Genomic DNA, 57,671 nt, shown 5'->3' with positions numbered 1-57,671 from the left:
AAGCCAAGTGTTTGATACTCACAAAGGTTTTACTGCTAGAACCCTTTGAGCAATAAATCACGCAATAGTGAAAGCGTTAGTTGATAGTGATTAACGCTTTTTGTTCGCCAAGCTTGTTATCTATTCTTTATATATTATTGCACAAATTCCGATATTGCTTTTGATGTAATAAAATTGAGTACCAATTGATATCAAAAAGACTTATATTTCATCCAACTAGCGAGTATACATAGCTCATTCAGCAATTTTTGCATGAATAACTTACGTGTTGTATTTAATAAATTGCTTTTTTTCTTATCAATGGTGTTATTTTGAAACAGATTTTTTATTTTTCGCGCATGATCATTGCGTTAGTATGTTTTTCCTCATTATTTATCTCTTCCGTTTATGCTGCACCGAACAATTTCACTGAAGCGAAAACGTCCAGTAAAAACCTCGTTTATGGTGATCAAAATCATCAGGGACAAGGAACGCTATATTGTGGCTGTGAGTGGGAATGGGCAGGTAAAAGTGGTGGGCAAGTTGATTTAGCCTCATGCGGCTACCAAGTGCGTAAGCAGCAGAGCCGTGCTGAGCGTATTGAATGGGAACATATTGTTCCTGCTTGGGTGTTTGGTCATCAAAGACAGTGCTGGCAAAAGGGAGGACGCAAAAATTGCGTTTCAACTGATCCGGTATTTTCTCGAATGGAGGCAGATATGCATAACCTCGCGCCTTCAATTGGAGAAGTGAACGGTGACCGCAGTAATTGGAGCTATGGTCAGTTACCTGCAAATGCGCCTTATTCTTACGGTGCATGTCGTAGTCGCATTGATTTTAAACAGAAAATCTTTGAGCCACGCGACGAGGTGAAAGGGCAGGTTGCTCGGGTCTATTTCTATATGCATGACCGCTATAATTTATCCATGTCACGCCAACAGCAGCAGTTATTTATGGCGTGGGATAAACAGCATCCGGTGGATGAATGGGAACAAAAACGTGATCAGCGCATTGCTAAAGTGATGGGGCACCATAACCCATTTGTGACGGGCGAAAGAGTATGGAGTTTAGGGCACAAAAATAGCGGCGATGGCTTAAATATGAGTGATAAGCCCAGCGAAAAACTCCCTCAGCCTGTACCTCAATCCTCCCCAAACAAGGAAAGCGAGACGCAGGTAAAAGGTAACCGTAATTCAAAGAAATATCATTTATCCCACTGTTCAGGGTTCAAAACCTTGTCGGATAAAAATGCTGAATTATTTGCCAATGAATCCGAGGCGCAAGCTGCAGGTTATCAGCTTGCGGGTAACTGCAAACCGCGTTAATCAAATGTAAGCTGTAATAATGCAATAAAGCAGGTGGGTTATTGCAGCTTTTATATGATATTTCTCACATTTTATCTGATAGATACGTGAATTTACACATTTTTTGTTAATTTAAAGTTGTCATTCAAAAAAAACTCGCGCTATATTTATTGTATGGAAACGTTGTAGGTTGATGATATTCGGGCCAATGCAATACTTTGTCGTGAGTTCGAGTATTTTTTATATTGTCATAATATTGTCATACAGATTCTTTAGTTTACGAGTATCGCCTGTATAGGAGAAACTAATGAGAACTAGGTGTTTGTTAATCAATGTGCGAGACCGGTTACCACTCCATCATGAAACTGACATGATGAGATTGCTAACCGGTTTTTTTATACCTGAATTATCAACCAGTGTTACACAAGAGCTTGAAGGGAGCTCCTCTCTGTTTTGAATAGTTCGTCATCTGAATTGACATCATCGATACCTGGAAGGGTTAATACTATGAGTAGACAGAAAGCTGCAACAAAAGCACGTCGTGAGATGAAACGTACATCACGCAAAGACCGTTCAGGGAGGTATGATATGAACAATGTTACCTCCTTCGCTGAATTTACAGGCATTGAGCCGATAGGTATGGCGAAAGAACGTCGCGATGAAACTCCAATAGCACCACGTAATGAAGCCCAGAAGCTCTATATTAATTCCATCAAGCACAAGCAGTTAATTTTCGCTAACGGTGAGGCAGGGTGCGGGAAAACTTATATCAGTACTGCATTGGCTGCGGATGCCTTGATTAACAAGGAAATTAGCAAAATCATTGTCACGAGACCCGTGTTGCAAGCGGAGGAAGATCTTGGTTTCTTACCGGGAGATATGTCTGAAAAGTTCGCGCCTTATTTCCGACCTGTTTATGACGTATTAATGAAGCGATTAGGCGCTTCGTTCCTACAGTATTGTTTACGCCCTGAGATAGCTAAAGTCGAAATAGCGCCATTTGCTTATATGCGTGGTCGCACATTCGAAAATGCGATTGTTATCCTCGATGAAGCACAGAACGTCACAGTCACTCAAATGAAAATGTTTTTAACTCGTTTGGGTGAGAACGTAACGGTAATTGTGAACGGAGATGTGACTCAATGTGATTTACCAAGCGGCGTTCAGTCAGGTTTGGGGGATGCTTTACAGCGCTTTAGTAGCGATGAAATGGTCTCGATGGTCAATTTCACAATTGATGATTGTGTGAGATCCCAGCTGTGTCACAAGGCCCTGCTGGCTTACAATGACTAATAACTAGTTTAACTAGCTACACAGGCTAATTAATGCATGAAACTGCCCCAGTATAGGGGCAGTTTTTTATTAGTCGTCAGGGTTGTCCATGACGGCGTGACGTTCATGATGATAACCTTCCTCATCATAGCCATATCGCCAGTAAGGAATTGCGTAGATATCATCGCGACCAAAACCTTTCTCACGTCGAATATAACGGCGTAATTCACGGATAATTTGGTCTTCGCCAGCAATCCAAAAGCCCACATCGGACTCTGGAATATCCCAAGATTTAAAGGTATTAATCAGATTGGTGGTTTGGCTAATGTCTCCGCAGATCCAATCAATTTCGATGCTAGCTGGCTTGGTTAACTCGCGAATATCCGCTTGGTGGTCAAGGCGTAAAACGACGCGTCCCGTTGCTGTAGCAGGCATTTTTTCCAGTAACGCCGCAATCGCAGGTAAAGAGCTTGAATCACCCGCCATAAAGTAATGTGCGCGGATAGGCAGTAGTGGGTCAGGCCCTCCTGGATTAGTGATCCCCAGCCAATGACCTGGTTTTGCATCACGGGCAAACAGATAAGCAGGGCCTGTCACCCCTTCATGCATGGCAAACTCAATATCGATTTCGTTGAGCTCAGGGCGAATAGCGCGAACGGTGTAAGTGCGTACAAAAGGGCGCGGCTTATCTTCTGGCCAGCTACGTCCTTTTTCAGTAAGGAAAGGAAGCGCGGGTTGGCTTTGATGGTCAGGGGCAATAAAAATTTTGAGATGACCACCTTCACACTCCTCTGGGTAACTGGCTAATTTTTCACCCGTAAATGTGATGCTGCGGATAGAAGGGCTGATATCGACAATGGATTTAACTTGAATAAGCTGTGGGGGCGCTGGGCGGTAGATATTTTTTTCAACAGTCTGTTCACTAGCCACTAACCGTCTCCTTTCTTAATGATAATATTATTATATGTTAATTATTATCATTATCATATCATGAATGTTTATAGGAAAACTATTCAAAAGATGCAGGATTATTGAGCGTCTAATTATAAACATGCCGCAGCATTTTAATGCTGCGGCAAAGGGCTTACTTCACTTTCATGCCAGCGGCGGTCATCAACAATCTAAATAAGGAAGAGAATGCGAATAGTGCCAATACGCTTCCTAACCAAATTGCTGCCATCCAACCGAGTTTCTTCCACCAAGGTGAACTGGCGGTTGTATCAGTGATAGCCTTGATCTGGGGTAATTTTTCCTCTGAAGACATAGTAACTCCAATAGGTATAAACCAAAATAACAGGGATGATGAACAGAGCGCCAACCAGCATAAAACCTAAGCTTTCTGAAGGGCCAGCTGCATCGCGGAAGGTAATTGCTGGTGGAATTAAACTTGGCCAAATGCTGATGCCTAATCCTGTAAATCCTAAGAAAATCAGCATGAGTGCAGCGAGAAATGGCACGCTATCGTAACGTTGACGTTTGGCGCTTTTTAAAATGATCCACACACAGCCGAGCACTAATAAAGGAACGGGTAAGAAGAAAAACAGGTTCGGCAAACTAAACCAGCGTGCATAAACCGCGTCATTCAACATGGGGGTCCACCCGCTTATCACGCCAATCACCGCCAACATGACCAGTGTTAATGGGGTTAACACGCGATACATGGTTTTGCGCAGGTGTCCTTCCGTTTTCATGATCAACCAGCCACATGCCAGCAAGGCATAAGCGACGACTAAACCGAATCCACAGAACAGAGGGAAAGGTGCGAACCAGTCAAAATAACCACCCATATACACACGGTTTTCAACGTGGAAGCCTTGAATAAACGCGCCAATCACAATTCCTTGAGAGAATGTGGTAAGAATCGAGCCCCAAATAAAGGCGTGATCCCAGCGGCGGCGATGAGACTCATCGGCGCGGAAGCGGAACTCAAAGGCGACCCCACGAAAAATCAATGCTAGCAACATAAAGGTAAGAGGGATGGATAGCGCATCTAAAACAATGGCATAGGCTAATGGGAATGCTCCAAATAGCGCCGCACCACCAAGCACTAACCATGTTTCGTTACCATCCCAAACCGGTGCCACACTGTTCATCATCAAATCTCGGTCTTGGCTCTCTTTTAGAGCTGGGTACAAAATACCAATACCTAAGTCAAAACCATCCATCACGATATACATCAACATACTAAAAACGATGATGACAAACCAAATTAGTGGTAAATCAATGCCCATGAGTTGCCTCCTCGGAGATACCTTTACGAATTAATTTCATCATGTACATGTAGCCGATCCCAAATACGCCGCCGTACACCACAAAGAAGGCTAGCAAGCTCACGCTCATGTGCATTTCACCATGGGCGCTCACGGCATCTGCTGTACGTTGTAAACCGTAGACAACCCAAGGCTGGCGACCGATTTCGGTGGTAAACCAACCGGCTAAGATGGCGATTAACCCTGATGGCGCCATGACGAACATAAAACGCAGGAACAATTTAGTGTCATACAGTTTTTTACGTGAACGCAGCCACAGTCCCCAAACACCCGCAGCAATCATCAACATGCCTAAGCCCACCATTACGCGGAATGACCAGAACACCATAAACACATTCGGTCTATCTTCAGGCGGAAACTCTTTAAGGGCAGGAACTTGTTTGGTAGTGCTGTGCGTCAAAATCAGGCTCGCCATGTAAGGAATTTCAATGGCATATTCGGTTTTTTCTTTTTCCATATTAGGAATACCGAAAAGGATCAGCGGGGTGGCTTCGCCAGGTTTATTTTCCCAGTGACCTTCCATTGCCGCGACTTTAACAGGCTGATATTTTAGGGTATTTAACCCGTGAGCATCGCCGATGAAAGCTTGGACTGGCGCTAAAATCAGGATCAACCACAAGGACATGGAGAACATTTTCTTCATGGCAGAGGATTTATTGCCTTTGAGTAAATGCCACGCGCCGGATGCACCAATGAAAAACGCCGCTGCCAAGAATGCCGCAGTGGTCATGTGGAGTAAGCGGTATGGGAATGAGGGGTTAAAGATCACCGCTAACCAATCAACAGGGACAATTCGCCCATCGATAATTTCAAAACCTTGAGGTGTTTGCATAAAGCTATTGGATGCAAGGATCCAGAAGGTTGAAATGATGGTGCCGAGTGCAACCATGCACGTCGCAAAGTAGTGAAGCTTTTCGCCCACGCGGTTCATACCAAATAGCATGACACCGAGGAAGCCAGCCTCTAAGAAAAAGGCGGTGAGCACTTCATAGGTTAAGAGTGGGCCGGTGATGCCACCTGCAAAATCCGAGAAGAAACTCCAGTTAGTCCCAAATTGGTATGCCATCACCAATCCAGAAACGACACCCATACCGAAATTGACGGCAAACACTTTTGACCAAAAATGGAACAATTTTATATAGTCAGTATCGCGGGTTTTGAGCCATAAACCTTCGAGAACTGCCAAAAAACTGGCAAGCCCGATGGTGATGGCAGGGAAGATAATATGGAACGATACCGTAAACGCGAATTGAATACGGGCAAGCTCCAGCGCAGTTAGTCCAAACATATTGACCCCTGAATGGAATTGATTTCGACACGCCACATTTCCAGCCATTGCGAAGCAATTGTGGGCTGTTCCTTAGCAATAAATAATTGATTTCACTGGATTGTTAACACTCATAAATCCAACTAAAAATGTTTTGTGGTTATAGTTAAAAAAAGTCAGGTGAATGTGTGGATAAGTAGAACATGAGACGATAAACTATAATAGTAACAATTTTTAGCAAATCACCTATAACAGTGAGGCGGGAATGACGAGATATGAACAGTTAGCAGCACAAATTCGTCAACAGATTGAAGATAATATTTGGCAAGTAGGTGACAGGCTACCTTCACTCAGAGAGAGCGTTAAGCAATCGGGTTTAAGCTTAATGACAGTGGTGCAAGCTTATCAGTTACTGGAAAGTCAGGGGTGGGTCGCTGCGCGCCCGCAATCTGGCTATTATGTTGCAAATCGCAATAACGCATTTGCCGCCGCAAAAGGGGGAAAAGGGCTCCATTTAAATGAAAATGTGGAGATCAACGCCTCGATTTTCGGTGTTCTACAAGCTTGCAAAGACCCCGATATTATCCCATTTGGCTCTGCTTTCCCAGAACCCGCTTTACTGGATGACCCAAAATTAGCCAAGTCTCTCGCTTCGGTGGCGCGTCGTTTATCGAAAACCAATACCACCACCAATTTACCACCGGGAAATGAACAGCTGCGCCGCAATATTGCCCAGCGCTATGCAACGCAAGGGATCCACGTCGCCCCCGATGAAATTGTGATCACGGCAGGGGCAATGGAATCCTTAGTGCTGAGCTTGCAAGCCGTCACTCAACCGGGGGATTGGGTAGTGATTGAATCCCCTGCATTTTATGGTTCCTTGCAGGCAATAGAGCGCTTAAAACTTAAAGCGATTGCTATCAAAACTGACCCATTATTTGGGATTGATCTCGATGCATTAGAGGACATTGCGGATAAATATCCGATCAAAGCCTGTTGGTTGATGACGCACTATCAAAACCCGTTAGGCGGCACGATGCCTCCTGCCAATAAAAAGCGGTTAGTGAATATTTTGAACAGTCACAAAATTGTGTTGATCGAAGATGATGTGTATGGCGAGCTTTACTTTGGTAATCAGCAACCTATTCCTGCAAAATCACTCGATTCACAAGGAAACTTTTTCCACTGTTCATCATTTTCGAAATGTTTAGCACCAGGGTACCGTGTTGGGTGGGTGGCTGCAGGTCATCATGCGAGCAAAATTCAGCATCTACAAATGATGAGCACCGTTTCTGCCAGCGTGCCAACTCAGTTGGCGATTGCGGAATACTTGTCTCAAGGGGGGTATGATAACCATCTGCGCAAACTGCGCCAAACCATGGAGCAGCGGCAACATATCATGCTGAGCGCAATCGCGAAATATATGCCGTCCACCGTTAAAGTGAACACCCCAAAAGGGGGCTATTTTTTATGGTTGGAATTTGAACCGCCATTTAACGCCATCCAGCTGTATCAATTGGCGTTGAAAGAAGGCATTAGCATCGCGCCGGGGAGCATGTTCTCTACCAGCGATCAATTTAATCATGCATTTCGACTAAATGCGTCATTTGCATGGAATGACAGGCTCGAACAGGCGATGCAAATTTTAGGCCGTTTATGCCATCGATTAACGGGGCTTAAATAGGGAAAATGGGGTGAGGGCGAAAGTCGCGTTCACCCTTGAGAGTTGATTAGCTGCTTGCAAGTCCGATGGCAGCAAAGGTTAACATTCCGCCAGCAACACCTTCTGTAATGCGACGTTTTTTATCGCTATATTGTTGGCGATTATGCATTGATGCGAATATCATGCCGATAGCACCGTAAATAATGATGCATGATGTGATAAAAGTCGCTGATAAGATTAAAGATTGTATTGCAACGCTTTCGGAAACATGGATAAAATTAGGCAAAATTGCGAAATAAACTAGCAACCCCTTAGGGTTAAGGAAGCTAGTGAGAAACGCTTTGCCAATCACAGCTTGCGTGGAAACGACGTTAATCTGGAACTTTCTCGATTTCATGGCCGATAACAGCATACGAACGGCTAAGTAAGCGACGTAGGCGACTCCCACCCATTTGATGGTTTGGAAGATAATCGGTGAAGTTGCAACAATAGCTGCGAGGCCAAGTGCCGCTAAAATGGCATGGGTCACATAGCCGAGGATAATACCCAAATTGGCTTTCCATGCAGCCGCGATACCGCCTGATAGCCCTTGCGATGAGATAAATAAAATATCGGGACCTGGTGTGCAAATTAAAGGAATGACAGTTGCACTAAACAGCAATAACGTTTGTAGATCCATCCAAACACCTCTATTTATTATTATTTTCTTATGAAGAGAAAAAGTTTGGTTATTATAGCTATTTTCCGTTGGAATTTGGTTGTTTTGTTGCTTGTCATGGATGTTTATTTGACATTTAATATCAAAAAATAAAAGCAAAAGAGGTTCGCATGCCAAAGACTACTGGCTCGCATTATGCAGAAAAACATGAGCTGGAACACAGTAGCTCATCCGCAATCAAATTAGATGCGATTGATAAACATATTTTGCAGGTGCTGCAACGTGATGGAAAAATTCAAAACGTTGAACTGGCAAAAGAAGTCGGCTTATCCCCGTCACCTTGCTTAAGACGCGTTAAGTTGCTGGAAGATGCTGGCGTAATTAAACGTTATGTTGCGGTGTTGGATGGTGCAAAGATTGGCGCCGGTTTGTCCCTGTTTGCACGTATTTGGTTTAAAACGCAAGATGCGCAAACCATTAACCAATTTGTTGCCGATATTCAGCAAATGCCAGAAGTGGTGGAGTGCCATTTAATGGCAGGTGAGTGTGATGCACTGATCCGTATTGTGACGGAAGATATGGCTTCCTATCGCCGTTTTCATGCCGATTATTTGACGCAAATAAGCAGTGTGCAGAGTATCAAAACGGAAGTGCCGATGGAGACCGTCAAAGTGACGTATGCACTTCCTTTATAAGTTTTATAAGCTTATGAAATCCACTTATTTACCCTTCTAGACTGCTCAATAATCATAATGGATATTATTGAGCAGCTTGCCAATTTGTATTGACTACTTATTAATGGGCGGATATAGCGCCAGAGATATTATTCTGGGCGCTCAGGAATTTCAGCAAGGTGCTCATAAATATTGTCGACAACGGTATTTGGCACACAGACAATCTTTGTCAGTTGCTTATCTTTGTTATAAACCACAACCCCTGATTCTATTTTAGAGCCTGAATGAGTTGTAAAAATGGTATAGGTATAAGTGCCGTTTTTAAAATCGATTTCTTGGGACGCTGCATAACCAGTATCTGTATCCGCATAGCGGGTTTGGAAAAAGCCCTGCGTAAGTTGTTTAGGGCTACGGGTAATTTCAATATCAGGCTGTTGATTTAATTTTCCAAACTGGTACTGATACTGACCATTAATCAACGTCACTTTGACCTGACGGTCATTTTTGTTAACGCATTGAAATACAGTCACTGTGTGTGAATCAGCCAGTGCTGGGGCAGACATGAGTACAGGTAATGCTAGAGCAAGTAGTGTACGGCGAAGTTTCATGGGATCCCTACCAATAAAAGAGTTATCAATATTTAGTTATCGGCATCTTATTCATATGCTCAATGGTCATTTTAGCATTTAAAATTAAGCTAAATGTATTAAGGGTGAAAAAGCAGACTATTCCACATTCCTCAGTTTGATATGACCAGTCCTCGAATTAACTAACGTTACGTTTTCCAGTGTGCGGATCCGCTACTCTTCACTTTACTTGACTAGAACCGCCATAGTTAGTTTGGTGTGTTATCAATTTTAGGCGAAATGCACGAATGTGGCAGGTAAAGGGAAAAAATTTCTCAGATTTTCGGCAAGGATTAGATTATTACTATGACGTTTGTTAAATTAAGGGGAGTCATTTTAAAGTACACGAATGCTAATCAAATAATGATAACATAGGGTAGAATATGTGTAATGGAACTCTCGCTATGCAGGTAAAAAATCGGCCTTTACCGAATTGGCAAACATTAAAATTAATATTGAGTTCTTTAATTGTCTTTAATTTTTATTTAAATGTTAATCCAGCTGTGAAATCCGATTATTCAATATTGATTGAAGTCTTTGATTGGGTATTAATCCCGATGTTTGTTTTTATCGCTGCATATTTAAGTAAAGGGATTTTATGGCAAGGTTGGCGAGCCCATTTAATCCCACCTTTAATTATCTATTTCACGTTTCAAACGATAGATGCGATCCCGCTTTATTTTACAAATCGATTAAGTGTCGAAGAATATTTACTGTTCCCTCAAAATGGTGTTTGGTTTTTCTTAGCGGTACCTATATGGCAAGCCGTTTTTTTATTACTGCCTTCATTTATAAAGAATAATATTGGGGGAGTGTTTATCACCTTGCTGTTGTCTATCATTATTGCGTTTTTTTCTAAGGTTTACTTATCGGATATCACTAGTTTTTCAGCAATTTTTCAGTATTTTCCATTTTTTGTTATGGCGTACTTTTGTGATGATAGAAAAATAGCTTGGCTCAGACAAAATGGTTTTTTTATCGTACCAGCAGTAATAGCTTTGGTTGCGATATATATTTACATCCCTGCTGGGATTGAGTCTGAGTTAATAAAGCTTTTAGGTGAAAATCAACTTGCTTATGATTTCTTTGTACATGTTTTTGCATTTCTAATGGGCGTGTTAATTTCAATTGCGGTTATTTGTATTGCATTATCAACAGAACAATTTGTGAAAATAGCAAATAACGCATTGGGAGTGTATTTGATTCATCCGATCATCTGTTTCTTACTATTGACTGGGTTAAGTTCATTCCATATCAAAGCGGGTTTACCCCTCTTAATTTTGCTCACTCTTGTCACCATTATACTAGCGTTAATTCTTGCCAAAAATTCGATCATTCATTGGTTTTTAAACCCTGAAATAAAGGTAAGAAAATAATAGAGAATAGTAAGATTAGGGACGGAAGGGGTCTATAAAATAAGGCTTACCGAATAATCTCGGTAAGCCTTTATTTAAGAGCAAAATGGCTTATTTACGCAGGGCTTTAACTTGCTCAGGGGTAACATCACCGGCTTGTCCACCCCATTGAACGCGCAGGAAGTTAACCAAATCCGCGATTTGTTGGTCATTAAGCTTGTTGGCGAAACCCGGCATACTTTGCATATTTTGGTTATTTGGGAACGCTTGCTCCGGCAAACCATCTAATACAGCATTAATGAGATTGGTACTGTCCACATCACGCAGGGTCGAATTACCTTTCATCGCCACTGCTACATTAGGTTTACCGCTGCCATCATAGGAGTGGCAACCAGAGCAACTTTCCAGATAAACCTGCTTACCTGCTGCGTTACCATCACCCATTTTGAGTGGTAATGTGGCTGGTGGGTTATCACCCATTAGGTAGGTCGCAATGGCCCTATTATCTTCCGGGGTTAAATGTTGTGTGCTGAGGTAAATAACGGGATGCATATCACTGTAGGCTGAACCTTGCGGTGCTAATCCAGTCATAAAGAACTGCTGGAGATCCTCTTTTGTCCAGCCACGGGCAGCGAGGGCGTCAGGGGTAATGTCAGGAGCAGTGAAACGGCCTAATGCGCCGCCTTTCATATACTTATCTAGCTCCATTTCGCCGAGTGCGCCTCTTGGTGTGTGGCATTCAGAGCAGTGTTCAAGCACATTGACTAGATACTTTCCTCGTTCCCATTCTGGAGAACTGCCTTGGGAGCTATTCGGCAATGGTTTATCATTGAAAAATAATAGGTTCCATCCAATCATCGCCATGCGCTGGTTTAATGGGAAAGGCAGTGAGTTTTCTGGTGGTGCGACATCAACCGCTGGGCGGCTCATTAAATAGCTGTAGATAGCGTCAGAATCACTGCGAGTTATCCCTTTATAGGAGGTATATGGCATCGCAGGGTAGAGGTTTTTGCTTGGTGGCGAAACGCCCTCAGTTAATGCTTTATGGAACTCTTCTTTTGTCCAGCGACCGATTCCATAATCAGCAGAAGGCGTTAAGTTACTACTATAAATAGTGCCAAAAGGCGTATCGAGAGGAAAACCACCCGCTAAAGGTGCGCCGTTTGCGCTGGTGTGACATGCGGCACAGTCACCTGCAAGCGTTAAGTAGCGACCACGCTCAATTTCCTCGGCACTCGCAGTGACTTTTTGCACAGGACCGTCCGGCTTGCGACTCTCATACCAATACAGAATCGCCCAGACGACAATAGCTATCGCTATCAACCATAAAATAATACGTTTGATCATTTTATCGTCTCCTTGATTAGCCCCGGAGTGCTCATCACAACATCTCGCACTGCTTCATAATAACGAACATAACCCGTACAGCGGCAAATATGATTATTTAAAGCCGTTTTGATGGCTTCTTCTAGCTCTTCTTCAGCAATTGGGTTGCGTTGCAATTCCTCAACAAAAATCGTTGCCGCATTGACAAAACCTGGGGTGCAGTAACCACATTGAAAACTAAAGTGGTCGATAAACGCTTCTTGTACAGGGGATAATTTAACGTCACCATTTTCTTCTTTGGTGGCAGCCCCTTCGATGGTACGAATGCTTTTATTGTTGAAAAAGTGTGCGCCTGTAATGCAGGTACGAACTTCTTCGCTTGTGCCCGATGGATTATCCAAAATAACCACACAAGCGTGGCAAATACCTTGGCCGCAGCCCAGTCGTGACCCTGTGAGGTCAACATACTCATGAAGAAAATCAATCATCATGAGACCTTCAGGAACATCCATCGGCCCATATTGTTGACCGTTAATGTTGATGGTAAGTGGTAGAAAATTTAGGCTCATGATAATACCTCTAGAATATCGTTAGGGCGAACAGGCAGACTCAAGAAATGGTGCCCTGTAGCATCAGCAATCGCATTGACGATGGAAGAAACGACAGGGATCATAACAACTTCAGCGACCCCTTTTGGTGGGTCGGTATCGGATAACCCCGGCAGTATTTCGCTAGTTTGTTTCCAAACCGCAACATCATTCGCGAGGGGTAAATGGTAACGGTTAAAGTTCCACGTTCCATTTCCGGGTCCATCTTCGTAGAGAGGTAAATATTCATGGAGCGCATGACCAATGCCCATCGCTAATCCACCTTGGATTTGCCCTGAAACCAATTGAGGTACAATTAAGTTTCCGCATTCAACCACGGTGTGGTGGTCGAGTAATTCGACATGACCAGTGGCTTTATCGATGGCAAGTTCAGATAAGGTAGCGACGGCGCTGTAATAGGTAACGCCAGCATTATTCCTTTGAGTATCAGGGTAATACGCTTTTTGGCGATGCCACACTTGGTAATCTTTGTTTGCAAAACGTAGAGAAAGACCATCAACAGGAAGGCGGCGGGTTTCATCATTAATTTTGAAATCAGCTTCAGCCCATTCCCAGCGGTTAAAGACATGGCAAACTGCGCCAGTTAAACCACCCATCTCAAATGTACGGTCGATTAAGCGCTGTAAGCTAAGCACTTCTAGCCCATCAGCGGTGAGACCATTGGCAACCCAACGGGCATCTTCACGACGAACCACGAGCGGAGCTGCTTGCCCACCACCAATGCCTTCTTGCCAAATTGACATCGCTGCAGGCCACAGACCATATTCGAAGACTAATCGAGCAGCTTCTTCCGTACTGTGGGTGAAATAATAAGCGGAGTTACTCGCGCTGGCTGGAGAGCAGTAATTTGGTGTCCAGAGCGGGTTAGTGGCGAGGCGATCTTGTTCATCTTGTGCCATGGCAAATGGGTTTCCTGTCGAAATCATCGGCAGAACTGACCAATCCACAACCGAGAAATGGGCTTCTTCCGCAGGTTTACCTAACCACTTGGCACAAACTACGGCTTGGGATGTGGACATCCCCGTACCAATCTCTGCACCACTATGATAAATGGCTATTTTTCCTTCAGGGGTGAGTTCAACGCGCGCAAAGGAGGATTCAGCACCTGTACCGAAGTCTTTTTGAACGCAAGAAATACCAGTACCAAATAATTTGCCTGCATTTTTAGCTTCAAAGTCGGCTTTACGTTTCGCTCTTTCTTTCCACATTGGGTGCTCAGCACAACGGGTTAACACTTCATCCGCGCGAATTGCACCACCCGGGATCGCTCCTTGAGTATTTTTCATTCCTGACTTGATGATGTTATTCAGGCGAAACTCAATAGGGTCGGCCTTGAGTAATTTGGCTGCTTCTTCCATTATCATGTCAGTGGCTGCCATGGCCTGTAACGTACCATAACCACGAGCAGATCCCGCATCAACTGCACGAGAAGCGGTACCCACCGCCGATAAATCACTGCGAGGAATGTAGTAAATGGCTTGGGCGCCAGTGGCAGCAACCATCACAACGGAAGGCGTAAAGTTACATCGGCCGCCTCCATCCCCAATAAATGAGGCGGAAAGTGCTTCAATTTTATGGGTTTTCTTATTGACTGCGAGGGTGTAGTCCATGTCAAACGCATGGCGTTTGATGGTAGATTGAAACTGTTCATAACGGTCGTTGGCTAAGCGGATCGGAACGCCATCACCATACAGGGTTGCCATCGCACCATAATAAGGGAATGGGGTGTGATCTTTCGAGCCATAACCCACAGTAAAGCAAGGATGTAAGAATATTTGCTTAATCGGGAATTTGGATTTTGCGAGCATTTCAGGCAGTGATGCAGCCACTTCTTGCGGAGACTGGGTTGGGATCACTAAATGGAAAGATTGTGTTTTTGCATCATACCAGCCATTGGCGTTATCGGGTTCTAATGCAGAGGTATCAATAGATTGCGAAAAATATTTACGCTTGATAATCAGCCAATCTTCCGGCGGATTTTCTAACTGTTTGGCGAGTTCATCCGCATAATACATGCCTTCTTGATCTAGCTTTCCACCTTCACGGCCTTCAGGCCAGATAGGGAGATGCTTTTTCATACCAATCGGGGAGATAGGCATATCTTTCATGCTGGAGTATATATCAGGCGAGAATGGTGTTTCTCCGCCGATACGAACCCCGCGATAAGTTCCCCAAGGATCTCGCTGTAATGGTCCTGTGTAAGCACCATATTGGATGACATCGTCGTGGAATTTGAGTGTCTCTTTGGCGAAGCTAAACTTGGCAAAATCATGATAAATCAGTAACGCGACAGCTTGCCCTAAGTAAGCAGGGGTTTTTCCTGTCGGTAACAGTAAATCTTCACCATAGAATTCAGGGAAGGCGACGCCATCTTTTTCTAAATCACTGGCTGTAACAATACGGTCAGGCATTAAGCCATCATTAAGTCGTTCGAGGTTAAAACCTTCGTAGATTTTATCGGCTTGGGTGACACGTAGGAGAAAGGCGTGCCCTTGTTGTTTGGGCCAGTGAGGGATATCGCGGGCTCGAATATCTCTTGCAAAGACTTTTTCACCTTGCACTTTGGCATAGCCATCAATTCGGAATTTGATTTTTTTATCGACAGGGTTCCAGTCGGGAGCCTGAAGAATTTTTTCCTCGAATAGCACATCAAAAGCTCGGCTATACAAAGGGGCGATATAACAAGAGATCCCCGCAACAACAGCACATTTGATAAAGTGTCTGCGGGATAGTCCGACATGGTTATTGCTCATAATATACCCTTACACTTATTTTCATTGCTTCAATTATTATTTTTTATTTCATTGCTGGTTTCGTAATATAAATATTTATATATCCAATAATTTCCCATCGAAATATGAGTAGAATTGGATGAATAATAAAAATAGCGATTGCCAGCATGATCTGCATATTATTATTTATAATATAAACAATAAAATTAATTATGTATAATGTAAACCATGAATATAGGTATATTAATATTAGCAGCAGGAAAAAGTGAGCGTTTTCAACGTGCTGGCGGTGAAGGAAGTAAATTAAATTATCGAATTGACCAACAAACTGTGTTCGAAAAAACGCTTGTAAATTCAATGAATAGTGAACTGCCTATTCATGTGGTCACTCGCGCTGATAATGTGGGTGTCATTAACAATTGTTTACATTTTAATATTCCATTTTCCGTATTAAATAGCGATGGGCTAGGGGAATCGATTGCGTTAGGCGTAAAAAATACCTCTAATTGGTGTGGCTGGTTAATTCAATTGGGGGATATGCCATATATTTCTCACGAAATATTTATTCAAGTTGCGAACGAATTAAAAAATTATTCATTAGTGCGACCTGTATATAAAAACATACCGGGGCATCCTGTCGGAATATCAGAAAAATATCGACAAAGTTTGCTTAATTTATCGGGTGATGATGGCGCAAAATCAATATTACGTCATCAATTGGTTTACGAAATGCAGATAAATGATGAGAATGTCATTAAAGATATTGATTATCTTCCAAATAAAAACTAAGAATAAAAATCAATAGGGACTGAATATGCTACGCGAAGATGTTTCCGTGATTTCTCAAGCAATAAAGTGGGCAACGGATGAGCCAGTCTGGTTATGCACTGTGCTGCATACTTATGGTTCTTCGCCGCGAAGCCCCGGCTCTTTATTGGTCGCTAAAGGGGATGGGATGTATGTAGGTTCTCTCTCTGGCGGCTGCATTGAAGAAGATTTTCTGCAACGAATTCAGCAAGGCCATTATTTAAAAGATAGCCAAGTTGTTCGCTATGGCCAAGGCGGTGTGGAAGCCAAAGTCAATTTACCTTGTGAAGGGAGTTTAGATGTACTGATCGAATATTTACCCTGTAATCCACATTCTCATCAATATCTCATGCAAATCCAAACAGCACTGCTCGGTTATACCGCCATCATCAAAAAATTGACGTTACCCCAGAGAAGTGAAATCACCACGGTGCCAAACTCACAACATCCCACCCATATTGAACGTAATGGCGATGAGATCCAGTTTTATATCATGGCGCCACCCAAGCTGATAATTGCGGGTATCTCTAATGTCGGCGTTTACTGCGCTAATTTTGCGGTTACATTAGGTTTTGAAGTGATTCTTTGTGAGCATCGCGATGATGAATTGTTACGCTTTGCTGGGCAAATTGCGGAACAAGTTGAGATTAAAAAAATATTCCCTGCACGCTTTTTAGAAGAGAATCCAAGCGCATCCAATACCGCCATTGTGTCTTTGACTCATGACCCTCGCATTGATGATTTAACATTAATGGAAGCTGTGAATACATCTGCATTTTATATTGGCGCAATGGGCTCAACCCGAACCAGTGCCAAGCGCCGAGAGCGTTTATTAAACTCAGGGGGATTAACGCTTGAAATGCTAGACCAGATCCATGCGCCTATCGGTATTCCAATTGGCAGTAAAACGCCACCAGAGATTGCGTTAGCAATTATGGCTGACATAGTGGCGCATAAGAATGGGCGGGGTTAGTATTGTTATGGGCGAATATTGCCCATTTCGAGTTGGGAAAATAAATAGTGGGTGGGAAAGGTATGGCTATTTTAAAACATGGAAGGATTCATAATGCGTTCTAAGCTCATTCACCAATGGAAGTACAAAAGGAGAGCTAGGCTGTCTTTCTTAGGGGCAGAGATCCTTTGGTCGGTAGTTTTAGGCATCATTCAGACATTAATCTATCAATGGTATTTGAGTGCTCATCCAGAGGATGCTGGTTTAGTTTTGAAAAGTAATTTCTATTACCAATTTTCTTTTAGTCTGTTTGGTTTGATGGAAGCGGTATTTGCTATTATCCAAATCTACATATTTACACTTCTTCTGACGCAACGAGTTAGGGATATTGGCATTAAATATCCATTTATGATTTCGCTTGTTTTTACATCAGCATCATTATTTTTAGCACCATTCAGTATGTTTAATTCATCAACTCTTTCGGTAATATTTATGTTTATTCTGCTGATTGGGGCATTGATTGCGCTATTTACACCGTCAGCGCAAGAAAAAGTATCAGTATAAAAGGTGATGAATTGAACAATATAGTGGTTATTTGAAGTGAAGAATTGTGAGCTTAAATTAAAAAAGCAGCCTAAAACCAAATCAGTTTTATGCTGCTTTTCTCTTTAATAACGACTTTCTAATAAGAAGATATAGGCTTACACGTTAAACAAGAAGTTCAACACATCGCCATCTTTAACGATGTAATCTTTACCTTCAGCACGCATTTTACCCGCTTCTTTCGCGCCTTGTTCACCACGGAATTTGATGAAATCTTCGAATGCGATAGTTTGTGCGCGGATAAAGCCTTTCTCGAAGTCAGTGTGGATTTTACCTGCCGCTTGTGGAGCAGTTGCGCCAACAGGGATAGTCCATGCGCGCACTTCTTTCACGCCAGCGGTGAAATAAGTTTGCAGGTTTAATAATTCGTAACCTGCGCGGATCACACGGTTCAGACCTGGTTCTTCAATGCCCAAATCAGCCATAAACTCATCGCGCTCTTCATCGTCCAGTTCGGCGATATCAGACTCGATAGCGGCACACACAGGCACAACAACAGAACCTTCGGCTTTAGCAATTTCGTAGACTTTGTCTAAGTATGGGTTATTTTCAAAACCATCTTCATTGACGTTAGCAATGTACATAGTTGGCTTCAGGGTTAAGAAGCTTAAATAACGGATTGCGGCTTTATCTTCAGCCGTTAAATCTAATGAACGCAGCATGCCAGCTTGTTCTAAGTGTGGCAGGCATTTTTCCAGCGCTTCTAATTCCGCTTTTGCGTCTTTATCGCCGCCTTTTGCGCGTTTTTGTACGCGGTGAATAGCACGCTCACAAGTATCTAAGTCAGATAATGCTAATTCAGTGTTGATCACTTCGATATCGGCTGCTGGGTCAACTTGGCCAGCAACGTGGATGATATTGTCATTTTCAAAACAACGAACAACGTGACCAATCGCTTCTGTTTCACGGATGTTAGTCAGGAATTGGTTACCAAGACCTTCACCTTTCGATGCGCCTTTTACCAGCCCCGCGATATCAACGAATTCCATCGTGGTTGGCAGGATGCGCTGAGGCTTCACAATTTCAGCTAATTGATCAAGACGTGGGTCTGGCATTGGCACAACACCCGTGTTTGGTTCAATTGTACAGAAAGGGAAGTTGGCTGCTTCGATGCCGGCTTTGGTCAATGCATTAAACAGAGTGGATTTACCCACGTTAGGCAGACCAACGATACCGCATTTAAAACCCATATGTTTCTCACCTTAATAGCGGGGGCAGGCGAGTGCTGCCCCTAATGTTTAGAAAATTGGCGCTGATTATACACAAAAACTCGTGTTTGATGAAATCAACTCTTAGGCTGTGGCTTTAAAACCATGTAAACGATTGATAGCTTTATCCATTCCGTCGGATAACAGGATGTCCGTGCAGCGCACAGATTCATCAATCGCATCATCAATAAGCTTCTGTTCTGACAGCGGTGGCTTGCCTAACACGAAACCAACAACTTTGTTTTTATCGCCAGGGTGCCCAATACCAATGCGTAAGCGGTAAAAGTTCGGGTTATTGGCAAATTTACTTTGAATATCTTTTAAGCCGTTATGCCCGCCGTTACTGCCACCGAGCTTCATTTTGGCCACACCTGGTGGTAAATCGAGCTCATCATGGGCGACTAAAATTTCATCTGGATTAATGCGATAGAAATTGGCCACTGCTGCGACGGATTTACCGCTCAAATTCATAAAGGTGGTCGGGACCAGCAAGCGAATATCATTGCCATTAAGATTGATGCGAGCCGTATAACCAAAAAATTTAGGCTCTTCTTTTAACGATTGGTTATGGCGTTGTGCCAGTAAATCAACATACCACGCACCAGCGTTATGGCGGGTTTGCGCATATTCAGCGCCCGGATTGGCTAATCCAACAATTAATTTTATTTTACTCACGGGGACTTTTTCACTGTCAATGTATAGAAATTGGCGACTAGTTTACCTCGTGTCGGGGTGGATGTACAAAATTGTCATTGATAAGATTGCGTTAGTGATAATTAGCTTATGAATTATTCGTCAATACCATCATCAGTTGGTAAATTGATAAAAAGCACTTTTTGAGTAGATATCCTTAAACTCTTCTATACATGTGAAGCTTATCGCAAATAATTTTACTTAAAGAGCTATACTCTTTACATAAATATAAAGTTTTATCGAACTTTTCTTCAATGCTTGCGTATCAGTTTACTGATATTGGAGGTAGATATGAAACGGAAAATGGTTACTCTCATTGGTAATGGCTTGATGGGTTTGGGTATGGTGGTGATGGGGGGAAGCATCGGTTTAAACCTGTTTTCTCATATTGTTGATTTAGGGTTGTCCGATGACATCATCAATAGCTCACTGTTTGGGATCTTTATCGGTGCGTTGGTTTGGTTAGTGGGCGCAAGAATGGGCGGTAAAGAGAAAGTGGAAGACCGTTACTGTTTGGTGAAACGTCAATTTCATTCTCGTAACGATAACCACCGCTACCCATAACGAGTTAGCTGAAGTTCATTTGAAGCTTATCAATAGAGATGAACAGAAGCATATTATTGAAAAATAGATGAAATCTAAATAAGAGTGAAATTCACTATGTATGATTTCACTCTTATTTTTTTGCCTGAAAAAGTAGGCTTTAAAAAAGCGGCTTTTTGAAAAGCTAAAAATAAAGCCCCTACGGTTGATGAACAACAGTAGGGGCGCTACTTATAAATTTTGTATCGTGACCACAATAAATGTGGTGCGATAAAGCACATTCCCCGTCTCAATAATTTCATGAAAAACGACTGAAACTAGGATGTTAAAACGGGGTCATTAAGACCCCGCTTTAGAATTAGTGCTCGAACATCGCAGAAATTGACTCTTCATTGCTGATACGGCGAATAGCTTCGGCCAGCATGCCTGAAAGGGTCAGGGTACGAACTTTGTTCAGCGCCTTGATTTCAGGAGAAAGAGGAATTGTGTCACAAACAATGACTTCATCAATCACAGAGTTTTTGATGTTGTCTACAGCATTACCTGAGAAGATTGGGTGAGTTGCGTAAGCGAATACACGCTTAGCACCACGTTCTTTCAGCGCTTCAGCTGCTTTACACAGTGTGCCACCAGTATCAATCATATCGTCAACTAAGATACAGTCACGACCAGAAACGTCACCGATGATGTGCATGACTTGAGAAACGTTTGCGCGTGGGCGACGTTTGTCAATGATTGCCATATCAGTATCGTTCAGTAATTTCGCGATTGCTCTAGCACGAACGACGCCGCCGATGTCTGGAGAAACAACGATTGGATTTTCTAAATCTTTCTGCAACATATCTTCCAGAAGGATTGGGCTACCAAATACGTTATCTACAGGAACATCAAAGAAGCCCTGGATCTGCTCTGCGTGTAAGTCAACAGTAAGAACACGGTCAACACCCACACTTGACAGAAAATCGGCAACAACTTTAGCGGTGATTGGTACACGGGCAGAACGTACGCGACGATCCTGTCTTGCATAACCGAAGTAAGGGATAACAGCGGTAATACGACCAGCAGATGCACGGCGCAGGGCATCGACCATAACAACGAGTTCCATCAGGTTGTCATTGGTTGGTGCGCAAGTTGACTGGATGATAAAAATATCACCACCGCGAACATTTTCATTAATTTGAACACTGACTTCGCCGTCGCTAAAACGACCAACAGCCGCGTCTCCAAGATTAGTGTAAAGGCGGTTAGCAACACGTTGTGCTAGTTCCGGTGTAGCGTTACCAGCAAAAAGCTTCATATCGGGCACGAGAAAAACCTCAGGCTTGCGTCCAGAGAGATATTGTTGACCAACAGCAATGATGGATAAGTCATTACTATCGGTGCAATACACGGGTTATCCCAGCGCGGAATTTGTGCACAGGAGAAACATTCGCTCCTTGAGCGACGAATCCTTGCACCCACGATGGGGATTTATTTAACACCTTCAGGGCATCCGCTTGGGTTTCAAATTCAGAAAACACACAAGCGCCTGTTCCTGTTAGGCGAGACGGAGCATATTCTAACAGCCAAGAAACGAGCTGTTCAACCTCACGAAAACGTTTTCTTGCGATCGGTTCACAGTCATTTGCATACGGAGCCAGTAATAATGCGGCTAAAGAGCGTTTTGGAGAATTTCTATTTAATTCTGGATCTGTGAAGATCATCGGAGTTGAGATTTCAATTCCGGGGTGTGCGACTAAATACCAACACTCTTTTGGCTCGGCGGGTGTTAAAATTTCGCCAATACCTTCGGCAAAGGCGGCATGACCGCGAACAAAAACGGGCACATCGGCACCGAGGTGTTTACCTAATTCGGCTAAAACCTCGTCAGCAATGTGTGTTCCCCAATGCTCGTTAAGCGCAATCAGTGTTGTCGCCGCATTTGACGATCCGCCGCCAATTCCACCACCCATCGGCAGCACTTTATTGATGCGAATATCTGCACCTAATGGACCTTGATGATTGAGGGTTTCGCGACAATAGGTTTGCAGGCTTTTGGCGGCTCGAATGATTAAGTTTTTTTCGACATCTACGCCCGGCATCGGGGTGAGTAAATTAATCTGATCATCCGAACGCGTGGTAAAGGTGATTTCATCACCATAATCTAAAAATTGAAACAGAGTCTGTAGCTCATGATAACCATCAGCTCGCTGCCCGGTAATGTATAAAAAAAGATTCAATTTTGCCGGTGATGGCCACGTTAACGTCATTTTTTCAGTGTCCAACTATCCATTTTTAACTTGATGACTTTATCCCCTTGCTTGAGCTCCATGTGGTTCGGCAGCATTGGCGAGGTTTTGGTATCGTAAGAGAGATAATCCAATTTCCATGTTTCGCCATTGATTTTAAACGTCACGGATTTGAGCAAATGGTTACTATCGAGGGTGTATTCAGTGGCGCGTCCCGGTGAGCCGACCAACCAAGCGGTGAGATCGTCAATAGGGATATCCATGCCTGTTAACTGATAAATTAACTCACTCGGCACATCACTCATGTGAGTTTGCCCATCTTTAGTCGTTAATTTGGTTAAATCAGGCTCTACACTGAGTTCCAATTCACGCGTGCCTAATGGGTTAGTCAGTAATAAACGGTATTTTTCTGGGGTATATTGCTGCCAGAAAAACTTCGCGTAAGTTTTGGTTTCTGTTCCGGTACCTTGACCGCCAATGTACACAAAGGAGCCGCGAGTTTGGTAGTCACGCAGTTCAACCACTTGCGATTGGTGGGCTTTCCACTGCGCATCCGTTGAGGATGAAGTGCCTTTCGTGGTGTCTTGAGAGGTAGTCACACAGGCAGTCAGCAGCAAGCAGGAAAGGGGCATTAATCGCCAAAAATTTTTGGCTGGGCGCGTAAACGACAGAGCTGAAGAAAGTTGCATATCGGTTCTCAAAAGGTAATTTTCAGGAATATTGCGCTAATCTGTAGTGGTTATCAATGAAAACATACCAAAAAGTAGGGAATTTGCTTTCTGTGCCAAATGACGGCATCCTTGATGCATCTTATTGATATTGATATCAGACAGTCCGATAATCAACGTAAATTTTGGTATGCATCATCTTTCTGATTGTTGATCATAGCCTACCCGTAGAAACAGACGCGTTAATCATCTACAATATATAAATATAAATCGCAGTAATGAACTAGGTCACTAGTATCATACTGACAAATAAATTAGCAATGTGAGCAATGTGAGTAAGTCGTAAGCACAATGACCCTATTAGCCTTAGGCATTAATCATAAAACAGCACCAGTGGCTTTGCGTGAGCAAGTCGCTTTTGGTCCTGAAAAAATCGACCACGCACTTGAGGAGTTACTGAAACAGCCTCAAGTGAGTGGCGGCGTTGTGCTGTCTACCTGTAACCGAACTGAACTGTATCTCAGCCTTGAGTCCCAAGAAAAAGCGCAGGAACAGTTAACTAAATGGTTATGTGATTTTCATGGGATCACCGCCAAAGATCTCCAACCTAGCCTCTATTGGCATCAAGATGCGCGCGCAGTTAGCCACCTTATGCGTGTAGCAAGCGGGTTAGATTCGCTGGTTCTTGGTGAGCCTCAAATTCTCGGTCAAGTGAAAAAGGCGTTTGCGCTTTCGCAAGATAATCATTCTCTATCTAGCGAATTAGAGCGCTTATTCCAAAAATCGTTTTCTGTGGCTAAACGTGTGCGAACCGAAACTGATATCGGTGCTAATGCGGTCTCTGTCGCTTTTGCAGCTTGTACACTAGCAAGACAAATTTTCGAATCACTCAAACATTTGAATATCTTGTTAGTCGGGGCAGGGGAAACCATCGAATTAGTCGCACGTCATTTGCGTGAGCATGGCGTACAAAAGATGATGATCGCTAACCGAACGCTAGAACGAGCCGAACTTCTCGCCAAAGAAGTGAACGCGCAAGTTATCTCATTAGCTGATATCGATAACCGTTTAGCAGAAGCGGATATTGTGATTAGTTCAACGGCTAGCCCGCTACCAATTATTGGTAAAGGGATGGTCGAACGTGCGATGAAAGCACGCCGTAGTAAACCTATGTTATTGATTGATATCGCAGTTCCTCGTGATATCGAGCAGGATGTAGAAAAACTCAGAGATGTTTATCTCTACACTGTTGATGATCTGGAATCCATCATTGCCCAAAACTTGGCGCAACGTAAAGCTGCCGCGGTTGAAGCGGAATTTATTGTTGAGCAAGAAAGCGGTCATTTTATGGATTGGTTGCGCTCACAAGCCGGAGTCTCTACAATTCGCGAATACAGAGAGCAGGCGGAAGCAATTCGGGCAAGCATGACCGAAAAAGCACTTGCAGCCATTGCCCAAGGTGCCAACCCTGAGCAAGTAATTATGCAGCTATCACAACAGTTAACCAACCGCCTGATCCACGCTCCGACTAAATCTTTGCAGCAAGCTGCGGGAAATGGGGATGTTGAGCGTCTAAATCTACTTAGGGACAGCCTAGGGCTGGACCATCAATAACCACTTTTTAATCATAGGTCTGATATAACGAATGAAGCCTTCTATTGTCGCAAAACTAGAAGCATTACAAGAACGCTACGAAGAAATTGAAGCGCACCTTGCTGATGCGGGTGTGATTGCTGATCAAGACCGTTTTCGTGCTTTATCAAAAGAATATGCTCAATTAACGGATGTCGCGAAGTGTTTTACTGCGTGGCGCACCGTTCAGGATGATATTGAAACAGCCCAAATGCTGTTAGACGATCCTGAAATGAAAGAGATGGCTCAAGAAGAGCTAAAAGAAGCAAAAGAGCGCAATGAAGAGCTAGAGCAACAATTGCAATTGTTGTTACTTCCAAAAGATCCTGATGATGAATATAACTGCTTTGTGGAAATCCGCGCGGGCGCGGGTGGCGATGAAGCGGCAATTTTTGCGGGTGATTTATTCCGTATGTACAGCCGTTATGCGGAAAGCAACCGCTGGCGCGTTGAGCTGATGAGCACCAGCGATGGTGAGCACGGCGGATACAAAGAAGTTATCGCAAAAATTTCGGGTGATAGCGTGTATGGTCGTTTGAAGTTTGAATCCGGCGGTCACCGCGTACAACGTGTTCCTGAAACGGAATCACAAGGCCGTATTCATACCTCCGCTTGTACTATCGCTATTTTACCTGAACTGCCAGAAGCGGAATTACCGGAAATTAGCCCAGCAGATTTACGTATCGATACGTTCCGTTCATCGGGTGCGGGTGGTCAGCACGTTAACACCACCGACTCTGCAATTCGTATTACCCACTTACCAACGGGTATTGTGGTTGAATGCCAGGATGAACGTTCACAACACAAAAACAAAGCGAAAGCGATGTCTGTGTTGGGTGCGCGTATTCGCCAAGCTGAAATGGATAAACGCCATGCCGCAGAAGCTTCAGAACGCCGTAACTTATTAGGTTCCGGCGACCGTTCTGACCGCATTCGTACCTATAATTTCCCACAAGGTCGAGTCACGGATCACCGTATTAACCTAACGCTGTACCGTTTGGATGAAGTGATGGAAGGAAAACTGGATACATTAATTCAGCCTATCATCAACGAATACCAAGCTGATCAGCTTTCTGCTTTATCAGAGCAGGACTAATGCGTTATAGCGAATGGTTACAGCAGGCAGTCGTCAGACTGTCTGCCAGTGATAGCGCTAAACGAGATGCGCAGATCCTGTTGCAACACACAACAGAGCGCAGCCGTACCTACATCCTCGCTTTTGATGAAACCGAACTCACTTCCCATGAACAACAGCAATTAGAGGCGCTATTAGCTCGCCGTGAACAAGGAGAACCGATTGCCTACATTGTGGGTGAACGAGAATTCTGGTCACTACCGCTGTATGTTTCCCCTGCAACCTTGATCCCACGTCCAGATACCGAATGCCTTGTCGAGCAAGCGTTAGCGCGCCTTCCTCAAGATGCCTGTCGTATTTTGGATCTTGGCACAGGAACGGGGGCTATTGGGTTAGCCTTAGCGTCAGAGTTACCTAATAGTCGTGTGACGGGCGTGGATTTTAATCCCGATGCGGTGGCGTTAGCGCAACGAAATCAACAACGTTTAGCCATTTCAAATATTCAGTTCTCACAAAGTGATTGGTTTGCTTCACTCCCCAATGAACTATTTGATATGATTGTGAGTAATCCTCCTTATATTGATGAGGGTGATATTCACTTAAGTCAAGGTGATGTGCGTTTCGAGCCATCAACCGCGCTGATTGCGGATAATCAGGGTTTTTCAGATTTAGAACATATTATTGCCACATCAAAACAATACCTAAAACAACAAGGGTGGCTGCTGCTTGAGCATGGTTGGCAGCAAGGTTTAACAGTGCGAGAGCTGTTTAATGAAAATGGGTACACCAATGTCGAGACCTGTCTGGATTATGGTGGTAAAGAGCGAATTTCCCTTGGCCAATGGAATGGTTAAGCGGGCAATTGCAGTGGAATTGTAATGAAAACAATAGCAAATATTGAGTTTAATCAGTTACCGTTAAGCGAAGGCATTATGATGGTTTCACAAATCATTCGTGCCGATTTCCCCTTTATGCAGGTACAAACGCAATTAGATGATTTAGTCGCTAAAGCGCGTGAAGCAATGGATTTGACTGCTGATAATCAGTCAAAGATAGAGCGGCTGATTGCACTGTTTTATGGTGAGTGGAAATTTGGTGCGGCGCACGGTGTTTATGCGCTATCTGATATGCTGTGGTTAGATAAAGTTTTAGTTTCTAAGCAAGGTACTCCGGTCTCTCTTGGCTCAATTTTCTTATTTATTGCGGAGCAGCTCGATTTAGAGATTGAAGCTGCGATTTTCCCGACTCAATTACTCTTTGTCTCGACAAAACGCGATGGCTCCCAGTGGTTTATTAACCCTGTTAGCGGTGAAACCTTGTCACAGCATACATTAACGATGTGGCTAAAAGGCACGGTTGATCCATACTCCGAATTTATTTTTGATGAATTGGATGTGGCTGAACATAGCATTATTGTTCGCAAAATTTTCGACACATTAAAAGCGGCGCTGATGGAAGAGAAAAAAATGGAGATGGCATTAAAAGTCTGTGAGACATTGCTGATCCTCGATCCTGAAGACCCTTATGAAATTCGTGATCGAGGGCTTATCCTCGCGCACTTAGATTGTAACCATGTGGCGCTGAGCGACCTTAACTATTTTGTTGAGCACTGCCCAGAAGACCCCGTGTCGGAAATGATTAAGATCCAAATTTATTCGCTGGATAACCTTCCAGTTGTACTGCATTGATTAACGTATAGACAGTTTTTGTCTTCCTATAAAGGGTAAGAGTATGCAACAGAAAGTAGTCAGTATCGGTGATATTAAGGTCGCAAACGATCTGCCATTTGTTCTGTTTGGTGGCATGAACGTACTTGAATCTCGCGATATGGCGATGAAAGTGTGTGAGCATTATGTCACTGTGACACAAAAATTAGGCATTCCGTATGTATTTAAAGCCTCTTTTGATAAAGCTAACCGATCATCTATTCACTCTTATCGTGGACCGGGTCTGGAAGAAGGTCTGAAAATCTTCCAAGAAATCAAACAGACTTTTGGCGTGAAAATCATTACCGATGTTCATACTCCAGAGCAAGCTCAGCCAGCTGCTGAAGTGGTTGATGTTATCCAATTACCTGCATTCTTGGCTCGTCAAACTGACTTAGTTGCAGCGATGGCGAAAACCGATGCGGTAATTAACATCAAGAAACCTCAGTTCATCAGCCCGGGACAAATCGGCAACATCGTTGAGAAATTCATCGAAGGTGGCAACGATAACATTATCCTGTGTGACCGTGGTGCAAACTTTGGTTATGACAACTTAGTAGTTGATATGCTTGGTTTTAATGTCATGATGCAAGCCTCTAATGGTTGCCCAGTCATTTTTGACGTAACACACTCACTGCAATGCCGTGACCCATTTGGCGCAGCATCAGGCGGTCGTCGTGGTCAAGTTGCTGAACTGGCAAGAGCAGGGATGGCGGTTGGCTTAGCCGGTCTATTCCTTGAAGCTCACCCAGATCCAGATAACGCGCGTTGTGATGGTCCTTCTGCATTACCATTAAACAAATTAGAGCCATTCTTACAGCAAGTTAAAGCCATTGACGAAGTTGTGAAAAGCTTTCCTGCGTTGGACACCAACAGCTAATCATCGTTTCAAATGCAATTAAATGATGTTGTTTCCATGTTCGGCGCTGATCTCCAGCGCCGATATGGTGAAAAAATCCATAAAGTCACCTTACATGGTGGTTTTAGCTGCCCAAACCGTGATGGTACGTTGGGGCGAGGTGGCTGCACATTTTGTAATGTGTCATCCTTCAGTGATGAGAAACAGTCCGAACAACCCATCACCCTTCAAATCCGGCAACAAGTCTCTCGAATTTCCCGCGCCAATCGCTATTTAGCGTATTTTCAAGCTTATACCAGTACTTACGACGAAGTACATCGTTTAAAACAGCTGTATGAAGAAGCGCTACAACAGGCGGATATGGTTGGCTTATGCGTAGGAACTCGCCCTGACTGTGTGCCTGAAGCGGTGTTATCGTTATTGGCGGATTATCGCCAACAAGGCTATGAAATTTGGCTAGAGCTCGGTTTACAAACCGCCCATGACAAAACATTGCACCGTATTAATCGTGGTCATGATTTTGCCACTTATCAAGCGACCACCCAAAAAGCTCGAGCACTGGGACTTAAGGTTTGCACCCATTTGATTTGCGGTCTGCCAAATGAAAATGCTGCCATGAATATGCAGACGTTAGAGGCGGTATTGGCATGTGGCACAGATGGCATAAAACTGCATCCGTTGCATATCGTTGAGGGTAGTATTATGGCAAAAAGCTGGCGAGCAGGTCGCTTAGAAACCCTATCTTTAGATGAATATACCGCAACCGCAGGGGAGATTATCCGCCATACGCCAACGGGTATTCTGTACCATCGTATCAGTGCCAGTGCGAGAAAACCGACATTATTAGCGCCACAATGGTGTGAAAATCGCTGGGTAGGTATGAACAGTTTGTACCAATACTTGCTCGCTAATGGTGGGCAAGGCTCTGCGTTATAGCGTCTTAAGAACCGTTTTAACGCATCGTTTATCATCTGTATTAACGTTTATAAATAATAAGGCACCTATGTACCCAATCCTCTCTGCTATTAAAAATACCAGCCGCCAATTTTGCTTAGGTGCGATGGGCTTAATGTTCTCACTACATGCAATGGCGCAATACGATATTACGCCTGAAGATAAGAAAATATTTGAACAGACCAAAACGGCGGCTCAAAACAATGACGCTAAAGCGCAATATGAATTAGCTGGAATGTATTTGTCGGGAATTGGTGTATTACAAAACCAAAACAATGCCAAGTTATGGGCAGAGAAATCAGCACAAGCAGGCAATGCCGATGCGTATTCACTATTGGCGGATATCACGTTAATTAGTGGGGATAGAACGTTTACTGAGGAATTTGTCAAAGCCCGTGAATATGCGACTAAAGCCGTTGCTGGTGGGAGTATTCGCGGGAAGATAAGTTTAGCTGAAACGCTGATTACTCCTGAGTCAGGTGGCGTTGATTACCCGCGCGCTATTACACTACTTGAGGAGGTCAGTGCGTTAAATGACAAAGATTATTTTAATGCGCCTTTATGGTTAGGTATTATTTATTACGATGGTAATGGGGTGCCGCAAGATGAGAAAAAAGCGTTGGAATGGTTTGCAAAAGCGGATGCATTAACCTTCGCTGGCTTTGCAGAAGGTATGGCTTCATTTCAATTTAATGATGGTAACAATGGTGCCGTCAGAGATGACGAGCAGAAAGCGACAAAACTCCGTGCGATGGCTTGTGAATTAGGTAAAACCGAAGGTAACGAAATGTATTGCTACTGATTTTTAGCATACAGGATTGAATAGAAAATGCCGCTCTTGTTCAGCAAGTGCGGCATTTTTATTGTCAGTGTTAAGCTAATAATATGGTAGCGTTGTTATGACTTAAGCTGCTTTTTATTCTCTTGGATCCGCTTAACCTCTTCTAATGCACTTTTCAGTGAATTTTGGAAACTGAGCACGCCATCAATCGGACGAACATTGGCACGGGCTAATGTTTTCAGTGGTTGGAATGGAATATCACACACAATAATGTGGGTGTCTTTACGAACGATATCAATAAATTTATGGAAGGCTTCCAGCCCCCCTGCATCAAATACCGGTACGGCATCCCACTGCATCACAATTGTTTCATACCCGTGACTTTTTACCCGTAGCTCGTCAAAAATACGCTCCGCAGCAGCAAAGAACAGCGGCCCATTAACGCGCACAACCAGCAGGCTTTTATCTTCTTGAGTCTCAGGTAACTGAGTCACGCGTGTCATGTTGGCAATTCGGCGCATAAACAGCAGTGATGCGATAACAATCCCGACAGTGATAGCAATAACCATGTCGAATAGGACAGTCAGTGACATACACAGCAGTAAAACAATAATGTCGTCTTTTGGCGCACGGCGGATTAACGTAAACACTTTGCCAGCAGCACTCATATTCCACGCCACAATCAGCAGTAGTGAGGACATAGCAGCGAGCGGTAAATAGGAGAGCAATGGCGCCAGAATAAGCAGGGTCAGCAACACTAAAATAGAGTGCACAATGGCAGAAATAGGGGATGTTGCACCTGCGCGGACGTTTGCAGCCGAACGGGCAATCGCTGCGGTTGCGGTGATCCCACCAAAGAATGGGGCGGCAATATTCCCTAACCCTTGACCAATAAGCTCACTATTGGAATGGTGCTTTTTCCCCGTCATGTTGTCGAGCACGACGGCACACAATAGGGATTCAATTGCACCAAGAACAGCCATTGACAGAGCGGCAGGCATCAATGCGGTGATCATCGACCAACTGATGGGCGCACTACCCGGTAACTCCCAAGGCAACATAAACTGAGGCAGAATAGGTGGAATACCGTTACCTTGAGTTCCATCCGGTAGTAAATAGCTAAATTTAGAACCGATAGTTTCCACCTGAATATCAAATAGGGTTAGCGCCCACATGATCAGGGTGCCGACAATAATTGCAGGCAAGTGTCCCGGTAGGCGAACTTTGAGTTTAGGCCAGAAAATCAGCACGAATAAAGTTGCAAGCCCAATCAAGGTGTCACTGTATTGCAAGGTTGGAAATGCCTTAGTCAATGCAATCACTTTATCGACATAGTTTTCAGGGACATGCTCCATATGCAGACCAAAAAAATCTTTGATTTGCATGGTCGCAATCGTAATCGCAATCCCCGATGTGAAACCAAGCGTGACGGACACAGGAATATATTCGATAAACTTACCGAAGCGAGCAAAACCCATCGCTAGCAAGATAATCCCTGACATTAATGTCGCGACTAATAAGCCACTAAGCCCGTATTGTTGAGATACGGGGTATAAGATAACCACAAAGGCCGCAGTTGGCCCAGAAACGCTGTAACGAGAACCACCCGAAATTGCAATGACAATCCCCGCAATGGCGGCGGTGTAAAGACCATATTGAGGTGGAACACCACTGGCTATAGCGAGTGCCATAGCCAGTGGAATTGCAATAATCCCAACGGTAATACCCGCAATTAAATCCTTCATAAAGCGAGCTGCGGTGTATTTCTCTTTCCAACAGGAATCAATCAATGCGCTAAAAGGGCGCAATCTATTAATATTTTTTGTACTCATTAAAACCCTACCAAAATAACAGGGTGAAAAATAAACGAAATGAAGATATGAGGATACGCCTAACTGAATCAAAAAAATGTGTTATTTATCAATGAAACTACAATTATCATAACGTTTTCAGTATCAAAAGTAAAAAAGCGTTATTTACTCCGTTAAATATCATTAAACGTATTTAAAATAATTATTAACTATCGATTTGCTATTTTAAACAGCAATTTAAAAGGTGTGATAATTAATTAATAGTAAATTCACCGCTTATTTAAATATCCCAAAACGAACTAAAAAATAAGCGAAAATAATAACCATCCCCACAAGAGAACCACGCAATAACTGGCACGCTGAAATAATTTACGAGTACCTTCCCAGCGACTTTCCATGTTTCGGTTTTCCTTATTTTGATTTTCTAAGGATTGAGGAAATAGCAGCCCGAGAGCATTATCAAAGGCTTGGGTATCTCCCTGACGGTAAATTAGCGTGAAGAAATGGTGGTCGAGCCATAGGCGGAAAATAAAGTATTGGCTAGCAAAAAACAGCCCGACACTCACTGCGAGGCTAAAGCGTGATATCGAATCATGAAGCAGTAAAGCAAATTGTCCCAATAACGCGAGGATGGCACCTACGGCAAAATAGCGCCAACTGGCAGTGAATACTAAAATCACATCTCCTTGGTTTTTATCCATCAGTGAACTCATTGGTGTGTTCTCCGTACATGAAATTGCTGATACCAGTGATGTAACTGCTCAACAGTCGCTGAATTTAAAATCACCTGAGGGCGAACTTGTTCCACATGGGCGATGGCCTCATCGATATTTCTCGCCATATTTTGATGCACCATCCAAGCTACCACTACCGTCGCACTACGAGAATAACCTAACTTGCAATGAACATACACCGAACCACTTTGGGCGAGTCTGTCCATAGTTGTAACAGCTTTCTCAATATCCTCGGGGCTTAGAGGTAACAAATCAATTTGCGGCTGACTACAATAATTTTTACCTTGGCTGTAGTTATTGCGAGGCCACTCGCAAGTCATATCGAGAACAGCTTGAGTTTGCAGTGGATATAACGGGCGTCCTCCCAAAACAATTTTTTCGTTCACAATACTGGGTTGCTGACAGCGCTTGGCATAGTAATGATAGGTACCCCAAGCGATCAGGCGATAGGGAAGTAAAACTAATGTGGCAGAAGGAGAAACGTGGCCAGTCGCGGTTTTTTGGAATACAGAAGCGCCAGCACCTAAATAGCCCAGTGTGACGAAAGTTAAGGCGATTGCGGGCCATAGGAGGCACCATGCTGCACCTTGCACGAGAAAGGCGAGAGCATAGCAGGCAATAGCACCAAGCCCATAGTTTTTCGCTATTTTCAGGCTACGAGGGCTACCAGTATAGCGCCATTGCCAGCGAGTATTGATGGGTAACAAGTAACTGATGATGACACCAACGGCGAAGCCGGTGATCACATCGATAAAATGATGCTGCCATGTGGTAAGAACGGAGATCAAAATAAGGATTGACCAACTGTGTAGCAACCAGCGCCATTGGGTTGGAGTATGAGCCCTGAAACGTAGCCACAATAACCACAGTAAAATAATATGCAGAGAGGGGGCTTGGTTATAGGGTAAGTCAAACAGCTCTAGGCTATCGAACATCCAGCCGAATGCTCCATTGGTTTCTGGGCGCGGAAAGCTGAATTTAAGTGGAAAAAGTAAAAAACCAGCACAGGCGATCAGCGAGGCGGCAACTAAGCGCAAACCATGGATGTACTGTTCACGGCGGGTGACACAGATAAACAAGGAAAGTCCATAGAACAGGTCGATGCTCCAATAGGGGATGATGGTCCATGGCAAAAATGGAATGTGTGTTTCCCATCCGTATACATAAGAAGGCACATTGGACAGTGTCGCGGTGTAATTATTGACTTGCCCATAGGTTAAAAAGAAAAAAGGGGCTAAGAATAGCAACCAAAATAGCCCATAGAGCCAAATTTGGCGTCGTGATGTCGGGCGCGTGTCCTGGGCTAAATGAAGCATGGGTTCGGTTCCTATCCTTATTAATCGAATTTGGATGCATAGAAAATGCACCAATAAGTCATTTGCCAAGTAAGTGAGCTATTTGCAGGCTGAATGAGTGCTGGGTAGATAAAAATACAGGTTATTGGTGATGATACCAATAACCTGATAGTTAAAAAGAAAAGTAATTAACGGCGTCGAGCAAGGGAAACGCTAAAAATGCCCCAGTTATCGATGGACTGCGTGATTTTTTCGAAGCCAGCTTCTTCGACTAAAGCATCCATTTCGCCTTGGCTACGGCAGCGCATTACCCATGCTTGTCCACCTTGGTGACTTGGCAGTACTCGGGCAATCATTTCAACCTGTGGGTGCCAAGGTTGGCAGGTGTAGACGAGTAGACCACCGGATGGAATGGCACGAGAAAGCCCATCAAGGGAAGCTCGGACCAGCTCATTGCTTGGGAAAAGCTCATATAGACCGCTGACGATTCCCAACGTTGGCGCTGGAGAAACTGCCGCGAGGTCGTCGGCATCAAATGCGTTACCTTCTTCAAAGCGAACTTTGTCTTCTAAGTAACGTTCTTTGATATGTAAACGGCCTTGTTCAACGTTAATTGGGCTGTAGTCACGCAGTAGAACGGAATCGACTTTTCCGTAGTCATTAATGGCATCAAAAATATAACGACCTTGACCCGCGGCAATATCCATAATACGAACGGGTTTTCCTGTATTAGTCAGTTCACGAATAGCTTGGCGAATAATGTTTTCAATGTTGACTTTGCGCTGGCGGATCCCTTGCCAGCCAATACTGTTGAGGTACTGCCTATCGATAATGCGACCAAACAGACCGGAACCTTGCGCCTCGTTGCGATAGACATAGTCGAGGGTAGAGCCGGAATCAAAGCCTTTATCGTAGCCAATACGCACGCCTTCAGATGCTTTACCCAACGTGCTCATGGACTTGCTCATGATCTTATAAGCAAGGTTTTTCGGGCAGTATTGTGGCAGCGGTACACTCAATGAGCGGAATGCATCGGCACTGGTGCTCCAGGTATCTTCGAATTGGTAATTATGTTGATACAGCGGAAGTGCAAATAATTTATCAACAAACTGACGGATCATTTCGATAGGAATATGGCGGTCTTTTTCACCTAATGTGTCGTGATAAAAACCGGGAAGAATATGCTTCTCTTTAATTGAGGTATTTAGGCTATCATAAAACTGATGCTGTGGTTTATGGTGAACCACATGGTCACTACCAGAAATAAACAACTGGGTTGGCAAAGTGATGGCAGCGGCATCCGCGACCACACGTTCTGCAGTTGTATACAGCTCCAGAAGAATGTTTACGGCAATTGGGCGTGTGATCAGCGGGTCATTGTTAAACGATTGAATACGCTGCTCATCGTGGGTTAAAAACTTGGCTTTTACATAAGAGTTCACATAGAACAATCCGCGAATTTTTTGCATTAGCCCTAAGCCTGTACGGGCAAATGGGACGTACAGTTTGACCTTAAATGCTGGGGAGGCTAGCACCATACCACGGATTTTAGGCGCATAGTCATGCACCCATGTAGAGACCAAGACTGCCCCAACACTTTGCCCAATAACAATAATATTTTCGAGTGGGATCTGATATTGCTCTGATACGTAATGGACAAACTCATCCACATCACGGATGGACGTGCCTAGAGATGGGCTGTAGCCACGAGGGCCTTCATTTCGGCCGTGTCCACGAGCATCCCACGCAAACATAGCAAAATCAGGGAGATTCAATTCATCCACTAAATGCGCAACACGACCAGAGTGCTCATGACCACGGTGAAACAAAATAATGGCTTTATCGGTGATTTGTTCAGTTGGCCAATAACGATAAAACAAATTGGTATGATCACTGGTGGTAAATTGAGATTCGACAACGGGACGTTGAGTCGAATAGTCAGTTTGAGCGTTCATAATTCTTCCTTAATTATTTTCCGATACTGCACTTAATTCAGTCAGTGCGCGGCGAATACGGTTATAGCAGGTATAGAACAACAGCAAGGCAAGGATGACGAACAGGATATTGATCCAACTAGTGGTCATCAGTTGCGGAAAAATACAGACAAACAACCCTAGCGCGCCAAAAACAAAAGCACGATCACTTTTGCCTACGGGGCCATCATAACGGCGAGATGCTCCAATCGCTTGAGCAATGACGCCGATAAATTCAGTCAAAACACTGAGGAATAGGATCAATAAAATCCACCAAAATGCATGCGGGAAAATCAGCACGAAAGGTAGGTATAAGGCAACATCAGAGATGACGTCTCCTAGCTCATTTAGCATGGCACCAAGGTGACTTTTTTGGTTATGCTCACGAGCTAGCATGCCATCAATAGCGTTGAGCGCCATACGAATAAAGAGGACAAACGGCAGCAGGATAAACAAATAAGGGCTAGGGAAAATGGCTAATAGAGCGCCAACGATAATGGACAACCCTAATGCTGCGAGGGTGACTTGGTTGGCTGTAATTCCCGCCTCAAAGAGCTGACGAACGATAGGGCGTAACAGATTCTGAAACTTCGGCTTCAGATCATAAATGGTCATTCACTCATCCTTAAAATATACCGCATAGCGTGCAGTTTAGTGCTATATCAATACGCGATTATGTTTTAGCTGCAATAAGAGCTGTCCTAAGTTCATTATTGCAACAATTTATCGTTACAACTATTCATCATGATAGCAATTCATCGTGAAAGCGATTCATAGTGACAACAAAAAGAGGCTTAACGGTTTCTTTCCAAAAGAACAACTGAGAATTTAGAGGGAATGAATGGAAAAAAGTTCGCGTGTTTCAAAAAAGAAAAGACGCACATTTTTTAAAGAAAATGTGCGTTTTATGAGGGTTAAATAGAATAAGCCATATCCCATTTATTAACGGCTTTATTATCTATGTTTTTATTATCACTGTGTTTGTTATTATCAATAGTAGAACGCATACGTTTAAATTGGCTTGGGGTCATATTCGTGAGTTCTTTAAATTTACGGCAGAATGCGCTGTGATCGGCATAGGCACATTTAATTGAAATATCCGTAATCGAATAATCTTCTTCTAATAACTCAATTGCGTGTTCAAGGCGTTTCTTCTGAATATATTGCTGGGGAGTAATATGAAAGACTGTTTTAAATTGACGATTGAGTTGTGATAATGACAACCCTGAAATTTCAGCCAATGTTGTTATTTTAATAGCGGTATCAAAATGCTGGCTAATATAGTGTTCAACGCGCCCCAATTGACCATTTAATTTGGGACTCACTGACTTCTCATCCTGCAAATCCACCGAAATTCCCGCAACACCGATAACCTGATTTTTAGTATCAAAAATCGGCACCTTGGTTGTTAAACACCAGCCTAATAATCCCGCTTTATAGAGATGCAATTCCAATTTATTGATAACACTTATTTTTTTCTGCATCACCAAATAATCTTGGGAACTATAACTCTGACCTAAATCTGCATGGAAGATATCTTCTGCAGTTTTTCCTATTACGCCATTCGGTTGGTCAACTTTACACCGTTTAGCCAAGTTTTCATTGGCAAGTAAGTATTTGGCATTACGGTCTTTAACGAAAAAAGTCACATTAGGAAGCGTGTTAATCAGTGGCATCACCAACCCAAGATGATTTAACAAATTATTAATATTATCTACGGGGAAAAGCATATTTTCCTGACTAATCAACAACAGTTTATTTAAATCAATCATATTGCGCTCCAATGCATTCAACTAATTTTAATAGTTATCTGAAATATTTTTAAATTGTGCAGAAATACGCATGGGTTGATTCGAAAGATATCAAGAGTTGTTTACATAAATCAAGCATTCTATTAACAAATGATATTGATAAGGATGAACTGATGCAGAGTAAATATAAGAAAATTGAAGTCATTGACTCTCATACCGCAGGGGAACCGACACGTTTAGTGATTGAGGGTTTTCCTGATTTAGGAAATTCAGACATGGCGTCGCGCCTGCAAAAATTACGTACAGAATATGACCATTGGCGCTGCACGACGATTTTAGAACCGCGTGGAAATGACATTTTAGTGGGCGCATTACTTTGCAAACCAGTGAATCCAAAAGCGGCCGCCGGAGTGATTTTCTTTAATAACGAAGGCTACTTAGGTATGTGTGGTCACGGCACCATTGGTTTAGTTGCATCATTGCATTACTTAGGGCGCATTGGCTACGGGGAGCATTTGATTGAAACCCCTGTCGGGGATGTGACCGCTAAATTACATGAAGATGGTAGCGTGAGTATTCAAAACGTCTACGCATACCGTTATCGCAAAGCCGTTCAAGTTAATGTGCCGGAGGTTGGGCTAGTGACTGGGGATATTGCATGGGGTGGAAACTGGTTTTTCCTCGTCGAAAATTCACCACTCGCTATCCAATATGGCAACGCCAAAGCACTGACCGAGGTTTGCTTGAAAATCAAACAAGCTCTGGTTGACCAAGGTATTTTTGGTAAAGATAACCAAGAAATTGACCACATTGAGCTGTTTGGTCATTGCAAAGACGCGGATAGTCAAAGTTTTGTGTTATGTCCAGGCGGTGCCTATGACCGTTCTCCTTGTGGCACGGGCACAAGTGCCAAGCTGGCGTGTCTTGCGGCAGATAACAAACTCGCAGAAGGCAAAATTTGGTATCAGGCAAGTGTCATCGGTAGCCAATTCCAAGCTAGCTATCAGATTGCAGATGCTAATGGCATCATCCCGACTATTCGCGGAAATGCCTATATCAGCGGCGAAAATACCTTGTTGATCGATGAAAACGACCCGTTCCGCTTTGGGATCACGGTGGAGTGAGGTAAGCGAATGGATAACAAATATTCCGTGATTGTGGTGGGTGGTGGCATTGTTGGGCTCAGTATTGCGTTATCTGTCCAGAATCAAGGCACGGACGTTTTATTGGTCGACAAAAACCAAATTGGCTCAGGCGCTTCGTTCGGGAATGCGGGGCATATCGCCACTGAGCAGGTGTTTCCTGTGGCGGACCCATCTGTTTTGAAATCAATTCCTAGCATGTTGCTTGACCCGTTAGGCGCACTGCGTATTGATTGGCGCTATATATTGCCGCTGACACCATGGCTACTGAAATTGTTGGGCAATATGCGCCACAAGCCGTTTATGCATATTCACCATGTTCTCTCCATGCTCAATGGCGCGTCATTAGGCGCTTGGCAGGCATTTTCGAAGCAGTGGCAGTTAGAGGATTTAGTCAAAATCCAAGGTTCGCTGCTGGTGGCTGAAAAACAGCCAACCTTCGAAAAATTGCGTCGCCACGGAGAGTATTTAAATAGCACAGGGGTGCATAACCAGCTGTTGGATCAATCCCAACTGTTGGCACAGCAACCTGAACTTGCCAATAACCAAATTGGTGGATTGTTCTACCCAGAGACTGGGCATGTGGTGGATCTCGCCTTAATGCATGAGCGCTTAACCCAAGCATTCATTCAGTTAGGGGGGAAAGTCCTGACTGAGTGTGAAGTCACGGCGATTGATTCGTCATCAGCGAGTCAAGCACGCTTGTCCACATCACAAGGCGCATTTATTGCCGATAAAGTGGTGATTGCTGGAGGGGCATTCTCGAAATCCTTAGTGAAGATGGTGAGCCGCATTAATGTGCCGTTAGAAACGGAGCGCGGTTATCACTTGATGCTACCGAATGAAAAAGGGCGTTTATCAATCCCGATCTCCAGTATGGATCGCCGTTTTATTATGACGCCAATGAACGGTGGGTTACGTCTTGCGGGTACGGTGGAATATGCAGGGCTAAAACGTCCACCGAATATGCAGCGCGCTCGTCACTTTTTACCGTTAGCTAATCCAATGTTGAAAACACCATTGGATAGCCAGAATACCAGTGAGTGGATGGGGTTTCGTCCCACTATTTCCGATTCCTTACCGGTCATAGACCAAAAAGGCCCGTATGTTTTTGCTTTTGGGCATCAGCATTTAGGGCTAACACAAGCGGCAATTACCGCAGATATCGTCAACAACATGATCCACGGGCAACCGACACCGCTCGATTGCTCGCCTTTTTCGATTAAGCGCTTTCTTTAATTCAGGAGAATTATAATGAATTTTCATGGCATCCTTGTTCCGTTAGTCACACCGTTTCATGATGATCTTTCATTGAATATCACGGCGTTAGCCGAGTTAACCGAAAAACTGATTGCCAGTGGTGTGACAGGGTTAGTTGTCTGTGGCACCACGGGTGAATATTACGCGTTAAATGAAGATGAACGCAAAACCGTATTAACCACAGTCAGTAAAATCGCCAAAGGGCGTGTGACGCTGATCGCTGGGATTAATGACTTATCTACCGAGGGCGCAATTAAACGCGCAGCACAAGCGAAAGAACTGGGCTACGAAGGGCTCATGCTGTCGCCGCCACCGTACAGCCTGCCAGATCAAAACGGCGTTTATGCCCACTACGAAAAAGTGGCGAAATCCACCTCGCTACCAATCATTATGTATAACTTCCCGGCTCGTATCGGTATCGAAATTGAATTAGATACCGTGGTGAAATTAGCTGAAATCGACAATATCGTCGCTATCAAAGAGAGCAGTGGGAGCTTTAGCCGTGCTCTGCATTTGCTACAAACGCCATTTAAAAACTTCGAAGTCATTTGCGGTTGTGATGACCAGCCAGTGGACTTTTTCTTCTGGGGCTCGAAAAGTTGGATCGCGGGTGCGGGCAACGTTTTCCCTGCGGAGCAAGTGGCGATTTTTAATGCCGCACAAAAAGGAGATTGGGCGAAGGCTAAGCAGATCATGCAAGAGATTTACCCTGCTATTTACTCAATGGAGTCAGGTAATTATAACCAAAAAGCCAAAGCGGGTTGCTTAAAAGGTACTTTTAACGTGGGGCCAGTTCGTTTGCCTCTGTCAAATATTAGCCAGCAAGAACGTCATGAGTTTCTTGCGTTGATCAAGCCGTAGGGAGGTTGACTATGTTGATCACCAAAGAGCAAATATTTGAACGAGCGAAACAGAGCCAACTGTGGGCGGGTAATCTCATTGCGGGCTACCAAAGTGGTAGCGCCAAACTTAAAAATTATACGCCTATCGATAATAGTACGATTGGTTATATTGCCGATGGCAGCGCGCAAGATGTCCATGCAGCCGTGAATATAGCTCGTGAAACCTTTGAAGAAGGTAGCTGGAGTGGATTATCCCCTCAAGAGCGTAAGCAAGTGATGCTACGCTGGGCACAACTCATTGAAAAACACAGTGAAGAGCTAGCGGCATTAGATTGTGTGGATGCAGGAAAACCGATTACAGAATGTTTGAATACTGACTTGCCCGCCACCGTCGAAACTTTTTATTGGTATGCGGAAGCCATCGATAAACTATTCGGCAAAATTGCCCCAACAGGTCGCCAAGAAATGGGGCTGATTGTTCATGAGCCAATTGGCGTTGTGGGGGCAGTTTTACCTTGGAATTTCCCTGCTCAAATGTTTGCATGGAAAGTGGCGCCTGCATTGGCTGTCGGAAACTCGGTGATTGTGAAGCCCGCAGAGTTAACTTCCTTGAGTGCCTACCGCATGGTGGAACTGGCTTATGAAGCTGGCGTCCCTAAAGGCGCGTTAAGTTTAGTGTGCGGACTAGGTGAGAAAGTTGGGGAAGCCTTAGGACGCCATCCTGATGTGGATGTGGTGTCGTTTACGGGTTCAACCGAAGTGGGGCGTTTATTCCTGAAATACTCCGCGGAAAGTAACCTAAAAGAGATTGTCTTGGAATGTGGCGGGAAAAGCCCGCAAGTGGTGTTTGAGGATGCGGACTTAGATGCGGCTATTCCACATATTATGGCGGCCGCGTTCTGGAATATGAGCGAAAACTGTAGCTGTGGCTCTCGCTTAATTGTGCATGAAAATGTCAAAAAAAACTTACTCGAAAAGTTAACCGCTGCGGCATCAACATGGCAAGTGGGAGACCCTCGCGAGGCAGGGGTTTCTATTGGCCCAATGATTGAACAGGCGCATTTTGAGAAAGTAAAATCGTTTTTGGATACCACCGTTAAAGAAGGTGGCAAATTGGTAACAGGAGGAAAAATACGCAGTGATCTCGGCTCAGGATGGTATATCGAACCGACTATCTTTGATGCCGTTACGCCAGAAATGTCTCTCTTTCGACATGAAGTTTTTGGTCCCATTTTAGCCGTCACATCGTTTAAAACCGATGACGAGGCGGTCAATTTAGCCAATGACACTCACTACGGATTGGCTGCATCGTTTTATAGCCAAAATGTCCATCGAGTGATGAATATTGCACGTCGTATCAATGCGGGGACAGTGTCCGTCAACGGATTTAGCGAAGGTAATATCACCACGCCATTTGGTGGTTTCCGTCAGTCAGGTTTTGGTGGAAAAGACAACGGCTTAGAAGCCTTTGAGCAATACACCCAAACGAAAGTTATCTGGTTTATCAATCAGTAAAATGACATTGACCTGAGCCTTGCGGGGTTCAGGTTTCGACCCTTGCAAATACACAAATACAATTACAATCGTCGAGGAGTACATATGGAAGCCATCGTTAATACCATCGTTGGTTACATCTGGGGTAATGCTCTCGTATTCTTATCTCTGGGTGTCGGTCTCTATTTCACATTAGCAACACGCGGTGTTCAGTTTCGTTACATCGTAAAAATGGTCTGTTTATTAAAAGAAAATAAAGCATCAAAAGACGGGATTTCCTCATTCCAAGCCTTCTGTTTAGCATTATCGGGGCGTGTTGGGGTCGGTAACATTGCAGGGGTAGCAACCGCGATTGCGGCAGGTGGTCCCGGCGCAATTTTCTGGATGGTGGTCATGGGCTTACTTGGAGGCGCGAGCGCCTTTATTGAGTCTACACTGGCGCAGATTTATAAGCAGCGCTCAGATGATCAATATCGTGGTGGTTCGCCGTACTATATTGAAAAAGGATTGAAATTAAAGCCTTTTGCTATCTTTGTTGCGGCAGTGATCTGTTTATCTTACGGTGTGTTGGTACCGGGTATTCAAGCCAATACCATCGCGGATTCGTTCCAAACGGCATTTAATATTCCACCAATGGCAACAGGTGCATTAGTGACGGTATTAATGGCGTGGTTAATTTTTGGTGGCGTGAAACGTATTGCGAGCGCAGCCGATAAAATTGTTCCTATCATGGCATTAGCTTATATCGTGATGATGGTGATTATTCTGGGCAGCCATTGGGATAGCGTACCTGGCATGTTCAGCTTAATTTTCCGCAGTGCGATGGGAATGGATGCGGTATTCGGTGGGATCGTGGGAACTGCGGTGTCTTGGGGCGTGCGTCGTGCCGTGTTTTCAAACGTGGCAGGAGCCGGTGAAGCGACGTTCAGTTCTGCAGCCGCAGAAGTGAGCCATCCGGTCAAACAGGGGCTTATCCAAGCATTCTCTATCTATATCGACACCGTGGTTGTGTGTACGGCCTCAGGATTGATGATCTTAGTTACCAATATGTACAACGTTTTCCCTGATGGTTCAGCGACTGCTCTTGTGGAGTATGTGCCAGGTGTGGCAGCAGGAACAGCATGGACTCAAATGGCCGTTTCTACGGTATTTACATCGGCGGGTGCGGGGTTTGTCTCTATCGCGGTATTCTTGTTTGCCTTCACAACGCTTATGGCTTACTACTATATTGCGGAAACCACCATTGTTTATCTTGACCGTAAGCTTAAATACCCTGTATTGAAGCTGATTTTGAAATTTGTCTTCCTAGTGATTGTCTTTATGGGCAGCGTGCAATCAGTCAGTATTATGTGGGGACTGGGTGATATCGGCTTCGGCAGTATGAGCTACTTAAACTTGATTGCGATTGTCTTCTTATCGAAACCCGCTTTAAGAGCGTTACGTGATTTTGAAAGACAAACTAAACTAGGGGTTGATCCGGTGTTTGATCCGAAAGCCGCAGGTGTAGAAAACGCAGAATTATGGGAAGAAATCAGTCGTGAATATCATGCGCAAGGCGTTGGAATTAATAAAATCGATGGGTCTGGGAAGATAAACGAGAAGTTACTTAAGGAAGAATAACTTAGATTAGAAATGGCGGTGAGGGAGGGATTCGAACCCTCGATACGTTGCCGTATACACACTTTCCAGGCGTGCTCCTTCAGCCTCTCGGACACCTCACCGTTTTTCTAAATTGTGGTTGTAGAATTTGTTATAAATAACTTGTCCTTCAACGGGGCGCTACTATAGGGAAAAGAGCGCCTTCCGTCAACTCCCAATTAAATAAAAATCCACTTTTTTCTATCGTTTAGCTAAATAAAAACCAATTTGGTTACTCTCTAATCTTAATAAATTCTTGTTGATTAGAAATTGATAATAAATTGTTTATTTAAACTTCAAGCAATTAATCCAGATTCCGTTAACTCCTTAACAAAATCCTCATCTTATGGATATAAATATGGGGTATTGACTTGAAAATAAACACCATTACGCACACTCTGGTGGAAACCTATAAGGAGTTGCCATGAATATTTTATTTTACCATCCATTTTTTGATGCCAATCAGTGGATTGATGGCATGCGTGCTCGATTGCCTCAAGCCAATATTCGCCAATGGAAGCCGGGAGATACCCAACAGGCAGATTATGCCATGGTATGGCTTCCTCCTTATGAGTGCCTTGCGGGTCGACAAGACTTAAAAGGGATTTTCGCATTAGGCGCGGGGGTGGATGCCATTCTAAAGCAAGAGCAAGATAATCCGGGAACATTACCAGCTGGTGTTCCGCTCATGCGGTTAGAAGACACCGGTATGGCCATCCAAATGGAAGAGTATGCCGCCGCAAAAGTGTTGTATTACTTCCGCCGCATGGATGAATACCGTCAATTGCAATCCCAACGTCAATGGAAACAACTGCCAGCCTACACCCATGACCAGTTTGTAGTGGGTGTGATGGGCGCAGGGGCGTTAGGCCAAGCAGTGGCAAAACGCTTAGCCAGTTTTGGCCTTAAAGTCAGAACATGGAGCCGCTCTGAAAAGCAAATTCCAAATGTGAAAAGTTACTATGGGCAAGACCAGTTAGCGGATTTCTTGTCAGGAACCCGCGTGATTGTGAACTTACTACCAAGCACGCCAGAAACGGTCGGTATTCTTAATCATCAATTATTCAGCCAGCTAGAACCAAATGCTTACATCATCAACCTTGCTAGAGGTGCTCACTTAATCGAGCAAGACTTGCTGGAAGCGTTAGAAAAAGGGCAAGTTGCAGGGGCGTCTCTCGATGTTTTTGCCACTGAGCCACTGCCACACATGCACCCATTCTGGACACACCCACGAATTGCCATTACGCCACACGTTGCGGCGTTTACGTTGCCGAATGAGGCGATGGATATGATTGCGAGTAATATTCAGCGGATTGAGAAGGGCGAGCAGCCAGAGGGAATAGTTAATACTGCCCGCGGCTACTAATTTCCCGTCCTAGTTTTCGCCGTCACGTTGTTGGCTGCGTCAGCACACCCTAGTCACATACTTGTGTATGCTCCTAGGGATGTGCTTTCTTGCCGCCTAGTGACAACAAAAATTCGTTAGGGAAATGTTCGCTATATTTATGCGCCAGCGCGAATTATTTTGAGGATACTTCAGTTATCTGATTTTCTATCTGAGAAATCATCATTAGCGACTATCAGCGGCATACATAGGACAGTGCCATATATAGGACTGTGCCATAAATGGTATTGCTCAAAGCGTGGGTTTTCTGTTTTTTCAGGTATACTGCATCGCATCATGATCACGAAAAAGTGATTGCAGGAAATTTGCTAACAGGAAGAAACCCATGAATGAATTCTCAATCGTCTGCCGCATTTTAGGTACCTTATTTCAACGCTCTCCGGACGATGCGCTTGTGAAGCCTCTTATCGATATGATAGCTCAAGATAAGCTCAAAGCTTCATGGCCATTAGAGCAAGATGAGCTGTGGGCAAGAATGGCGAAGGCTGTTGATCACAAGGCTATTACTGCTGATTATCAGTCGATGTTTGGTAGTGAGCCAACGGTTCCACCTTTTGCTCACCGCTATGATGAAGAAATCACTGAAGCGGAAATTCGCGAATTCCTAGTGACCCGTGGAATGACCTTAACTGATGCCCCAACGGATGCATTTGGTGCGCTACTGTTAGCCGCATCATGGCTAGAAGACCAAGCCGCTGAAGATGAAACCGCCGCGCAGGAAGAGCTATTCGACAGCTATATTCTGAGCTGGTATGGCGCATTTCTGGGAAAAGTGGAAGCTCATGCGACAACGCCGTTTTACCGTACATTAGCGCAAATAACCCGCGATGCCGTGATTGCACTGCGTGATGAGTTAGAATCTGACTCAGAAAATGATGATGAATAAGTGACGGCGTCACTTAAAGGCTGATGATTGAGAGAAGATAGGCACGGAACTGTCTTCTCTTATCATAGGTTAAAAGGATAAACACGATGACCTCGACAAAACTTCACGGCTTGATGTTACTCTTTATTTCACCGTTAGCACTGGCACAAGTGGATAATGATTTGCCTAGCTATAGTAAACGCATGGTTAATTACAGTACGGAATTTCAATTTGACCCGCTTTACGGAAAAGTAAAAGAATTAACGCAAGTCATGAACGATGAAAAAGGGCTCAGCAAAAGAGTGACAGTGTCTTTTAATCTCCATGGCTGTCTCAACAATTTAAGTTATTACAATAGAGACAGTGAAACAGCGTTTGTGATTGTCAGAAAATTTAAGCAACTTTATTACTTAGTAGATAAACAAAAATTCAAAGGTTATGGCATCGATAAGATGTGTAATTTACAAACCGGAGAACTGCAAGATTGGAAATATTATTACCGTGATGGTCTTGTTAATAAGATCACTCAAGGGAAGAAAGAGATAGCGACGTTTGTTTATGGTGAACATTTTTTACCGATAGAAACAACATATTTCGATGAAAATGAAGTTATTAATACAAAAAATGAATACTTTTTCACTAATGGCTTAGTCACTAAAATTCTGTTTCATACGACGAAAAATCAGCAACCGTTGGTCGAAATTACTCAAAAATGTACTCATTATGATGACCATAAAAACCCAACTGCCTGCACCAGTGAAGTGACATACAGTGATGGACGAGTTGAAAAATACGATTATGAATACAAAACGAGTTATTACGAGTGACTATTTAGCGTTAAAGATAAATGACATTTCAATAAAAAAGCAACCTATCGGAAAGGTTGCTTTTTTCATTCTTCGATTATCAATTTATCAATCAAAAATATTTATGGTCAATTAATCAACCATGGGAATAACTAATTTACCCGGTTTGATTTCTAAACCTTTAGCGAGTTTTTTCGCGGTCGCTTCTGCGGCGCTGTTATCAGGGTTGAGCACATACACAGGCTGAGTCGCGAAGAAGGTATCAAGGGAGCTGTTCAGATACGGGATCACCACGGAAATGGCGGTCTCCATATTTTCGGGTGTAATTTTATATTGGGTAATTTTCAGCTCTTTCAAATAGATAGAACCTGTTTGTGCATCAAAAACAGGGCGTGCAGTTAAGGTCAGTGCAATATCGGCCGCCGCTGCACCAAGCAGTGAATTCATTGTGACAGTGGCTTCGCCTTTTAATGCAATAATACCCGGTTCGCTACGACCAATTTCTGATTGCAAGTTATGTAAGGTGATATCCGCATCTGCAAACCCAGTAATACCAATGTTATTCTCGTATTTAACCTTGGTCGCAAGGTAACTGTTAATTTGTGATTCACTGATAGTAAATTCGGTTAATTTGTCACAACCCGTGAGAATAAATAGCAATCCAAAGATAGATGCCAAGAAAATGTTTTTCATAATCACTCCTTTATACAGTAATAACCCAAGTGTAACGTATTACTGCCCGCTCAACATGACTGTTTCAATTTTTTTACGGTTAAATTGGCGATGAAGCGCCCACAAGGTAATAAAACCAATAGTGCCGAGCAAGAACCAAGGAAGCTGAGGGATATTCCATTGATGCCCAATATCATACATCCAACCGCCACCGGTATAGCCAACAGCTCCGCCTAGCGCAAGACCGAGTCGGCTAAAGCCCATATAGCTGCCACGGGCGCGAGGGTCGGCAAGGGAGGCGCTCAGGGTTTCACGAGCAGGATCGGCGGTGATAGTGCCTAAATAGAAAATGCCAATCAACACAAACAGAATATTGACCGATGTGGTCATACCGATAGGGAACATGCTTAGGCTCATTAAAAATAGCCCGGCCATCAAACGTTGTTCTAAACGGAAATGTTTTTCGCTCCAACGGGCAATCGGATAAAGCAACGTCAGGGAAATTGCCGCTTCAATGGCGTACATCCATTTCACCGCGGTGGGTGTTCCTGCCAATTCGTTAACGGCGATAGGGAACATCAGCATCACTTGTACCGACAACATAAAGTAACCAGAAAGTGTGATCACATAGGTCACAAAGCGGGTGTCTTTCAAGACGCGATGCATTCCATCACGAATAGGGGCTTTGATAGTAGAAATGCGATAAGCCGGGAGTAGCCAAGCATTAAGTAGAGCCGCAATCACAAACACTGCCGCGCCAGCCCAGCAAACATAGTGGAAGTCATATTGTAAAAGCCAGCTACCAATGAGGGCACCAATCACTGCTCCGGCGCTGTCCTGCATAAATAATAATGAGTAAAAACGCCCACGCTCATAAGGACGGGTCAATTTAATCACTAATGCAGTACGAGGAGGGTCAAACAAGGTGCCGCCAAGGGCAGACAACACACAAGAAAGCCATAACACCCAAGGGTCATAAGCCAAAGCCATCAACACAAAACCCGCGGCACGCAATAGCATCCCAATAATAATTAACGGTTTTGCACCAAATCGGTCGGCAATCGCACCCCCAAAAATCCCAAATCCTTGCTGTACAAATTGGCGAAGTCCAAGGGCAAACCCAACCACTACAGCCGCCCAGCCAAGCTGCTCAACAAAGCGAATTGAAATTAAAGGGAAAACCACGAAAAAGCCAAGAACAACCAGCATATTATCGAGTAAAAGGAAATATTTGCCGAGGCTTCTTGCCCGTGATACCTGTGCCATGAAACACCATAAAAAAGTCGTAACGGAAGGAATGATTCTTATTAATAGTATCAGGAGTTTGGCGGGAATGATGGGGTGGTGACCATGATATTTTTTTATCGATAAATCCGTCATATTTCCCATTATAGGTGGGGGGCTGCGTTCGCTAGAGGGCTACAACATGATAATGATACTCATTATGATCTTGATAATTATTATCACTAATGTATATTTCAAGGCTTGTTAATATTTGTAAGGGAAATGAGTACGTAACCATCCAATAAATAAGGTTTTTCGAACGAGTTATATCCATGGCATTGCACTTAAATTTACTTTAAATGCATAAATTGAAAAGTATAAAAAACATACCCTCATATTTTTTATACGCTATTTCTTCGCGTCTATTTAATCATCATTAATTAATGAAGGCATTACTTAAATGATATTTCAAAATAAAAACATAATTAGTTTAATTATTATATGTTCTACAAACACAGCCTTAGCAAATCAAGCCAATACCTCGACTCAAAAAGATAAACTTCTCGTCACAGCCAGCAAAATAAAGTCAAATAGCAAGCAAATAGACGCCAATGATATTTCTACCGTAAGAGGAACAACCAATTCAGACATATTTGCTAATAAAACTTCATTGCAAGTTAATAATGCACGAAATGAAGCGGGTGCATTAGATATTGGTATTAGAGGATTGCAAGGAAATGGACGAGTGCCAATTATCATTGATGGCAGTTTGCAATCAACCAACACATGGCGTGGTTACCAAGGAAGTACAGATAGAACGTATGTGGATATGGATTTAATCGATACCATTGAAATCGAAAAAGGGGCTTCTATGAGTAAATTCTCAGGAGGAGCCATCGGAGGTACGGTTAAATTAAAAACATTATCAGCAAACAGCATTATTCCTGAAGGTGACCAATTTGGTTTCTTATTTAAGGGGAATATTTACAATAATAACCGACGCCCAACTATCGCTTCAGATGAAAAAGGAGAATCTGGGTATCGTGTTTCAAATGGCGTTAAAAATTCACATTTTAATAATGGCTCTATCACGACAGGGGTTGCATATCGAAATGATAAATTTGATATATTACTGGCACATAGTGATAGAAAACAAGGAAACTTCTTCGCTGGTAAAAATGGTTATCATAAATACGAAAATACAGATACGCCTATTAAGCCAGGGCAAGAGGTGGTTAATACTAGTTATGAAAGCCAGTCAACATTATTAAAAACCAATATTTATTTTAACCCATACTCAAGTATTGAATTAAATTACCGCCATCATGAACAAAAAGCGGGTGAGGTTCTAGCGGCGTATTGGTATCAATACGATGGGAAAATGCCACAGTGGTCTTTAGGTACCGCAGATATTGATACTGCCTCTTTAAATTACTCTTATAAACCAGATTCATTATGGGTAGATATGAACTTAGGTCTATGGTGGACAAAAGGGAAATTTAAACAGCGCAATGGCACAACGGATGATGTTACCGCTCACTATGGTAATCAATATCAGCACCGTTACACTGATGAGCGAGTGGGCTTTAATTTAGAAAATACGTCTGAGTTTGCAGATTATCCTATCGATATCACTTACGGTGTGGAATACATGCAACAAAAATCAAAGCCATTGACTAAAACCTATCAACCGATTTGGACTCCAGAAGGAACAATACCCGGCGAGGAATTAGATCCTGTAACGCGTAATGCTAAAGGAACGAATAAATCCGTCTTTACCAATATGGCATATCAAGGGGAATGGGTGAGTACTTTAGTCGGGTGGCGTATTCACACTTTCGATGTTGATGACCATGTTTTAGGTAAAAGTATTAGCTACGGTCCGAAAAATGATTTAATGGGTGAACTGCGTTTTCATGTAACTAACGAATTTGATATTTATACAAAATATTCTGATAGCTATAGAGAACCGAGTTTATTCGAGAGCACTGTATCAGGACAAACCTATTCGTATTCTCCAGATGTTCCATTAAAACCAGAACATGCTAAATCATTTGAAGTTGGGATGAATGTAGAAAAAGAAAATCTTATATTTGATAAAGATAATACTGAATTACGTGTGGCTTATTTTAATAATGATATTAAAGGGTATCTTTCTCAAGGTGTAAACCCAACGGGAGTTTATTCTCCATATGTGGTGATGAAAAACTATGACAGCTTTAAACTCTCAGGTTATGAAATCGAACTGAAATACGATTCTAATTATGCATTTGGTTCATTCGATGCGACTTTTTATAACAATTCTGAGTTATGCTCAAGAGATGAAATGGAGTTAGGTCGCCTCCCAACGGCATGTAATTCTGTTGGGTTTGCTTGGGGGTTATCACCTTCACGGATCCCACCGAAAAAGGTTGTGACCGGAATTGTTGGGATGAAAATGTTTGATCAAAAACTACAAACAGGTTTGCGAGTTCGTTATAACTCAGGCAAAGACTACCCTCATGAGTGGCTAGCGGGAACCGCTGCCGCCCCAGTCACTAAGCTGTACTCAACCACTACATTTGATTTGTTAGGCCAATATCATGTTTCGAAAAATATTCATGTGAATTTTAATATTGATAACCTAACTAATCGCTATGCATTTGACCCAGGAACTGTGATTTATATGCCAATTCCAGGAAGAACGTTTAGGCTTGGTTTGGAAGCAAAATTTTAGTTAATATCGTGATTATTACCTTAGGTTTATATTAGCCTAAGGTAATATAGAATTCTTTGGGCGGGTATAGTTGATTGATTTTTTATGGTTTTTTATAATCTTATGACATGCTGTAAGATTTGACGCCAGCTCCAACACCTATTTACGCATGTTGTTCATCATAAATTTAGAAATAAGCTCGGTCATTTCCTCGTGTGCATCATTTCTATCTCTCTTGTTTCCATCCTTACAAATAATTCCTTCGCCAGCATACTCTGCATCCAATAAGGCAACTGCACCGGGTTTACATAATTGCATAAAGCTAAAATGCGTAGTGTCAGGGAGCTCAATATAAGATGACGTATCTTTGGGAATATATTTATATAAGTAACCTGACTCTAATTTAGCGGGCATATCACCAATATCGATACTTGCTGCAATAATCAACGTAGGAGTTTGAATTTTTGCCAAGCTTTCTGGAGAAAATCCTCTTAATACACCAGCATCTAAGGATATAACGGTAGTCACTCTAGGGTCTGCCATGTTGTTATTTAATTCGGGATTATTCAGGTCTAAAGTAGATGATAATTTACAAGCTGCTAGGATGGTGTGTTCAATACAATCTTCTTGAAATAGCTGGGTATCAAACCTTCCACCCGCTAAAGCAATGACTGTCCAACCACCTAAAGAATGCCCGATAGCAATAATATTGTTGTTATCGATGTGCTTCTTAAATAAAGGGTCTAACGTTAAGTAATCGATAACTCGGCTTAGATCTCTGGGACGTTCCCACAATTGTTTGGCTTGCTGGCTGTCTAGATTAAATGTTGTTGTACCCGGATGGTTAGGGGCGGCAACAATATACCCTTTATTAACAAGCTCGCTCGCTAGCCAACTTAAGTTATTCCAACTTCCCGCATAGCCATGAGAAAGAATAATTAATGGAGATTTAGTATCAGAGGGTGCTCCATCATTTACGACATCGGTTCCGTAAAAAGCAGCATTATCACTGACTTTTATTGAGTTGTTATTGGGCGGAGTGGGGTACCAGATAGCAACATTTAGCGGGCTTTCACTGTCTTTATCGATAGTGATATTTTTGAATCCAACGGATGATGAAATCTGTGCAATGACGGAATGAGAGAATAGAGTCAAGATTAAAGCGAAACACAATCGGGACATCGGAGGCTCCTGAAGTATTGTTAGTCGATGTATTTCTAATGCTCTAGCTTAAGATGAAAAGCACGAAATAGGAATATCTAGGGTTTACCTGTAAACATCAATCGTGTGTTTTTACGGACACATGAAATAAAACAAAACTAATTGCTCAAAAAATGACTTAATTACAGAGAGAATTGAATTAGTTAAGTGATAAATTTAAGTTATAATTCAAGCATCGAAAGTAAGACTGGTAACACTACTAATTAAGGGCTAACGATGTTTGGTTATCGTTCAAATGAACCCAAAGTGCGTCTAATGACTGACAGAATGATTATCCGTTTAGCCTATGAGCGAGATAATTACCGACTTGCAGACTATTACAGTTTAAACAAAGAATTCCTGACGCCATGGGAACCCACCCGTGATAGCTCCCATTTTAATCCTTCAGGCTGGAATAATCGCCTACATGCCATGAGCGAAATGCATCGCCAAGGCAGCGCGTTTCATTTCCTTTTATTGGACAAAGATGAAAACGAAGTGATTGGCGTCGCGAATTTTAGCAACATTTTACGTGGCTCATTCCACGCGTGCTATCTGGGCTACTCGCTGGGTGAAAAATGGCAGGGGCAAGGGCTGATGTATGAAGCCTTAACCCAAATTATTCGTTATATGCAAAAACACCAAGGCATGCATCGCATCATGGCAAACTATATGCCTCATAATATGCGTAGCGGCAGTTTGCTCACTCGCCTTGGTTTTGAACGTGAAGGTTATGCGAAGCAGTATCTCGAAATTAATGGAGAATGGCGCGACCACGTCTTAACGGCATTAACCGACAATGAATGGAAGTCGACTAAAGCCTAAACATTTACTCTACAATCGTAGTCAGTCTTGCCATCCGCTGTTAAACTGCTGCGATTGTCTTCTTTTAGTCTAGCAATCATGAATTTATTAAAATCTTTAGCGGCAGTCAGCTCGATGACGATGATGTCACGGGTTTTAGGCTTCATTCGTGACGCCATTATTGCCCGTGTATTCGGTGCGGGGGCGGCTTCCGATGCCTTCTTTGTGGCCTTCAAACTCCCTAACTTACTACGACGAATTTTCGCAGAAGGGGCATTTTCTCAAGCGTTTGTTCCCATTCTTGCCGAATATAAAAACCAGCAAGGCGAAGAAGCCACGCGAACGTTTGTGGCCTATATATCGGGGATGCTTACGTTAGCATTAGCGATTGTGACGGTTGTCGGCATGTTTGCTGCGCCGTGGGTCATTTATGTGACGGCGCCGGGTTTTACCACGGATGCTGATAAATTTGCGCTAACGACAGATTTATTGCGTGTGACGTTCCCGTATATTTTCTTGATCTCATTGGCATCGTTAGCGGGGGCGATCCTTAATACCTGGAATCGCTTTTCGGTACCGGCGTTTGCGCCGACGCTATTAAACGTCAGTATGATTTTCTTTGCAGCATTTGCTGCGCCGTATTTTGATCCGCCGATTATGTCTCTGGCTTGGGCGGTTCTGGTTGGTGGTGTGCTGCAATTGGGTTACCAATTACCGCATTTAAAGAAAATCGGTATGTTGGTGTTACCGCGTTTATCGTTCCATGATAGTGGCGTTTGGCGAGTAATGAAGATGATGGGACCGGCGATTATCGGGGTTTCTGTCGCGCAAATTTCATTAATTATTAACACGATTTTCGCCTCGTTCTTGCAATCAGGTTCGGTATCATGGATGTATTATGCAGACCGCTTAATGGAGTTACCTTCAGGGGTGCTTGGCGTTGCGCTGGGTACCATCCTATTGCCATCGCTCTCTAAAAGTTTTACCAGCGGAAATCACCAAGAATATCGCCATTTAATGGATTGGGGATTACGTTTATGTTTATTACTGGCACTGCCATGTGCGGTAGGGCTAGCGATACTATCCGAAGCGTTAACGGTTTCTCTTTTCCAATATGACAAATTTACGGCTCATGACTCCTTGATGACGCAGTATGCATTAATGGCGTATTGCGTGGGCTTAACGGGGATGATCTTAGTAAAAATCTTGGCGCCAGGTTTCTATTCTCGCCAAGATATTCGTACTCCGGTCAGAATTGCGATAGTCACTTTGATCCTGACTCAGTTAATGAACTTAGCTTTTATTGGACCTCTGCAACATGCAGGCTTAGCCCTGTCTATTGGGCTGGCGGCATGTTTTAACGCCGGTGTTCTGTATTGGCAATTACGCAAGCAAGATATTTTCCAGCCGCTAGCAGGCTGGCGCGGTTTCTTGGTTAAATTGTTTGTTGCCTTGGCGGTGATGGTGGTGGTGCTATTTGGTGTGCTGCACTTTATGCCACCGTGGCAAGACGGCAATATGCTGATGCGTATGTTACGTTTGATGGGTGTGGTAATTGTTGGTGCTGGGAGCTACTTTGTGGCGCTGTATGTGTTAGGCTTCCGCCCGCGTGACTTTATGAAACGGAGTATTGCGTAATTTTTAGTTTTTGCATCTGAACTTAGTGTATTAGTCTGATATCGAACAAACTCCCCCCTCAATCGAGGGGGAGTAGACTATTACGGATGATAAGCGCGCTCGCCATGAGTGGTAAGATCCAACCCATCGCACTCTTCTTCCGGGGAAACCCGCAGACCAACTAGCTTATCCGCCAGTTTAAAGGCGATAAATGCTACAACACCGGACCATACTATGGTGACCACAATACTTTCAAGCTGAACAAAGACTTGGTGGAGTAAAGTGACGTCGTCACGATAACCGAGCCCTCCAAATAGCGTCGAGGTAAATACGCCTGTGAGTACGCATCCAACAATACCGCAGGTGCCATGGATGCCAAAAACATCGCACACATCATCGGCTTTTAACCAACGTTTTAAGACGACAACACCCCAAAGCCCAATAATTCCCCCGACAATACCAATAACAAGCGCACCAATAGGACCAACAGTGCCTGCTGCTGGCGTGATAGCGACTAATCCAGAGATACAACCGGAGCAGCTTCCGAGCATTGAAGGTTTTCCTCGCAATAACCATTCTGTGAATGTCCATGAAAGGATAGCGCCAGCCGTTGCAATCACCGTGTTGATAAACGCCAATGCGGCAATATTATTGGCACTGCCAGCGGAACCTGCGTTAAAGCCAAACCACCCAATGTACAGGACTGCGGTACCCATAAAGACCATCGGTAAGTTATGGGGCTTTAGTACCACTTGGCTGTAATCACTGCGTTTACCTAGCAAATAAGCACCGACCAGTGCAGCGACAGCGGCATTAATGTGCACCACGGTGCCGCCTGCAAAATCGAGAGCGCCATCATCGGCCAGCCATCCGCCTTCTGCCCATACCATATGCGCGATAGGCACATAGGAGAAAGTAAACCAAATCACGGTAAAAATCAGGAGTGCAGAGAAACGTACGCGCTCCCCTAGTGCTCCGACAATTAATGCGAGGGTAATAACCGCAAATGAGCCTTGGAAGGCAACATGGATATACCGATTAATGGAACCTGATAAATCGTCGATGGACATCGCGCTTAGAAACGTTAAAGAGCCGTCCCCAAAGATTTTATTTCCTGCAGTGAAGGCGAGGCTGTAACCAAAGATAAACCAAAGAATAATCACCACACTAAAAATCAGCATTACTTGGGTGATCAGCGATAACACGTTTTTGCTGCGTAATAATCCGCCATAAAACAGCGCAATACCGGGGATGGTCATAAAAAATACCAACGCCGTGCAGATCAACATAAAGGCGTTATCCGCTTTATCAACGGCATTCACTTCCGACGCATGGGCGGGAAGTGCGAAATAACTTAAGGCGAAGAGTGCGGCAGGTAACCATAGTCGTCTCATTGTTTATCTCCCTTAGAGTGCGTCATCGCTGGATTCGCTGGTACGAATGCGAACGGCCTGTAGAAGTTCAAAAACAAATAGCTTTCCATCGCCCACTTTCCCCGTATCTGCGGTACGGATAATCGCATCGAGGGCGGGCTCCAGTAGGTCATCACTAATAGCGATTTCCATTTTGGTTTTAGGTAGAAAACTCACTTCATATTCCGCACCACGGTAAAGTTCCGCGTGACCTTTCTGTCTGCCATATCCTTTGACTTCACAGATGGTCATCCCTTGTATTCCTAATTCAGTGAGTGCTTCACGAACATCTTCTAATTTGAACGGTTTAATAATTGCGATGATGTACTTCATAAATCCCCCTGTCTTTTTGAAAAGGCAAAAGAGATAAAGCAAGCATCGTGCCAAATGTTAAATTTTTGTTTTTAGGGCGTAATAAATTGAAATGAAGGGAAATAATGAGAGCTCGCTCACCAAATAAGTGCAAACTGACTATCGGTTACAAAAAGTTGCTCAAAAATAGTGCAGGCAAGAAGATGAAAAATAGAGAATGGAAGCTGGATAGTAAAAAGCAAAAAGCCCACCGAAGTGGGCTTTCAGACCATTGAC

Annotated in this window: 53 protein-coding genes and 1 tRNA gene (1 of these 54 running past the window's edge); 28 read left to right on the top strand and 26 right to left on the bottom strand. The window is 43.5% G+C overall.

Annotation, left to right across the window (positions count from 1 at the left end; all coding sequences use genetic code 11):
* From PR799_RS01170 to phoH, 3 genes are all read left to right on the top strand, one after another.
* Window positions 1-15, top strand: partial view of a threonine/serine exporter gene (locus tag PR799_RS01170; protein ID WP_080675670.1) — the 3' end only. It extends 447 nt beyond the left edge of the window; only the last 15 of its 462 coding nucleotides appear in the window; its start codon lies off the left edge, out of view; it ends in the stop codon at window positions 13-15.
* A gap of 323 nt (window positions 16-338) precedes the next feature.
* On the top strand, window positions 339-1,304 hold the full coding sequence (locus PR799_RS01165) for an endonuclease (RefSeq protein ID WP_442959899.1): 966 nt from the start codon (window positions 339-341) through the stop codon (window positions 1,302-1,304).
* 486 nt (window positions 1,305-1,790) lie between these two features.
* Complete coding sequence (gene phoH / locus PR799_RS01160; RefSeq protein WP_154603958.1) at window positions 1,791-2,576, top strand: phosphate starvation-inducible protein PhoH; 786 nt, start codon at window positions 1,791-1,793, stop codon at window positions 2,574-2,576.
* A gap of 69 nt (window positions 2,577-2,645) precedes the next feature.
* On the opposite strand, the gene PR799_RS01155 is transcribed toward phoH, so the two are convergent.
* The 4 genes from PR799_RS01155 to PR799_RS01140 form a co-directional block, all read right to left on the bottom strand.
* Window positions 2,646-3,485, bottom strand: a complete 840-nt coding sequence (locus PR799_RS01155) for a siderophore-interacting protein (protein ID WP_272521059.1) — start codon at window positions 3,483-3,485, stop codon at window positions 2,646-2,648.
* A 154-nt stretch (window positions 3,486-3,639) separates the two neighbouring features.
* Window positions 3,640-3,819, bottom strand: a complete 180-nt coding sequence (locus PR799_RS01150) for a DUF2474 domain-containing protein (RefSeq protein ID WP_272521058.1) — start codon at window positions 3,817-3,819, stop codon at window positions 3,640-3,642.
* Window positions 3,776-4,786, bottom strand: coding sequence for a cytochrome d ubiquinol oxidase subunit II (gene cydB / locus PR799_RS01145; protein ID WP_272521057.1), 1,011 nt, complete (start codon window positions 4,784-4,786; stop codon window positions 3,776-3,778). Before cydB ends, PR799_RS01150 begins: the two co-directional genes overlap by 44 nt.
* On the bottom strand, window positions 4,776-6,113 hold the full coding sequence (locus PR799_RS01140; RefSeq protein ID WP_272521056.1) for a cytochrome ubiquinol oxidase subunit I: 1,338 nt from the start codon (window positions 6,111-6,113) through the stop codon (window positions 4,776-4,778). Before PR799_RS01140 ends, cydB begins: the two co-directional genes overlap by 11 nt.
* Window positions 6,114-6,357: 244 nt before the next feature.
* Here PR799_RS01140 and PR799_RS01135 point away from each other — a divergent pair, with 244 nt between their 5' ends.
* Window positions 6,358-7,776, top strand: coding sequence for an aminotransferase-like domain-containing protein (locus tag PR799_RS01135; protein ID WP_154627985.1), 1,419 nt, complete (start codon window positions 6,358-6,360; stop codon window positions 7,774-7,776).
* Window positions 7,777-7,822: 46 nt separating this feature from the next.
* Here PR799_RS01135 and PR799_RS01130 read toward each other — a convergent pair whose 3' ends face one another.
* A complete protein-coding gene (locus PR799_RS01130) occupies window positions 7,823-8,434 on the bottom strand; it encodes a LysE family translocator (protein ID WP_154603954.1) in 612 nt (203 codons plus the stop codon).
* Between the two features lie 149 nt (window positions 8,435-8,583).
* On the opposite strand from PR799_RS01130, the gene PR799_RS01125 reads away from it, so the two are divergent.
* A complete protein-coding gene (locus tag PR799_RS01125; RefSeq protein ID WP_154627986.1) occupies window positions 8,584-9,108 on the top strand; it encodes an Lrp/AsnC family transcriptional regulator in 525 nt (174 codons plus the stop codon).
* A gap of 128 nt (window positions 9,109-9,236) precedes the next feature.
* Here the strand turns inward: PR799_RS01125 and PR799_RS01120 are convergent, their stop codons facing one another.
* The gene (locus tag PR799_RS01120; protein WP_272521055.1) at window positions 9,237-9,695 is read right to left on the bottom strand and encodes a hypothetical protein; all 459 of its coding nucleotides are present in this window, start codon (window positions 9,693-9,695) and stop codon (window positions 9,237-9,239) included.
* A 401-nt stretch (window positions 9,696-10,096) separates the two neighbouring features.
* On the opposite strand from PR799_RS01120, the gene PR799_RS01115 reads away from it, so the two are divergent.
* Complete coding sequence (locus PR799_RS01115) at window positions 10,097-11,089, top strand: acyltransferase family protein (RefSeq protein ID WP_272521054.1); 993 nt, start codon at window positions 10,097-10,099, stop codon at window positions 11,087-11,089.
* Between the two features lie 90 nt (window positions 11,090-11,179).
* Here PR799_RS01115 and PR799_RS01110 read toward each other — a convergent pair whose 3' ends face one another.
* From PR799_RS01110 to PR799_RS01100, 3 genes are read right to left on the bottom strand one after another with little or no spacing between them, the layout of a single operon-like run.
* Window positions 11,180-12,415, bottom strand: coding sequence for a c-type cytochrome (locus PR799_RS01110; RefSeq protein WP_154627988.1), 1,236 nt, complete (start codon window positions 12,413-12,415; stop codon window positions 11,180-11,182).
* Entirely contained in the window at window positions 12,412-12,963 is a 552-nt protein-coding gene (locus PR799_RS01105) for a (2Fe-2S)-binding protein (RefSeq protein WP_036954690.1), read from the bottom strand. Before PR799_RS01105 ends, PR799_RS01110 begins: the two co-directional genes overlap by 4 nt.
* Window positions 12,960-15,755, bottom strand: a complete 2,796-nt coding sequence (locus tag PR799_RS01100; RefSeq protein ID WP_154627989.1) for a xanthine dehydrogenase family protein molybdopterin-binding subunit — start codon at window positions 15,753-15,755, stop codon at window positions 12,960-12,962. The genes PR799_RS01105 and PR799_RS01100 overlap by 4 nt, the downstream gene beginning before the upstream one ends.
* A 207-nt stretch (window positions 15,756-15,962) precedes the next feature.
* Here PR799_RS01100 and PR799_RS01095 point away from each other — a divergent pair, with 207 nt between their 5' ends.
* From PR799_RS01095 to PR799_RS01085, 3 genes are all read left to right on the top strand, one after another.
* Window positions 15,963-16,523, top strand: a complete 561-nt coding sequence (locus tag PR799_RS01095; RefSeq protein WP_154627990.1) for a nucleotidyltransferase family protein — start codon at window positions 15,963-15,965, stop codon at window positions 16,521-16,523.
* Window positions 16,524-16,548: 25 nt separating this feature from the next.
* Window positions 16,549-17,514: an XdhC family protein gene (locus PR799_RS01090; RefSeq protein ID WP_272521052.1), complete on the top strand. Its 966-nt coding sequence runs from the start codon at window positions 16,549-16,551 to the stop codon at window positions 17,512-17,514.
* Window positions 17,515-17,607: 93 nt separating this feature from the next.
* Window positions 17,608-18,057, top strand: coding sequence for a hypothetical protein (locus PR799_RS01085; RefSeq protein WP_272521051.1), 450 nt, complete (start codon window positions 17,608-17,610; stop codon window positions 18,055-18,057).
* A 137-nt stretch (window positions 18,058-18,194) separates the two neighbouring features.
* Here the strand turns inward: PR799_RS01085 and ychF are convergent, their stop codons facing one another.
* Both ychF and pth read right to left on the bottom strand, forming a co-directional pair.
* A complete protein-coding gene (gene ychF / locus PR799_RS01080; RefSeq protein WP_036954672.1) occupies window positions 18,195-19,286 on the bottom strand; it encodes a redox-regulated ATPase YchF in 1,092 nt (363 codons plus the stop codon).
* 102 nt (window positions 19,287-19,388) lie between these two features.
* Entirely contained in the window at window positions 19,389-19,979 is a 591-nt protein-coding gene (gene pth, locus PR799_RS01075) for an aminoacyl-tRNA hydrolase (protein ID WP_036954667.1), read from the bottom strand.
* A gap of 309 nt (window positions 19,980-20,288) precedes the next feature.
* Between pth and PR799_RS01070 the strand changes: the two genes are divergently transcribed.
* Entirely contained in the window at window positions 20,289-20,561 is a 273-nt protein-coding gene (locus tag PR799_RS01070) for a DUF2583 family protein (protein ID WP_154626635.1), read from the top strand.
* Between the two features lie 337 nt (window positions 20,562-20,898).
* On the opposite strand, the gene prs is transcribed toward PR799_RS01070, so the two are convergent.
* The 3 genes from prs to lolB all read right to left on the bottom strand — a co-directional run bounded on the left by prs (window position 20,899) and on the right by lolB (window position 23,457).
* Entirely contained in the window at window positions 20,899-21,846 is a 948-nt protein-coding gene (gene prs, locus PR799_RS01065; protein ID WP_006661866.1) for a ribose-phosphate diphosphokinase, read from the bottom strand.
* Between the two features lie 67 nt (window positions 21,847-21,913).
* A complete protein-coding gene (gene ispE / locus PR799_RS01060; RefSeq protein WP_272521050.1) occupies window positions 21,914-22,789 on the bottom strand; it encodes a 4-(cytidine 5'-diphospho)-2-C-methyl-D-erythritol kinase in 876 nt (291 codons plus the stop codon).
* On the bottom strand, window positions 22,786-23,457 hold the full coding sequence (gene lolB, locus PR799_RS01055) for a lipoprotein insertase outer membrane protein LolB (protein ID WP_154626639.1): 672 nt from the start codon (window positions 23,455-23,457) through the stop codon (window positions 22,786-22,788). The genes ispE and lolB overlap by 4 nt, the downstream gene beginning before the upstream one ends.
* Before the next feature lie 330 nt (window positions 23,458-23,787).
* Here lolB and hemA point away from each other — a divergent pair, with 330 nt between their 5' ends.
* The 7 genes from hemA to PR799_RS01020 all read left to right on the top strand — a co-directional run bounded on the left by hemA (window position 23,788) and on the right by PR799_RS01020 (window position 30,464).
* Window positions 23,788-25,050, top strand: coding sequence for a glutamyl-tRNA reductase (gene hemA / locus PR799_RS01050; protein ID WP_036954652.1), 1,263 nt, complete (start codon window positions 23,788-23,790; stop codon window positions 25,048-25,050).
* 31 nt (window positions 25,051-25,081) lie between these two features.
* Window positions 25,082-26,164, top strand: a complete 1,083-nt coding sequence (gene prfA / locus PR799_RS01045) for a peptide chain release factor 1 (RefSeq protein ID WP_006659989.1) — start codon at window positions 25,082-25,084, stop codon at window positions 26,162-26,164.
* Window positions 26,164-26,997: a peptide chain release factor N(5)-glutamine methyltransferase gene (prmC, locus tag PR799_RS01040; protein ID WP_272521048.1), complete on the top strand. Its 834-nt coding sequence runs from the start codon at window positions 26,164-26,166 to the stop codon at window positions 26,995-26,997. Before prfA ends, prmC begins: the two co-directional genes overlap by 1 nt.
* 24 nt (window positions 26,998-27,021) lie before the next feature.
* Complete coding sequence (locus PR799_RS01035; RefSeq protein ID WP_154626643.1) at window positions 27,022-27,831, top strand: transglutaminase family protein; 810 nt, start codon at window positions 27,022-27,024, stop codon at window positions 27,829-27,831.
* A 43-nt stretch (window positions 27,832-27,874) separates the two neighbouring features.
* Window positions 27,875-28,729 carry a 3-deoxy-8-phosphooctulonate synthase gene (kdsA, locus tag PR799_RS01030; protein WP_154603938.1) on the top strand — a complete coding sequence of 285 codons (855 nt, stop codon included), beginning with the start codon at window positions 27,875-27,877 and terminating at the stop codon, window positions 28,727-28,729.
* A 12-nt stretch (window positions 28,730-28,741) separates the two neighbouring features.
* Window positions 28,742-29,644, top strand: coding sequence for a TIGR01212 family radical SAM protein (locus tag PR799_RS01025; RefSeq protein WP_272521046.1), 903 nt, complete (start codon window positions 28,742-28,744; stop codon window positions 29,642-29,644).
* A gap of 67 nt (window positions 29,645-29,711) precedes the next feature.
* Window positions 29,712-30,464 carry a tetratricopeptide repeat protein gene (locus tag PR799_RS01020; RefSeq protein WP_154626648.1) on the top strand — a complete coding sequence of 251 codons (753 nt, stop codon included), beginning with the start codon at window positions 29,712-29,714 and terminating at the stop codon, window positions 30,462-30,464.
* Window positions 30,465-30,559: 95 nt separating this feature from the next.
* Here PR799_RS01020 and dauA read toward each other — a convergent pair whose 3' ends face one another.
* The 6 genes from dauA to PR799_RS00990 all read right to left on the bottom strand — a co-directional run bounded on the left by dauA (window position 30,560) and on the right by PR799_RS00990 (window position 38,028).
* Window positions 30,560-32,275, bottom strand: coding sequence for a C4-dicarboxylic acid transporter DauA (gene dauA / locus PR799_RS01015; RefSeq protein ID WP_272521045.1), 1,716 nt, complete (start codon window positions 32,273-32,275; stop codon window positions 30,560-30,562).
* Window positions 32,276-32,553: 278 nt separating this feature from the next.
* The gene (locus PR799_RS01010; RefSeq protein WP_272521044.1) at window positions 32,554-32,967 is read right to left on the bottom strand and encodes a hypothetical protein; all 414 of its coding nucleotides are present in this window, start codon (window positions 32,965-32,967) and stop codon (window positions 32,554-32,556) included.
* The gene (locus tag PR799_RS01005) at window positions 32,964-34,304 is read right to left on the bottom strand and encodes a phosphatase PAP2/dual specificity phosphatase family protein (RefSeq protein ID WP_272521043.1); all 1,341 of its coding nucleotides are present in this window, start codon (window positions 34,302-34,304) and stop codon (window positions 32,964-32,966) included. Before PR799_RS01005 ends, PR799_RS01010 begins: the two co-directional genes overlap by 4 nt.
* Window positions 34,305-34,471: 167 nt before the next feature.
* Window positions 34,472-36,238 (bottom strand): bifunctional alpha/beta hydrolase/class I SAM-dependent methyltransferase, encoded by a 1,767-nt coding sequence (locus PR799_RS01000; RefSeq protein WP_154626656.1) that lies wholly within the window; start codon window positions 36,236-36,238, stop codon window positions 34,472-34,474.
* Between the two features lie 9 nt (window positions 36,239-36,247).
* Complete coding sequence (locus tag PR799_RS00995; protein ID WP_154626658.1) at window positions 36,248-36,871, bottom strand: CDP-alcohol phosphatidyltransferase family protein; 624 nt, start codon at window positions 36,869-36,871, stop codon at window positions 36,248-36,250.
* Between the two features lie 299 nt (window positions 36,872-37,170).
* Entirely contained in the window at window positions 37,171-38,028 is an 858-nt protein-coding gene (locus tag PR799_RS00990) for an AraC family transcriptional regulator (RefSeq protein WP_154626660.1), read from the bottom strand.
* A 152-nt stretch (window positions 38,029-38,180) separates the two neighbouring features.
* Here PR799_RS00990 and PR799_RS00985 point away from each other — a divergent pair, with 152 nt between their 5' ends.
* The 5 genes from PR799_RS00985 (at window position 38,181) to PR799_RS00965 (ending at window position 44,365) form a co-directional block, all read left to right on the top strand.
* A complete protein-coding gene (locus PR799_RS00985) occupies window positions 38,181-39,131 on the top strand; it encodes a 4-hydroxyproline epimerase (RefSeq protein ID WP_272521042.1) in 951 nt (316 codons plus the stop codon).
* A gap of 9 nt (window positions 39,132-39,140) precedes the next feature.
* Window positions 39,141-40,388, top strand: coding sequence for an NAD(P)/FAD-dependent oxidoreductase (locus PR799_RS00980; protein ID WP_272521041.1), 1,248 nt, complete (start codon window positions 39,141-39,143; stop codon window positions 40,386-40,388).
* Between the two features lie 15 nt (window positions 40,389-40,403).
* A complete protein-coding gene (gene dapA, locus PR799_RS00975) occupies window positions 40,404-41,270 on the top strand; it encodes a 4-hydroxy-tetrahydrodipicolinate synthase (RefSeq protein WP_132495848.1) in 867 nt (288 codons plus the stop codon).
* Between the two features lie 11 nt (window positions 41,271-41,281).
* Window positions 41,282-42,766, top strand: a complete 1,485-nt coding sequence (locus tag PR799_RS00970) for an aldehyde dehydrogenase (protein ID WP_272521040.1) — start codon at window positions 41,282-41,284, stop codon at window positions 42,764-42,766.
* A gap of 84 nt (window positions 42,767-42,850) precedes the next feature.
* A complete protein-coding gene (locus PR799_RS00965; protein WP_154626673.1) occupies window positions 42,851-44,365 on the top strand; it encodes an alanine/glycine:cation symporter family protein in 1,515 nt (504 codons plus the stop codon).
* A 13-nt stretch (window positions 44,366-44,378) separates the two neighbouring features.
* Here PR799_RS00965 and PR799_RS00960 read toward each other — a convergent pair.
* Window positions 44,379-44,466, bottom strand: a tRNA-Ser gene (locus tag PR799_RS00960).
* A 341-nt stretch (window positions 44,467-44,807) separates the two neighbouring features.
* Between PR799_RS00960 and ghrA the strand changes: the two genes are divergently transcribed.
* The 3 genes from ghrA (at window position 44,808) to PR799_RS00945 (ending at window position 47,480) form a co-directional block, all read left to right on the top strand.
* On the top strand, window positions 44,808-45,749 hold the full coding sequence (gene ghrA, locus PR799_RS00955) for a glyoxylate/hydroxypyruvate reductase GhrA (RefSeq protein ID WP_272521039.1): 942 nt from the start codon (window positions 44,808-44,810) through the stop codon (window positions 45,747-45,749).
* A gap of 364 nt (window positions 45,750-46,113) precedes the next feature.
* Window positions 46,114-46,674, top strand: a complete 561-nt coding sequence (locus tag PR799_RS00950) for a TorD/DmsD family molecular chaperone (protein WP_225575221.1) — start codon at window positions 46,114-46,116, stop codon at window positions 46,672-46,674.
* An 86-nt stretch (window positions 46,675-46,760) separates the two neighbouring features.
* The gene (locus PR799_RS00945) at window positions 46,761-47,480 is read left to right on the top strand and encodes a YnfC family lipoprotein (protein WP_154626680.1); all 720 of its coding nucleotides are present in this window, start codon (window positions 46,761-46,763) and stop codon (window positions 47,478-47,480) included.
* A 111-nt stretch (window positions 47,481-47,591) separates the two neighbouring features.
* Here the strand turns inward: PR799_RS00945 and PR799_RS00940 are convergent, their stop codons facing one another.
* Together PR799_RS00940 and mdtH are read right to left on the bottom strand one after the other, a co-directional pair.
* On the bottom strand, window positions 47,592-48,152 hold the full coding sequence (locus PR799_RS00940) for a lipoprotein (RefSeq protein WP_036954568.1): 561 nt from the start codon (window positions 48,150-48,152) through the stop codon (window positions 47,592-47,594).
* A 39-nt stretch (window positions 48,153-48,191) separates the two neighbouring features.
* Window positions 48,192-49,397: a multidrug efflux MFS transporter MdtH gene (mdtH, locus tag PR799_RS00935; protein ID WP_154626683.1), complete on the bottom strand. Its 1,206-nt coding sequence runs from the start codon at window positions 49,395-49,397 to the stop codon at window positions 48,192-48,194.
* A 418-nt stretch (window positions 49,398-49,815) separates the two neighbouring features.
* Between mdtH and PR799_RS00930 the strand changes: the two genes are divergently transcribed.
* The gene (locus tag PR799_RS00930) at window positions 49,816-52,071 is read left to right on the top strand and encodes a TonB-dependent receptor domain-containing protein (RefSeq protein ID WP_272521038.1); all 2,256 of its coding nucleotides are present in this window, start codon (window positions 49,816-49,818) and stop codon (window positions 52,069-52,071) included.
* A gap of 138 nt (window positions 52,072-52,209) precedes the next feature.
* Here the strand turns inward: PR799_RS00930 and PR799_RS00925 are convergent, their stop codons facing one another.
* Window positions 52,210-53,232 carry an alpha/beta hydrolase family protein gene (locus tag PR799_RS00925; RefSeq protein ID WP_272521037.1) on the bottom strand — a complete coding sequence of 341 codons (1,023 nt, stop codon included), beginning with the start codon at window positions 53,230-53,232 and terminating at the stop codon, window positions 52,210-52,212.
* A gap of 255 nt (window positions 53,233-53,487) precedes the next feature.
* On the opposite strand from PR799_RS00925, the gene rimJ reads away from it, so the two are divergent.
* Together rimJ and murJ are read left to right on the top strand one after the other, a co-directional pair.
* Entirely contained in the window at window positions 53,488-54,075 is a 588-nt protein-coding gene (gene rimJ, locus PR799_RS00920) for a ribosomal protein S5-alanine N-acetyltransferase (RefSeq protein ID WP_154626691.1), read from the top strand.
* Window positions 54,076-54,153: 78 nt separating this feature from the next.
* Window positions 54,154-55,692 (top strand): murein biosynthesis integral membrane protein MurJ, encoded by a 1,539-nt coding sequence (gene murJ, locus PR799_RS00915; protein ID WP_154603917.1) that lies wholly within the window; start codon window positions 54,154-54,156, stop codon window positions 55,690-55,692.
* Between the two features lie 80 nt (window positions 55,693-55,772).
* On the opposite strand, the gene amtB is transcribed toward murJ, so the two are convergent.
* A complete protein-coding gene (gene amtB, locus PR799_RS00910; protein ID WP_272521036.1) occupies window positions 55,773-57,065 on the bottom strand; it encodes an ammonium transporter AmtB in 1,293 nt (430 codons plus the stop codon).
* 12 nt (window positions 57,066-57,077) lie between these two features.
* Window positions 57,078-57,416, bottom strand: coding sequence for a P-II family nitrogen regulator (locus PR799_RS00905; protein WP_272521035.1), 339 nt, complete (start codon window positions 57,414-57,416; stop codon window positions 57,078-57,080).
* Between the last annotated feature and the right edge of the window lie 255 nt (window positions 57,417-57,671).

It is taken from the genome of Providencia sp. PROV202 (assembly GCF_028479565.1).
GTDB lineage: Bacteria > Pseudomonadota > Gammaproteobacteria > Enterobacterales > Enterobacteriaceae > Providencia > Providencia zhijiangensis.
The sequence above is the reverse complement of the archived record's forward strand: the minus strand, read 5'-3'. Positions and strand labels throughout refer to the sequence as shown.

Excerpts from the sequence above, each read along its gene's own strand:
- murJ (WP_154603917.1), top strand. The coding sequence starts at position 54,154 with ATGAATTTATTAAAATCTTTAGCGGCAGTCAGCTCGATGACGATGATG.
- PR799_RS00965 (WP_154626673.1), top strand. The coding sequence starts at position 42,851 with ATGGAAGCCATCGTTAATACCATCGTTGGTTACATCTGGGGTAATGCT.
- PR799_RS01135 (WP_154627985.1), top strand. The coding sequence starts at position 6,358 with ATGACGAGATATGAACAGTTAGCAGCACAAATTCGTCAACAGATTGAA.
- amtB (WP_272521036.1), bottom strand. The coding sequence starts at position 57,065 with ATGAGACGACTATGGTTACCTGCCGCACTCTTCGCCTTAAGTTATTTC.
- PR799_RS00990 (WP_154626660.1), bottom strand. The coding sequence starts at position 38,028 with ATGATTGATTTAAATAAACTGTTGTTGATTAGTCAGGAAAATATGCTT.
- PR799_RS01035 (WP_154626643.1), top strand. The coding sequence starts at position 27,022 with ATGAAAACAATAGCAAATATTGAGTTTAATCAGTTACCGTTAAGCGAA.
- PR799_RS00925 (WP_272521037.1), bottom strand. The coding sequence starts at position 53,232 with ATGTCCCGATTGTGTTTCGCTTTAATCTTGACTCTATTCTCTCATTCC.
- ghrA (WP_272521039.1), top strand. The coding sequence starts at position 44,808 with ATGAATATTTTATTTTACCATCCATTTTTTGATGCCAATCAGTGGATT.
- PR799_RS01025 (WP_272521046.1), top strand. The coding sequence starts at position 28,742 with ATGCAATTAAATGATGTTGTTTCCATGTTCGGCGCTGATCTCCAGCGC.
- kdsA (WP_154603938.1), top strand. The coding sequence starts at position 27,875 with ATGCAACAGAAAGTAGTCAGTATCGGTGATATTAAGGTCGCAAACGAT.
- PR799_RS01085 (WP_272521051.1), top strand. The coding sequence starts at position 17,608 with ATGCGTTCTAAGCTCATTCACCAATGGAAGTACAAAAGGAGAGCTAGG.
- cydB (WP_272521057.1), bottom strand. The coding sequence starts at position 4,786 with ATGGGCATTGATTTACCACTAATTTGGTTTGTCATCATCGTTTTTAGT.
- PR799_RS01010 (WP_272521044.1), bottom strand. The coding sequence starts at position 32,967 with ATGAGTTCACTGATGGATAAAAACCAAGGAGATGTGATTTTAGTATTC.
- PR799_RS01070 (WP_154626635.1), top strand. The coding sequence starts at position 20,289 with ATGAAACGGAAAATGGTTACTCTCATTGGTAATGGCTTGATGGGTTTG.
- PR799_RS01115 (WP_272521054.1), top strand. The coding sequence starts at position 10,097 with ATGTGTAATGGAACTCTCGCTATGCAGGTAAAAAATCGGCCTTTACCG.
- PR799_RS01090 (WP_272521052.1), top strand. The coding sequence starts at position 16,549 with ATGCTACGCGAAGATGTTTCCGTGATTTCTCAAGCAATAAAGTGGGCA.
- PR799_RS00940 (WP_036954568.1), bottom strand. The coding sequence starts at position 48,152 with ATGAAAAACATTTTCTTGGCATCTATCTTTGGATTGCTATTTATTCTC.
- PR799_RS01005 (WP_272521043.1), bottom strand. The coding sequence starts at position 34,304 with ATGCTTCATTTAGCCCAGGACACGCGCCCGACATCACGACGCCAAATT.
- PR799_RS01095 (WP_154627990.1), top strand. The coding sequence starts at position 15,963 with ATGAATATAGGTATATTAATATTAGCAGCAGGAAAAAGTGAGCGTTTT.
- PR799_RS01125 (WP_154627986.1), top strand. The coding sequence starts at position 8,584 with ATGCCAAAGACTACTGGCTCGCATTATGCAGAAAAACATGAGCTGGAA.
- PR799_RS01165 (WP_442959899.1), top strand. The coding sequence starts at position 339 with ATGATCATTGCGTTAGTATGTTTTTCCTCATTATTTATCTCTTCCGTT.
- mdtH (WP_154626683.1), bottom strand. The coding sequence starts at position 49,397 with ATGGCACAGGTATCACGGGCAAGAAGCCTCGGCAAATATTTCCTTTTA.
- prmC (WP_272521048.1), top strand. The coding sequence starts at position 26,164 with ATGCGTTATAGCGAATGGTTACAGCAGGCAGTCGTCAGACTGTCTGCC.
- PR799_RS01100 (WP_154627989.1), bottom strand. The coding sequence starts at position 15,755 with ATGAGCAATAACCATGTCGGACTATCCCGCAGACACTTTATCAAATGT.
- PR799_RS01130 (WP_154603954.1), bottom strand. The coding sequence starts at position 8,434 with ATGGATCTACAAACGTTATTGCTGTTTAGTGCAACTGTCATTCCTTTA.
- PR799_RS00985 (WP_272521042.1), top strand. The coding sequence starts at position 38,181 with ATGCAGAGTAAATATAAGAAAATTGAAGTCATTGACTCTCATACCGCA.
- prfA (WP_006659989.1), top strand. The coding sequence starts at position 25,082 with ATGAAGCCTTCTATTGTCGCAAAACTAGAAGCATTACAAGAACGCTAC.
- ispE (WP_272521050.1), bottom strand. The coding sequence starts at position 22,789 with ATGACGTTAACGTGGCCATCACCGGCAAAATTGAATCTTTTTTTATAC.
- PR799_RS00930 (WP_272521038.1), top strand. The coding sequence starts at position 49,816 with ATGATATTTCAAAATAAAAACATAATTAGTTTAATTATTATATGTTCT.
- PR799_RS01000 (WP_154626656.1), bottom strand. The coding sequence starts at position 36,238 with ATGAACGCTCAAACTGACTATTCGACTCAACGTCCCGTTGTCGAATCT.
- dauA (WP_272521045.1), bottom strand. The coding sequence starts at position 32,275 with ATGAGTACAAAAAATATTAATAGATTGCGCCCTTTTAGCGCATTGATT.
- PR799_RS01120 (WP_272521055.1), bottom strand. The coding sequence starts at position 9,695 with ATGAAACTTCGCCGTACACTACTTGCTCTAGCATTACCTGTACTCATG.
- phoH (WP_154603958.1), top strand. The coding sequence starts at position 1,791 with ATGAGTAGACAGAAAGCTGCAACAAAAGCACGTCGTGAGATGAAACGT.
- PR799_RS00980 (WP_272521041.1), top strand. The coding sequence starts at position 39,141 with ATGGATAACAAATATTCCGTGATTGTGGTGGGTGGTGGCATTGTTGGG.
- PR799_RS01140 (WP_272521056.1), bottom strand. The coding sequence starts at position 6,113 with ATGTTTGGACTAACTGCGCTGGAGCTTGCCCGTATTCAATTCGCGTTT.
- PR799_RS01020 (WP_154626648.1), top strand. The coding sequence starts at position 29,712 with ATGTACCCAATCCTCTCTGCTATTAAAAATACCAGCCGCCAATTTTGC.
- PR799_RS00945 (WP_154626680.1), top strand. The coding sequence starts at position 46,761 with ATGACCTCGACAAAACTTCACGGCTTGATGTTACTCTTTATTTCACCG.
- hemA (WP_036954652.1), top strand. The coding sequence starts at position 23,788 with ATGACCCTATTAGCCTTAGGCATTAATCATAAAACAGCACCAGTGGCT.
- ychF (WP_036954672.1), bottom strand. The coding sequence starts at position 19,286 with ATGGGTTTTAAATGCGGTATCGTTGGTCTGCCTAACGTGGGTAAATCC.
- PR799_RS00950 (WP_225575221.1), top strand. The coding sequence starts at position 46,114 with ATGAATGAATTCTCAATCGTCTGCCGCATTTTAGGTACCTTATTTCAA.
- PR799_RS00905 (WP_272521035.1), bottom strand. The coding sequence starts at position 57,416 with ATGAAGTACATCATCGCAATTATTAAACCGTTCAAATTAGAAGATGTT.
- PR799_RS01150 (WP_272521058.1), bottom strand. The coding sequence starts at position 3,819 with ATGTCTTCAGAGGAAAAATTACCCCAGATCAAGGCTATCACTGATACA.
- PR799_RS01110 (WP_154627988.1), bottom strand. The coding sequence starts at position 12,415 with ATGATCAAACGTATTATTTTATGGTTGATAGCGATAGCTATTGTCGTC.
- PR799_RS00970 (WP_272521040.1), top strand. The coding sequence starts at position 41,282 with ATGTTGATCACCAAAGAGCAAATATTTGAACGAGCGAAACAGAGCCAA.
- lolB (WP_154626639.1), bottom strand. The coding sequence starts at position 23,457 with ATGCAACTTTCTTCAGCTCTGTCGTTTACGCGCCCAGCCAAAAATTTT.
- PR799_RS01105 (WP_036954690.1), bottom strand. The coding sequence starts at position 12,963 with ATGAGCCTAAATTTTCTACCACTTACCATCAACATTAACGGTCAACAA.
- rimJ (WP_154626691.1), top strand. The coding sequence starts at position 53,488 with ATGTTTGGTTATCGTTCAAATGAACCCAAAGTGCGTCTAATGACTGAC.
- PR799_RS00995 (WP_154626658.1), bottom strand. The coding sequence starts at position 36,871 with ATGACCATTTATGATCTGAAGCCGAAGTTTCAGAATCTGTTACGCCCT.
- dapA (WP_132495848.1), top strand. The coding sequence starts at position 40,404 with ATGAATTTTCATGGCATCCTTGTTCCGTTAGTCACACCGTTTCATGAT.